This is a genomic window from Pseudoalteromonas galatheae (genome assembly GCF_005886105.2).
In the GTDB taxonomy this organism is placed as follows: domain Bacteria; phylum Pseudomonadota; class Gammaproteobacteria; order Enterobacterales; family Alteromonadaceae; genus Pseudoalteromonas; species Pseudoalteromonas galatheae.
Genome location: NZ_PNCO02000002.1, coordinates 980416 through 1038086, shown reverse-complemented (window position 1 = coordinate 1038086; position 57671 = coordinate 980416). Strand labels below are relative to the sequence as shown.

Here is a 57671-nt window from a genome sequence, read left to right as displayed (position 1 = left end):
CAAAATATCATTGAGGATGAGCATTAGGTTCTTTGCCGACTGCCGTATTATTGTTATTTGATCTGCTATCTCGCTGTTAAGGCTATCGTCTCTTATCAAGTTATCCGCCATCCCTATGATGCCATTTAGCGGCGTCCTGATTTCGTGGCTCATGTTTGCAAGGAATCGGCTCTTTGAGTGATTGGCAGCGTTAGCGGCTTCTACCGCTTTGGTAAGCTCTTCGGTTTTTTCAGCAACCTGTTGCTCAAGCTCACGATTAAAGTCGGTAAGCTTACGGTTGAGTCTTTCATTTTCCAGGCTGGCTTGGTTTTGCTTTGTAAAACTTAGCGTTAACTTAAAAGCCAACTGATTAAATTGCTGCTGTAGCTCGATAATCTCTAGGAAGCTGCTATCGGCATTGGCGGAGTTTTCAATGAGCGTTGAAGGCTCATACGCTCGAATATCGTGGCTCAATGCAACAATAGGACGTACGAGTAGACGAGTAAGCTGACGTACAAAAATAGAGCTCAATACAATAATCGCAAGCGCAAGTCCCAACGCATCTGACCAGGCTTCAGCAGCAACTAAGTTAAGATATTTACGGTCAAGCATAGTGATAACTGACCATTCATATTTTTTTGATACCGCAGTTTGCTTAAATAAGATTTGCTCAGTAGAGTCTTCAAAAGTTGATGCCTCCTTGTCAAACAAGGCTTGTAATACCGCATCACTTGGCATATCCAAGGTTTTAAATTCGGTTTTTAACGAGCTGTAGACGACCCTTTTATGCTTATCCAACACAATCAAGCTAGCGTCTTCAGCAAGAATTTTTGGAATGAAGCGTTCAAATGAGCCAAATATTAAAGAGCCTTCTACAATCCCTCTAAACTCTTCTTCGATAAAGATTGGCGCTGAAATTGCGACAATAGGAGCTTCATCAAAGCCACGCCCTTGAAATATTCCTGACACAAATCCGTCGGGGTGTTCAGGTGCTTTAATAAAATAGTCTCTGTCTGAAACATTGGCGTTTGTCCCCTTCATTGTCTCTGCAAATTGCTGAGGATAGAGGTGAGTAACGTTGGCTTGCTCGTCAGCAACAATCGCCGTTCTAAAATTAGCATGTGTTTCTAACAAGCGCTCGATGACATAATCAGCATTAATTCCTAAAGACACATCAGAGGCAGATATCACCATCGCCCGACGATAAGCATCTAAATAATCATCAATTTGAGCAATGATAGAGCCGGAGGCCTCTTCAAGCTGAGTTTTTATCTCAGTTTCGATTCGTTTATAGTAATTGTTTGTCAGCACAACGGTCGTCATCAATACAACCAGAACAATAACTAGGTTGACTGTAGAATTAAGAATTTGATTGAGCGGCATCCCTTGCCATTTACTTCGAGTAAAGAAAAAGCTCAGCAAGTCGACTACTGCCAAGCAGATACCGGCGTTGATAAGGTACTTAGCTAGTGCAGTGAATATAACGAGTAACGGCAGTTCAAGGGCAAAGTAACCAAAAATAAATAGGGCTGGTAAACCCAGCAAAATCCAATAAGAAATACCCCGAACAAAAAATGGCTTGGCGAAACGGACGCAGACAAAGTGTAGCCACAATACTTCGAAGAAAAAAACTACTGAGGGCCAAGCATGCTCCCATCGGTACCAAATGAACCCAGCCCCGATTAACACAGCAATGATGGCGTACTGCCACCCGAATAGTAGCAGGATAAACAAAACAAATAACTGACCAAATAGAAACTCAGAGCTATCTAGAAACCAAATTGGCAACAGATTGGCCAGCCCACCTAGTACACCTAGGGCTATGGTTATTATGAGCGCTTGCTTTTGATTCAAGTATTACACCACCGCTTTGAATTATTACCTAGTTAAGTATAACAATAAAAAATAATTTAAAACCTGCCAAGGTGGCGCAAGAAATAACCGAAAAACTATATCACACTTTAAACTCTGTTAGTCCTAATGATGTGGGCAGTCATGGCTTTCAATTTGTAGTACACTACTCAACACATTGAAAGACTTCTTCAACGCTTCTTCCACTTCCACTCGACATGCTGAGTCATGGGACTCGATAGTACAGTGATGCTTTAGTACCACATGTGCTCCAATAACCACTGCACCATCAATTTTACTGATCGTAATATTATGTGCACTCTCTACGTGTTCAGTGGACACTATGGTTTTTTCAACCTCCTGCACCGTCGGTAAAACCTCAGACGAAGTAGATAACCCCTTAAGGCAGGCCATTATCACCTTGATGCCGGTAAACAACACAAAAACAGAAATCAGCATACTTGAAAGAATATCTACTATCTCCCAGCCAGTTAGATGAATAATCACCCCGGCCACGAAAGTTGAAATAGTGGAAAGTAAATCAAAGAATGAATGAAGAAACACGGCATAAACGTTGATACTATCTTTTCTGCCTTTGTATAACACCCATGCAGAAGCGCCATGAAACAGAAATCCAATGGCGGCAATCATAGACATTAAATAACTGTTCACTTCTAAATCATGCCCACCTGCATGGTGAGACAGACGCTCGCTTCCCTCGAGTAAAATAACCACAGCTATGGATAGGTATAGAATGCCGTTGATCAAGCCACCAGTATACTCAGCTCTTTTATAGCCATCGTTATAGGTTTTGGCTAAATAAACAGCAGCACTAGACGCAATTAGTGCGATAAACAATGAACTATTATGAACAAATAGATGCCCGGCATCTGCCAGCACAGCGAGAGAATTCGCATAATAAGCACCAACGACTTGAATGATCATAAACGAGCATGTGATTGCAAGCGCAATCAGCAGCCTTCGCCGAGAAGCTTGGTGCGTTGTAATATCTGTCATGAAATGAATCGTGTACCTTTGTAAAATAGAATGCTACGTATCTCTATGCTTAGAATAAAAAATCAAAAACTAATGTTGAGTATTGTGTCCCACTTAATCACACCGCTCCAGTTGCAGAATGACGATGAATCAAGGCAGATAAATCAAGGTGACAAGATACGTAATTGCTGTTTAAGCATTGCGCTAAACGGCAATGATATACAATCGCAATTGTAACTCTTACCAAAGCCAAATGCACTAATAATTACAACACTTTTTGCGGCAATACTTTTCCTATTTCACAACCAGTCTAAATTGCCACGGTAATTACACAGTGTCTATATTGATGTAATCCCCTCGGTGGTAGGAGTGTTATCGGCAAGGTTTTCTCGCTCCAGAGTAGATCTCTTAATTGGGCGCATCGGTATTACTTATTTTTCTCCAACTGTTTCACAACATCACTAGCGATTTGCTGTAAAATTTTGCAGTCCTCTGCACCAAGTTCACGAGGCTCCGTATCGATAATACACACAGTTCCGACACGATACCCTGAAGATAAAATGAGTGGCGCACCTGCGTAGAAGCGAATATACGGTGCATCTCGTACCAGAGGATTGTCCATAAAACGAGTGTCTTCGAGCGTATCGCTTACGACAAATACAGTCTCTCCTAATATCGCATGACCACAAAAAGAAACATTTCGAGAAGTCTGCTCCGCATCTAATCCAAAGCGAGATTTAAACCATTGTCTATCTTTGTCAACAAGGCTAACCAATGCGATTGGAACATCAAAAACATGGGCAGTAAATTGGGTAATTCTGTCTAATTCTTCAGTTGCATCAGTATCCAGTACCGCCAAATCCCAAAGGGCGTGTAGCCGGGCATATTCGTTGTCGGGTAGCTCTGGGGGATTCATAATACACTTAATTAGACACCGTTTATATTTCTACTATAGTTTGTTTTATGAGATAACGCAGGTGGCAAATGTGAGCAAATATCTAAAACTAATCACCTTGACCATTTTTTCCCTAATCTGTTTAAGCGGTTTTTATCTCGAAATTAACGAATTCAATAAGAGCCGCATTATCCATAAAAGCCTAGCCCATTATTACAACAACCTTTCCGCTCTTGATAAAGCAATTGAAGTAATATTTAGTCTACAGCGTGAGAGGGGGATGTCGACAGGGTTCATGCCTGAAGACGAGCATAATACGCGGCTACAGGCATATTACCAAGAGACAGATAAAAATATACAAAAGCTAGCTGCAGAGAAGTTTACTAGCATCCAGAACTTTGAACAGTTCCAGCTAACTTTAAAAGAGGATGTACAAGCACTTAGAAAACTCAGTCGACAAGTCGACTTTGACCATGAGCAGCTGTTCCTCCGTTACACTATTTTGATCAATTACCTGACCGATACGGTACGTACTATACAAACCGAACAATCCTACATTAATACCTTTAGTAATTACCAAAACAATGCTCAGTTTCAAAATATCCACTCGCTTATCAGAGCGATTGAATTAGGCGGTAGATTTAGAGCCAAGATAAGTCGGTACTTAACCGCGGATGAAGAAAATATCCAGTTAAGGGCCATGAGAAGCGCGTTGCACAACTATGCAACCCATATTACCCTTTTAGAAAGCTTGAAAGATAATCAAAATACAGAGCAGCTGTACAACGTCGCTACTACCTCTGACGGGTTTAGTGCTGTGGCATCAACTCTACATCTGTTCAATCAAGGACTGGAAAATAACCTCTCACATTATACGTGGTGGGATAGTAGCACCAGTTACCTCAATCTCCTCACCGACGGCAGCTTAAGTTTATTGTCATACATGAAGGACTCAGCCTCAGAGCGCATGCAAAAGTCGCAGCAAACAGCACACGCTTCACTTATTACTTCTTGCGCCACCGCTGTTATCTACTTCATACTCATCAGCCTATTAATTAAAGCGTTTACAGAATTAAAAGTATATAAAACCGCGCCACTAAGAGCACAAACAGCTCAGCTCATCGTCATTTTTTCCTCAGTACTTGCAGTATTGTTTGTCGAGCATTCAGCTAGCCAAAAGCAGCTATTATATTTATCTAAGGTGCAAACATTGAGGCAACTTAATAATCAGTCTTTGGAGCGAATAAATCACCTAAAAACACTGTGGTATAACCCAATGATTGAAGAGCTCAAGCAAGCGAGTATAGATACCAGCAATGCTAAGCACACTCGATTGCAAACTTTGACCCTCAACGACTTACATGACACTCAATACTTAAAAAAAAGCCAGATAACATCACTCTACTCACAAAACCAAGATAACCTGCTGCATGGTGGTATTGTGACGAAAGTGATAACAGGAAACGATGGTCATCGGATACTTATTATGACCGGGATCGGGCTTTCCAATTCAGGGCTAACTGGCACACTGTATTGGTATGAAACGCAACTTGACGTGTTACTTGGTAGCTTAGAGTTAAACCTTAATACTCGCCTTGAAAACGCATCTGGCTACTACACACTGCAGGAACTACAAACTCTAGAAATGGGTGGTAATCTAACACCATCAATTCAGTTACTATTAAATAATAATAAGTCAGCTGATTTTTTAAGCGCAAAAGTTTGGGATCAGGAGCTTCAAATAGGCACTTATGCTTATTCACATGAAGCTTTCAATAAAGACCTACTCTACACGATAGAAATAAAGTTTATTTGGCAAGTGCTAGCCCTAGTTGCATTTTGTTTGTTTGGTTTAATAATTAGTTATCGCGCTCAACAAAAAGCAAGAAAAGAAAAGCAGGCCGCAAAAGATGCAATTCAAAAACGTCAAACACTCCTCAATGCTTCTGAAAAGCTTGCCGTAATTGGCAGCTTTGAAATGCCTGTGGGGCAATACTTTACGCATGCTTCTGAGGGCTTTAAAGCATTGTTTAGTTTACACAATGACGATGATTACTACGACTTAAAGCCAATCGTAAAGTCACTCGATAGAGGTAATAGAAAGAGGTTACACTCAAACCTACGATCCTTAACTCATGAACAGTCCCGTGAGTTTCAATTAACATTAAGTGATGAATCTTCGACTCGGTATCTAACTGTTATTCTTAATTTAAAGTATTATTCCAGTGAAAATACACATTTTATTGTTGGCGTTGTAAAAGATATAACCAATCAAGTTAATGAAAGTAATCGTCAAAAAAGAATACAGAAAGAGCTTGTTTCCGCACGAAAAGAAGCGCTAGAAAAAATGCACGAGGCAGAAGCAGAAAGAACCTCTGCGCAACGATTACTCAAGATCCAAAAGTCTACTGAGAAGCTACTTCAAGAAGCCATTGATTCATTTCCTGCTTTTATCTTGTTAATTGATGAAAAACAGAAAATTACTATGTTAAATCAGTTTAATGAGCACCTAAAATGCGCTTCTAATATTGAATATCAGTTTATGGGGAGCACTATCAACAAAGGCTCAGACATCGTCCAACTCTTTGAGCAACTGCCATTAGTCGATAGCAAAGGCCTGCTAGACATGCTTGAGCAATCGAAACACCAAACGTCTTACCAAGCGCAAACTACCTGTCAATACCATATAAAAAACGAAGTGTATTGGTTCAACGTGTTAGTAAAAAACATTAATACCGAATCAGGAAAGTACACCCTTATCTATCAGAATGACATGACTAAGAGCGTCAACTTTTCGGATGAGTTAGAGCAAGCTCGCAAAAAAGCAGAGCAAGCTAGTAAAGCAAAATCACGTTTCCTAGCTACAATGAGTCATGAGATTAGAACGCCGATGAATGGCGTAGTAGGCATGCTAGATATTCTCGCCCAATCGGATCTTGACCATGAGCAGTCTCACCTTACTAAAGTCGCGAAAAGCTCGGCACTGGTGTTACTGAGAATAATAAACGATATTTTAGACTTTTCAAAAATTGAAGCGGGTAAAATGGAGCTTGAATCAACACCATTTAACTGGCAGGAAATCATCAGCGAGCTCGCAGAATTACTTGCATATCAGGCCGATTCAAAGAAAATCAAACTTGCTTTTTACCTTTCACCACAGTTGCCAATTTGGCAATTGGGTGATCCGGTTAGGCTACGGCAAATTTTATTAAATTTGGTCGGTAATGCGTTAAAGTTTACCAAAACTACCGCCACCGCAGTGGGATTTGTAGAGGTTACAATTGGCCGTTCTGTTGATGACAACTTAATGGAAATTAGCGTTAAAGATAATGGTAAAGGCATGTCTGAAGAGCAAGTAGACAACCTCTTCAAACCCTTTGTACAAGCTGACAGCAGTATTCAACGACAATACGGAGGGACAGGTCTTGGGCTTTCCATTACCCACAAGCTCGTAAGCATGATGGAGGGAGAAATTGAATGTAGGAGTCTAGAGGGGTTCGGCAGCAACTTCATTGTTACATTGCCATACCATGAAGTACCAAAGCAGAATAGCGATTCAGATCTGACCTTAGATAGGCTTAAAATTGCCGTAGTCGGTGACGAGGATAAGTTTGAAAAAGACCTGCAAAATCAACTGCGAATATACGAAGCACAATGCGAAATATTCCCTCGAGAACTTTTTAATGCACAACTGATTGATAGCCAGCAGTTCGATTATCTCGTCATTACGGCCGAAGCTTTTCAACGCCTGACAACCGAAGGAAAAGAAGTTTTTATTGCTGAGAGCAGTTGCAAGTATGTGCTACTGGATAATAATCAGGACAAACTGCCCTCTAATAACAGCATCCGAGTGTCAAATTTGGCACTATATCCTTACTACGCCTATAAAGTTGTCTCACACATCGCCTCGCTAGAAGGACTAATCGAATGTGACTCAGATAACAAAAATAGAGATAACCTAGGATCTGTAACCGTACCAAGCATAAATGAAGCACAAGCAATAAATAAACTCATCTTGGTGGTCGAAGATAACGTTTATAATCAGGACTTATTTAAGCGACAGTTAGCGTTACTAGGTTACCAATGTATCATTGCTGACAACGGCAAAGTTGCCTTGCAACTACTTGAACAGTATAACTTTTCACTCATTATTTCAGATTGCCATATGCCTGTAATGGATGGTTATGAATTTACAAGGAAAAGACGAGAAAATGAGCAAATACACAATTTGGGCCATATACCGATCATCGCGGCTACCGCTAATGCCTTAGAGGGTGAGCAAGATATCTGCTTCCAAGCGGGTATGGATGACTACATTGCTAAACCCATCGTACTACAAAAGTTGAACAGTAAACTCAAAAAGTGGTTTTCAAGTCATTCAAAAACAAACGCTCAAGCACCTATTCGTTCCACTTCACTTTTAGAAGAATTGTCTGCACCACCCCATCATATTGACCTCACTATACTCGGTGAGTATGTCGGGACAGATAAAGATCTACAGCATATCTTTTTGAGAAGCTTTGTAGAGGATACGAAAAAGCTGCTGCAAGAAATTGACATGAATAGCACTGAAAGTGTCAAGAATATTGCACATCAAGGAAAAACCTCCGCCAAAGCAGTAGGCGCAATACAACTTTCCGAAAAGATGGCAGAACTCGAACGAGCGGCAAGTGAGGGCAACTCCACCAAGATTGAAAGCTTGTTAAATCAGTGTTTAACACTCTTTGATAATGCACAAGCTGAAATCGCTTCTATACTTGATGTAGAAGATCTAACTTGATCGTGTGCTAAATAACTCAGGCTTAGTATGTATGATAGATAATAAGCACCTAATTATTGCAATTGATGACAGCGAGCTCATCCTCACTCAATTACAGCTGTTGGTTGCCAATCAAACACCGTGCCTTTTTAAAGGTTTTATCAGTGGAGCGTCTGCATTAGAAAGTCAGGAGCTTCATCAAGCTTCTCTTATTTTACTCGATATCAATATGCCACAAATGGATGGTGTTGAAATCTTAAGAAAATTTGCCGAACTAAACATTCAAGCACCGATCGCATTGCTAAGTGGCGAAAAAGACCTATTTATTAGGAACACCGCTGCACTGGCTGAACTGCATGGCCTCAATATTATATCCAGTTTAGAAAAACCACTTTCTATAACAAAGCTCAGAGAGCTTTATAGTCAACTTCAGTCCAGAGGAACTCCCGCAAGATCCCAACATGCATTACAAAACTATAGTAAAGATGAAATCTACGAAGGGTTATTGCGTGAGGAGTTTTGTGCTTATTTCCAGCCCAAAGTTGCAAGTCCGTCAGGTACCATTATTGGCGCAGAGGTGCTCGCGAGATGGCATCATAACAGCGATGGTATAGTTCAACCTTCACAATTCATCACGACAATGGAAGAGCACAATTTAATTCATCTACTTTCCTATAATTTGTTGAAACAGACCTTATCTTTGCTAAGCCATAATCGCGATGTTCTAAAAGCACTTCAATTTAGTATCAATTTGAGTGTTAAAGAACTCGAAGACATAAAACTCCCAGAAAAGCTCGAATCTATCTGTGAAGAGTACTTCACCCCCACTTCACAGATCACCTTAGAGTTAACTGAAAGCCATTTATTAGACAATATCAAGCGTGCGCTTGACGTGTTACTGCGTCTAAAGCTTAAAGGCTTTAAACTATCAATAGATGACTTTGGTACAGGTTACTCCTCAATAAAACAACTTAGCGAGCTACCTTTTGATGAGCTAAAAATAGATAGGTGCTTTGTTGATGGCTGCTCTACACAGCCCAATAAGCGTGTCATTATTGCTAGTACCTGTGAAATGGCGCACCAACTTGGACTAGAGGTGGTAGCTGAAGGGGTCGAAGAGGTGGAAGATCTAATTGTGCTACAAAGCTACGAAGTAGAATACATACAAGGGTATTATTATTACCCACCTTGTCCGCCGTCAGAGTTTTTACAAATGGTCTCCGAATCTGCGTTGCAAAAGTCTCATTCTAGTAAATAATTAAACTTAGTAGTCTTTGCTGTACTCTCAAACCCAGAGGGAATTTATGCATAAAAAAGAAGTTGAACACGCGCAGCGACATCCAAAAGTTATCATCATCTGTGACGATCCAGCAGATCTAAGTGGTGTTGTTGACATTGTTGCTTCTCAGGTAAGCGCATTTCGCACACTAACAAGCCATAAAGAAGTCGCTGAAGTGCTTACAGAATCACCACCTGATGTTATCGTCATTGCTCGAAGTACGGTTGCAAAAAGCGTAGAAATATACAGTCTACTTGCAAAACATGGCCTGCTTAATTACGCCCATGAGAACATCCTACTATGTGAAAATAAAGAATCAGGTGTCGCCTTTAGGTGTTGTATGAAAGGTATTTTTACCGATTACTTTGTTTACAAACCTATGTACGAAAATTACCGATTTCGGATGATCTTGCATAATGCTTTGGTTCGCACAGAGGGCACATCTGAGGTCACCAAGATCCGAGAAGAACATTTTGGTCGCATCGATGATAAATTAAAGCAACTCATTGATGATGCAGCTTTGTACCATCAAAAAGCGGATGAGACACTACAGACAGTAAGGCGAAACCTAGATAATGAAAAAGGAATTAACAAAGTTCAAGATGACTTGCTCAATGAGCTGAAGCAAAAACACTTATCGCCACTATTGGATGAATTAGAACATCAATTGGCAGATAGCGTTCATGAATTAACAAAGAGGCTGAAAGATAAACAGTTTTCTATCGCAGAGCTTACCGCGTTACTGAGCGAAAAAGACAACTCAAAATGCGCACAGCTAGCGCAGAATGTATTGCCAGTTGGTGAGACGGGTGAAGTTAACATTAGTGAGCCGAAAGCACTTGAAACAAAGCAAGAAGAAATAAAAATAATGGTGGTCGAAGACAACGAAATCTACCGTGAAATGATAGCTAAAATTTTACGCGACGAGGGACATAAAGTAGAGTGTGAAACCAGTGGACTAGGTGCAATAAAAACATTGAGGAAGCATAAATTCACCATGGTGTTTATGGATCTATTTATGCCTGAACTCGATGGCTACAACACAACAAAAAATATTCGCAACATTCCACATTGTAAAAAACTGCCGATCATTGCTTTAACAAGCAATAAAAACAAAGACATAATTAGAAAATGGGCATCTTTAGGGCTTACAGGATACATCACCAAGCCTTCAACCAAATCATCTATTCTTAAAGCAGTGGAAAAAGCACTGACGGAAAGCCAGTAAGTTGTCTAAAATACAAATCAGCAAACATTATCAAATCGAGTTCTGCCAAGATAAGCCATATCAGCTCCGACGTTAATCACGGAGCTGTAAAAGCCATTAGCTTAATTAGGTGATCTATTTTGAGGCAAGGCAAAGGTTTTGCTATTTAGTTGTTCTAAATAAGAAATTTTTTAGAGTAGTGAGAGGCAGATTTGCTCCTTCAATTTGACCCTGTATTAAGACAAATTGGCACACATGGCCGCATAAACCAACAATGAAGTGAACGATGACTAGAAAAGCAACGACCTTAAGCCATTACACTACTCGCTTAAATCACGTTATTGATTATATCTATAACAATATTAATCGCGATCTTGATGTTATCACGCTTGCTGATCAATGCCATATGTCGACCTATCACTTTCACCGTGTTTATCGCTCAATCGCTGGGGAAACCATCAATGCAACCGTGAGAAGAATGCGACTACACGTTGCCGCAGGCATGTTAATTCGCACTCAAGACTCTATTGCAAAGGTGGCTGAGCAAGCGGGCTACGCAAGTATTGAAGCATTTAGCCGAGCATTTTCCCAACGATACAAGCAACCACCTAGTCTGTTTCGTCAACGTGAACAGACCAAGTTAAAGGACTATGCAGCCGAATTTTATATTATTAAGGCAGATGAGGATTCGAATATGTTTAATGTAGAAATCAGCAGTAATGAGCAAATGACGTTGATCGGACTTGAGCATCATGGCGATTACATGCAAATTGGCCAGGCATTTGAAAAGTTAAACTTACTGGCGCAACAACAAGGTTTATTAGATGCAGAAACGCGTTTCTTTGGTGTGTATTTTGACGACCCAAAAACTGTCGAGGAAAATAAACTGAAATCAATGGCGACAATTTTAGTGCCAAAGACAACAGCCTCCCTACCAGAGGGGTTTTGTGAATTCACCATTCCACAAGGCAAAACGGCGAACCTACTCTACCAAGGAGACTACGCCTCTTTAGAAACACCGTATGAATATCTGTTTGGACAATGGTTACCCAACAGCGAGTTTGAGCCTGCAGATGTACCCGTTATCGAAGAGTACTTAAATGATGTCAGGGAGACACCACCACACGAACTTCTCACTCGTATCACTTGTTACGTTAAATAACTGATTTTTTTATCCCGTTAAGGGGTTAACTAATCTAAACGTGACTAAGCATCGACTGCTTAGAAAGAAAAGGAGGGACTTCCCTCCTTTTCTTTTCGAACCGATTAGAACTTATAGTTAAAGCTCAACTTAGCGTTACGCTCATTACCCGGCATACCACCTAGGAACAATGCTTTACTGTAATAACGCTCATCAGTTAAGTTTTCTAAGTTTAGCTGAATGTCGAACTGCTCGGCATCGAACTTAATTGCCGCGTCCCAGCGGGTATAACCATCAATCGTCGCTGTTGGGAGACCGAAAGACACAGAGTTAATTGTTCTTTCACTCTCATAGTTAATGCCAAGACTATACTCTAATGCACCACCAAACCATTCCATAGGTTGAGTATACTTCACCCACGTGCTGGCAAACTTTTTTGGTACCCCTTTCATTTGACCTGAGCGCTCATTTGAACGGATCTCAACAGCATCTTGATAAGTTGCATTCATGTTCACACTGATTTGGTCGTTCAATGCTAAATTTAAGTCCAGCTCTACACCTTTTGACTCATCTTCATCATCAAAGAAATAGTGTGGAACACTCACATTGTAGTCTTCTCCAGGCTGATCATTGTACTCAGGGTTTTTATACATGAGATTTGTACGTTTTGTTTCAAACCACACTAATGACCCTAATAAGTCTTCGTCAAAGGCAGTAAAACGCACACCAATATCTAACGTTTCAGATTCCGAGTCAGGTCGATTTTTACGGTTTGCATTAGCTTCATTTTCTAGGCTACCCAGTACACTGTATGCTGTACGACCTTTTGCCATGTTTACAAAAGCAGACAGCTGAGGAGTCACTTGATAGTTTACCCCCACATTGTAAGTCATACCTGCATCGTCAGTATCCAACTCTTTACCTACTGCGGCGAGTACTTCACTTCCCAAATGCTGATACTTTTGTTCAACGCTAGTATATGCAAGACCAGCACGAGCAGTTAGTGCATCAGTGATATAGAGCACTTCTTGTACACTAATGCCATAAGCTGTAAGCGTTTTGTCATAATTAGTTCGCAACGATGGGTCGTAATCTTCGAAATCACCCGTTGGCCAGTTAGGATTGCGAATATCTAAAATGTAAGGGACTGGACCATTGCCATCGGCATCATAGGCAGACCAACTCTTTAAACGCATATCGCGATTTTCATAGTTAACACTGACTAAGTGCTCTCCGCTCAAAGAACCCATATCCCAAGTTAACTGCAAATCGGCAAAGTACTGCCAGGTTTTTTCACTGGCAACTTGGCGACGATATTCTTGACGGCGAGCCGCATACGGGTATAACTCACCGTTAACAACCAAAGGCGCTCTTGGTATACCATTGATCACATCGTAAAACTCACCTTTGTACTTTGTTCTACGCTCCCAATAAACATAATTATAAGCACCTGTTTGGCGAACAAAATCCGAATCGTAACTACGCCATAACAGTTGTTGAGTCAGCTTTGAGTTGCGATTTAGATACCAGTCATGACGTAATTTAATACGAAACTCTTCGCCCTCATTTGGGCGTGAAAGTGGTGAAATTAGGTTGCCATCACCCAAGTCAAACGGTTTTAGACCGTCTGACGCTAAAATGGAAGCCGCTAATTGAGCACGCTGCTCATCTGTAAGCTGCTGACCAAGCCACTTTTCATCTTTTACTATATAGTTAGAGTCGTTAGGTAAAAGGTCAGCAGTAACTAACCCGGGCTCTGCGTCGATACTATCCCAGTTAATAATCCGTACCGGATCGCCGATTGAATCTACTTGTTGTGAGTCATCAATATAAGCTGTTGAAAGTAAAAATGAGTGCTCGCTGCTTGGGTCGAAACGTAAGCTTGCATAGATTTCGTCTCTATTTGATTCTAGATCTCGATAGCCGTCGCTACGCTCATGGTTTGCAACAACACGGTAGGCAAGCTTATCAGTAATTGCATCTGTAAAATCAACGCCCAAGCCATAAGTATTCCACGCGCCCACTTTACCGTTAATTGCAAGCGCCTGTTCAAATTGAGGCTTTTTCTCTACTAAGTTGACCACACCACCTGCTGCACCAATACCATAAAGGCCAGTAGCAGGACCTTTTAACACTTCAATACTTTCGATGTTGGTTAAGGAGCGTGTTGGGTTAAAGCTGTTCCCTAAGTCAGCACCACCATACATACCATCGTAGGTATAGTTTACGCCTAGACCACGAACCATTAGCGAATCACCAATACCGTAGTTATTACCTGCCTGAGATAAACCACTTACGTTGCGTAGTGCTTCTTGTAAAGTCGCTGCGCTTTGCGAATCTAGTAGCTCCTTGTCAACAACAACAACCGCCGCAGGCGTTTGCATAAGATCCATATTAGACTTGGTTGCAGTACCAGATTGCAGAATAATGTTATTATGTTTGCCATAAACACTGATTTTTTCTATATCATCTGAAGCGGAAGCGGTTGCGCTTGCACCTAGTAAAGCTAACTTAACCGCAATACAAGAAGCGGAAAGAACAGAAGAGCGAGAGTATTGCATTTTTAACTCCAAACTACGCAATTGGATAGTGGTGAAATAAGCTAAATACCTATTTCAGAAAATAATTTATCACTGAGGTGGCGAAGTTTAGCAAAACAATAGTAATGATAACAACTATCATTTACATTTTATATTTGTAACGATTTTTGCAATAAACTCAAACATGATAACAAAGTGTAATAAGATGGTATTTTTTAGGGTCTACCGAGCTGTAGGTCGAGCATCGCGAGCATAAACAACCTATTCATCTCGCCCATTTAATACTTGCGCGGATGCAATAGAACGGAATGATTACACGCTTAAAATTATTATTGCAATCGAGAGCGAAATCAGGTTGCAAGAAACACATCCTCAATAGTTGAAACGTACGCCTATCTCCCTTATTATAACTATAAATAATTACTTATTACTTTTTGTTATATCGGTAATTTGCTTATACCTAAAGGCGCAGTCATGACAGTAGAAACGGTGTTACCTCAAATATATCTGGATGCTAATGCGACAACCCCAGTGTTAGAGCAAGCAGCAGACGCAGCATTGGTTACGATGAAAACCATGTTTGGCAATCCTAGCAGCAGCCACATTACGGGCTTACAAGCAAAGCAGCTGATGGAGCACACTCGCCAAAAAGCACGTGCTGTTTTAGGTTCTGGTCATGGTCGAGTGATCTTTACCAGTGGTGCGACCGAAGGTATTCAGACTGGTATATTATCAGCTTTGTGTGCAGCAAAAAATAAGATACAACCACACAAAAAATATACACTACTTTATGGTGCCACGGAACACAAAGCGGTACCTGAATCACTCAAACATTGGAATCACATTTTAGAAATTAATGCCGATGTTAAAGCCATTCCGGTTGATGGTGCTGGTAACCTAGATTTGGCATATATTGCAGATGAAGTACCTAATGCGCTAATGATTTGTACTATGGCCGTTAATAATGAGACCGGCGTATATCAAGACTTGAACAAACTAGAAGAAGTAATAAGAAAATACAATTCAGATATTTTTTGGATGGTTGACTGTGTACAAGCACTAGGTAAACGCAACCTAAACCTAGCGAGAACGACAATTGACTATGCACCTTTTAGTGGTCATAAACTCTATGCACCAAAAGGCATAGGTTTTGTCTATATTCGAGAAACTGCACCGTTTACACCGTTTATTGCGGGTGGTGGTCAAGAGAGCGGTTTACGCTCAGGAACAGAAAACTTGCCAGGCCTTGCCGCACTGAATGTTATCTTTGATGAACTGCTAAAAGAAAATGACAGTCGATTTGCAAACGTGGATAAATTACACGATTTTAGAAATCAACTGGCACAAACACTCAAAGATGCGTTCCCGACTATTGTATTTAATAATCAATTCAGTAATAGCGTTCCTACTACACTAAACTTTGCAATTCCGGGATTCAGTTCAAAAGAAATCATGGATTTATTTGATGCTGCAAACATCCGAGTCAGCTCAGGCTCAGCGTGTAGCTCAAAGGTAACACGCAGTTTTGTACTTGATGCCATGGGGCTCCCAGCTTGGCAAAGCGAATCGGCTATTCGACTGTCTTTTGGTCCAGCCACAACCCAAACCGAAATAGACGCGGCGTGCGAGCGCATTCTCCATTGTGCTCAGGCACTCGGTCACAGCTGTCTTATGCAAGCAGATAACGGTATTAACAATAAAGAAGCACTTGACGGTCTAGTACAATTCAAAGTGGGTGGTGCATGCTGTTGGCTGTTCGCAGATAAGCAGTCAAAAACAGCGATTATTATCGATCCTCTTCCTGAATTGGTCGAGCGCCTTAATACGATATTGGAATGCCAGCAGCTGACATTGCTCGCCGCGCTCGATACTCATGGGCACGCCGATCACGAATCGAGTCGAGCTGCACTCAGTTTACCAAAGCAAACATGCGATCATTTGGGTTGGCCAACTCAAGCCTCACAGATTGAATTTAAAGGCCAGTCACTCGAAGCGCTAGCAATTGGTCACTATCGTCTTGCAAAATTAGCCACTCCAGGACATACAGACGATAGCGTCACCTTTATACTATTGGAGCAACTACAGGGTGAGTACAGCATCAGATATGTTTTTTGTGGCGATCTGATCCTGATGGGAGCGCTTGGGAGAACTAACTTCTCCACCAGCTCATCGAAAGCGATGCTGCATAGCATTCAATCACTTGCTCAACTTATCGATACAGATACTTTGTTATGTCCAAGCCACGACTACAACAATGAATTTGCAACTACTCTAGCGGCAGAGTGCAATCGCAATTTGCTCCTAAATAATGTACTTTACCATGACATTACAGTTGATGAATTTGTCAAGAAAAAGGTACAAATAGATAATAATATTGTTGATGAGGCTGGTAGTGAGATCATGTGTGGTGCAACTATTTGCAACAAAAATCAATTTGAGCTACACGAGTACACTACAACAGAGCTCAACGCACATATTGCCAACAATGAAGAGCTGTTGTTAATTGACATACGTGAACCGCACGAATATGCCCTAAATCACAACAGCGCGTTTGATCACAATGTGCCACTCACCCGCCTTACAGACTTTATTTGCAAACATAACCAAGACAAAGCGAAAAAATTGGTGTTGGTGTGCCGCAGTGGCAGCCGCTCACAAGTCGCCGCACAAGCATTGGCTAGGCTCGGCTTTAATAATATCGGACATTTAAAAGGGGGGTATGCACTCATTCCTTCTGCATAACTCGCCCTGTTTCCTTTCTAAAGCCCCTATCGTGCTTGCTACGGGGGCTTTTCTGATCTCGACTTTCCCCGCCACCGTATGGATACCAGAAATGACTAACGCCAATTTGCTTGTGTTGAAGTAACCTGTGTTGAAGTGAGAAAATTTAGTCGATAACTCCACTTCCGCCCCCTACTATCACCAAGGTTACCGACATCCATGTCGGCAAGTCGGAATTTGCTCTTTCAAATTGAACATGTATTAGTGAAGTTGGTATAAACCTACAATGGCTCACAAAAAACCAAACCTACAATATAAAATATGCCCTATTTGCGAACGTCCGTTTTATTGGCGGAAAAAATGGCAAAGAGATTGGGGTAACGTTAAGTACTGCTCAAAGCGCTGCGCTTCTGAACGGCGCTCAGGTATAGGACATAAAGATTAGGTCCTGTTATTCCTTGCTGATTGATTTTTGTTATCTTGGGTGTGTTTTGGTCGCACCCTCAATTTTACGCCAAGTGATCTAAGCAAAAGTTGAGCGATAATGGACAAAAGCCACCGAGGTGGACCCATTGAGTAGCATTTCTTTGTGTGTTGCCCCACATGGAGGTGGGTAAGAGTACACAGCAAGAGCGCAAAGTATTTAGCCCCAGACTCACATAGAATATCTATGCTAGGCAGTCTCTGCCTCGTGTATGTAAGTACCAATTAAACTGGCGCAAAAACAAACCTGAAAGATAAACAGACTCTAAAATACATAGCAAATCTGGAAACTTAAGCAATCTGAGCTGCGGATAATTAATGTCTTACTAACAGTTCACTTCAGTGCTATCAACATTTAATTCTCCTTCGATAGCCAGCTATTGGCAGTCCAATTGGCGTTGCCTGCAGAAAGTAGGTATCTGAGCGGCCTCTGGGCATGTAAGTCGTATTTTCCTTAAACGTTTAGGCGAGACAGGGAGATGTATCAAGTTGTACTTTAACAACAATGAGCTAGAACATTCCTTATCCAAAACTCAAGTTAAATAGTTTATTATAATATTTGCAAATTACAAAATAATACTATTGATAATCACTCTCATCTACAATATCATTTGCGCGAACTTTGATCATAGGGATTAATAATGCGCTCACTTAAATACAAATATCCAACCTTAATTACCAGCATTGCACTGGCGTTATCTTGCTCTGCGATAGCACAAGAACAAACAAAACAAGATAAAGATGACATTGAAATCATCGAAGTTAGTCCGAGGGGTCTGATTTCATACGTTAGCGCTACTGCATCAAAAACGGCAGTACCTATCGTCAAAACGCCTGTTTCGGTGTCTGTATTAACGGCTCAACGTATTTCTGATTTAGGTGCAGAAACACTGCAAGATGCAATTGGGTATGTTGCAGGTGTTTATAATGGGCCATACGGTGTTGATACTCGAGGCGATTGGTCTAAAATTCGTGGCGTTGATCCCCTACTCTATGTTGACGGCCTGCAAAAGTTGTTTGGTAATTACAACAACACGCGTACTAACCCTTATGCGCTTGAAAGTGTCGAGATCTTAAAAGGCCCTTCGTCTGTGCTTTACGGGCAAGGGTCTACCGGTGGTATCATCAACGCGGTATCAAAATTACCAAAAGCAGAAACTGAGGGTGAGATCTGGGCGCAAGTGGGCAACTACGACCGTAAGCAACTAGCACTTGATTACAACACCATATTTGGTAAGCACGAAGAGTATCAAGCACGTGCTGTCGCCATGTATCGAGACAGCGGCACACAGACCGATTATGTTGATGACGACACCTTGATGCTTGCGCCAAGCTTTAGCTGGCTTGCTTCAGATGAAACTAAAATTACCTTGCTTGCCAACCTTCAAAGAAATGAATCTGGCTCTTCAACGCAATTCTTCCCGCATGAAGGCACTATTCTACCTGCAAAATATGGCAAGATCCCAAGTGAACGTTTCGTCAGCGAGCCAGGCTGGGATAAATATGATACTGAGCAACAAGCGATCACCGCAATCGTTGAGCACAGCTTTGATTTAGACACGCATATTAAATTCTCCGGTCGCTACAGTGATAGTTCATCCGAATACCGTACCATTTATTCTTGGCCACCAAAATTTGAAGCGGACAAACGCACTATTAAGCGTATCGCCAGCCTTACCGATTCAAGTGCACGTAGTGTGACGATGGATCTGCAAATCCATAAGTATTTGGAACTGGATGCGGTGAAATTAACTATGGTGTCGGGTGTAGATTACCAAAATGCGGATACAGACTCTGATCGCGGCCGTGGTGTTGCAGCACCATTAGACTTATATAATCCAGTGTATGGACAAAGCACTGAGTTACCAACTGCGGTTGTCAATAACCCTGAGAATACGCTCAACAACAAACAGCTCGGTGCTTATGCGCAAGTCACTGCAGAAGTAAATAGCTGGGTACTTAATGCCGCACTTCGCTATGATGACCTTTCAAATCAACTGCAAACAGCAGGTGCAATCAAGAATAGTCAGAATGCCACAACGGGTCGGATTGGTGTGCTTTACCAATTTAAAAATGGTGTAGCGCCCTATGCTAGCTATTCAGAATCATTTAAAGCCGTATTTGGACAGAAACCACAAGGTGGCGCATATACACCGCTGGAGGGTGAACAAGTTGAGCTTGGATTAAAATATCAGCCAAAGGGTACAGAGCACCTTATCACAGCCTCTATATTTGAAATTAAAGACAAAAATCAAATACGAAAAGTTTCCCCTGAGTTTGAAGTACAAGATGGCGAAATCGCGGTAAAAGGATTCGAGCTTGAAGCCCAACTCGAATGGCAGTACCTTGATATTTATGCCGCTTACTCTTATTTAGATACGGAACAAGACGTTTCTCCGCTGTCTCCTACTGAACTCTTTGTGGCACAAGATTTAGTTACGTTAATCACAGATGATGCTCAGCTCTCAGCAACACCTAAGCACTTAGCTTCCATTTGGGCAACGTACCGCGCGGAAGAATGGCTTCCAGGGCTTAAGTTTGGAGCCGGTATAAGACATGTGGGAGAAACCTACGATGGCAGTCGTACAGTTGAACTAAACGGCCAAGCACTACATCAGCAATTAGTGACCGATAACTTTACGCTTATCGATATGATGATTGGGTATGACATTGAACAATATCAATTCAGTTTGCAAGTTGATAATGTCAGCGATAAAACGGTTATCACCAGCTGTTTGTACCGTGGAGACTGCTTCTACGGACAGCGCAGAACCATTAGTGCTAACGTGAAGTACAAGTTTTAACGACTAGACTACAGAAATGGAATCGCCCTAGAACCGGTACCAACGGTTGTAGGGCGATTATTTAAAACTGATAACTAACAATTAAGCTACCATCAACACGCTTTTTATGATAATCGCTGCTTTCACCATAACCGCCAACCAGCTTAATACTCCACCCAGACTGATTTATACCCGAGAAGTGATAACTATAACTTAAACCTGCGCCATTGGTGGTTTCTTCATCAAATAAATCAATAATTGGCTCAAAAATACCACATGTAATATCATCATCGTCTTCACATGTAGGGCCCGCATCTCTTGCTCCCAAAGCCCCCAACACTAAACCAACCGCATGTTTGTTATTGTCAGACACAGCTCTCTCATAGCCTATAGAAAACCCGTCATCCAAACCGATAAGATAATTTCCATACCACCGACTATTACTATCGGTTTGTGGAAGAGAGAGTTCGACTTGACCAAAAAATGGGTACCCAGTACCAACAGAAAAATCTACTGAATTAGCGATAGTGGTAGTGCTGGCTACCAGAGCTGACAAGCCAAATGCCGCCCTCGTTAAAAATGAAAACATTTATCTTTCCTTTTATTATCAATCTTACAAAGGTAGCAGTAATCGTTCCTAAATAAAACACAGAAGATGTAAGAAATTGTCATACCAATTGCCTAATTAGATAACCTACCTTGATGTTTAAAAGTACTTATTAAATATACACTTAGACTTTCCATTGCACTTTTCATGTTTTAAGTAAAATGGATATGATCAAGTTAATAAAATAGTGAGCTCGGTAATTAGCTCGTCCACATCGGCGCGGCTCACTCCCATATGCGTCACAAATCGCATGCCTTGATATCCAGGAGTGATGTTAATGCCCTTTGTCTTTAACTGCTTTGCTATCGCAAAAAGATCAATGCCGGCTTCCACTTCAGCGAAGATAATATTTGTCTGTACTAAGTGCTTGCAGGGCTTAAACCCAGGCAGTTGCTCAAGTTTATCAGCTAAATATTGCGCGTTTTGATGATCTTCCTCGAGACGCTCTACATTATGTTGCAAAGCATAAAGACCAGCCGCCGCGAGCATGCCCGCCTGACGCATACCGCCACCAAGCATTTTCCTAAGCCTTCTCGCCTTTTCTATCAATGCTTTATCACCAAGCAATAAAGAGCCAATCGGCGCGCCAAGTCCTTTAGATAAGCAAATAGTAAATGAATCAAAGTGCTTTACGATTTCTGTGATATCAACCTTTAACGCGACCGCGGCGTTATAGACTCTTGCACCGTCAAGATGGAGCTTTAAGCCACGCTCGTCACACAGCGCTCTGGCTTGTGCGATATATTCTAGACTTAATACCTTGCCACCAATGGTGTTTTCTAAACTAAGCAGCTTAGTTTTCGCAAAATGAAAATCGTCAGGTTTAATCGCTTGCTTAATTCTTTCTAAGCAAATACTGCCATCTGACTTGTTTTCCAATGGTTGCGGCTGAATAGAGCCAAGCACAGCCGCTCCACCCGCCTCAAATTTATAATTATGCGCCTGTTGCCCGCACAGATATTCATCCCCTCTTTCACAATGGCTCATCAGTGCAAGTAGGTTTGCTTGCGTGCCAGAGCTGGTAAACAGCGCTGCCTCAAAACCATGACGCTCAGCAGCAAACTGTTCAAGTGCATTTACTGTTGGGTCATCACCATAAACGTCGTCACCAAGCGGCGCGTCAAACATGCTTTGTTTCATGGCGGGGGTCGGTTGCGTAACCGTATCAGATCTAAAATCCATCAATCTTATCCTTGTCAAAAGAGGAGCACACAGCATAACTGAAAAACGCGCATTGAAGTATAAAACCAGATGAAAAAGGGAGTTGTTCACTCCCTTCAAGATCCGTTACTTTCGCTGGGTTTATTGCAATCCAGGCCAAGTGCCATTATCAATGGCTTTAGGATAACCCGCATCCACTTTGTCAAAAGTAATGCTATATCTTAGATAGCGGCCATCATCTAAGAAGAAATAAGCACGCGTGTCGTTCCACTTTAATGCTGCACTTATCTTCGTTGCGTAGCCACCAAGTCCCGGCCAAGTATTATCGTTGATAGCTTTGGGATACCCACTGTCCACTCGGTCATCTCCCAAGTCATAGCGTAAATATTGACCATCATCTAGGAAGAAATACACCTTATCGGACGTCCAACGAAGGGTTGCGGTTATTTTATTTGCGTAGGCGGCAAGCCCCGGCCAAGTATTGTTATCAATTATTTTTGGATAACCTGCTCGTACCTTATCACTCTGTACGTCATAGCTCAGGTATTGACCATCCGATAGGAAGTAGTACACCGTATCACTGTCCTTATAAAAACTCGCACGAATTTGTTCTGCATAATCGCCAAGTCCCGGCCAGTTGCCATTAGTCACCGATACCGGATAACCATCATCCGTTTTATCAAGCACAGTATTGTAACGCCAGTAGCGCGCATCTTCAGAGAAAAAGTAGCTTTTAGTATTATGCCACTGATGCGCCGCGCTGAGTTTCAACTCGGTAACTCGATAACCAACATGCACACCCTGTTGCTCAAAGCTATAGTTATTGGTGCCAGATACGGGCTGCGGATCTTGCCACTGGGCAACACCTGCAGGCAATGTCTCAATCAATTGATTATTTCGATAAATACGCGTTTGCGCATTTGCACCATTTAGCCACGTAAATAGTTTATTGGCATAATTGAGTTTACGAATTCCTAAGTCACCGTGCATCGGCGTGCTTTCAAAACCCGCTTGCACATTTGTTTCAATGCCCATGTAAGATAAAATCGTCGGTACAATCGCTGTTTGTGCTGGATAGCCATATAAACCAGAGAAGTCAGTATTTGCAGGATTAACATCTTTTGAGCTAAATTCTTTATTCAACACTTTGTTGGTGGCAATAAAGATGGTTTTTTCCGGCTCGGTTTGCTCGCCATGATGACAGCCAACAACCGGTGTACGGCCATGATCGGTGGTGACCATCACCAACCAGTTTTCACCGCTTTGTTCTCTTGCTTCAACCGCATCAAGCAGTTTACCCAGTCGCTTGTCCGCATCTTCTACCGATTTATTGTAGGCAGAACCAAAGCATAAGCTGTGGCCCACAGCGTCCGGTTCATCTAAATGTAAAAAGACAAAATCTGGTGAGCCGCTGTTTAAGGTAGCCAGCGCTTTATTTAAATTATCGTCGTCGCTGCCTCCCTCCGATCTCCTGTCCATCAAGGCAACATCATCACTGAAGAATTGCGTATGAATGGGTCCCCAAGTGCTAAAACTTGAGATATCGGCGTTAGCATCATGTTCTGCGATGTAACGATAAAGGCTGGGATAGGCTTTGTTTGCTAGGCCTGAGCCGTTGCTCGGCACTTGATGCTTATTCACCCAAACCCCAGTTAAAATTGTCGCCCAGCCTGGGCCACTTTTGGTTTTTTGCTGTGTTTGTGTTTTTGCGATCCCGCCAGTGTAAGCTTGAGTCAGATATAAGCGATCAAAGTTTGGCGTATTATTGGCACCAATTTTTTCATATTGCAGGCCATCGATACCAATAAGCAATACTTTGTTTTCAAGTGCATCAACACTTGCAGTAAATGAAAGTGCAAGTAATGCACAGCTAAGCACGGGTAATTTCATTATCTTTCCTTTAAATGTAATTTTTTGGACTAGTCCAAGAAAGATGATAAATCCCAAACATGAATAACTGTTTACAAAAAAATTACATTAATATAGTTGACCGAGCAGGAAAAGGGCGAGCTAACTGAACGTTTTTTAAGTTCATTTTAAACTACATCCTAATCTAACTAGAGAATTTTAGAGGTTATTCCATTTTTTGTGCTGTATTGCAGCTCGAGGACTAGCGCTTGTTATACCAGTTGTATTACGTAACTGATCTATCTTGAAGCGGGGAAATAGCTTTAGTAGCACCGCTCTCGCGTCCTGCTACCGCTAAGGTACCTATATCCATATAGGCAAGGCAAAATTTTGCTATTTAGTTGTTCTAAATGAGAAATTTTTAACGAAGCTAATATGCTATTTCACCCTTCAAATTGATTAGAGAATTAATTCAATTGGTATTACATTGCCCTTTTGCCATTAAGAATTAGGCGGTAAGTCGAACGCCTCGACCAAAGCCCACTCAAGAGCACAAAAATCAAACAGAAAAGGTCAACAGGCCCAAGCGTAACCGAGGCGTTTCATGTCGTAATTCCAGACATAGAGGCTTATTTTCTCTTTGGTGCACAATAGTGCCTTAAATTAGAGTTTGTCTCTACAAGCTTGCCCTTCTTTACTCAATTTAATACTGTATTACAAGAGTGGAAATACATTATTTATCAAGGAAGTGTCAAAATGGCAAACACTACCGAACAAGTGCTCAGTATCTACCCTGCCGCTGCACAAGAAAAAATCAGAGTATTGCGTAGACTTGTTATTCGAGTTGCCAGTGAGCAAAACTTTGGAGAAGTGATTGAAGCAATAAAATGGGGAGAATTAAGCTTTAGTGTTAAATCGGGAAGTCCTTTTCGTATGGCGTGGAAAGCCAAAACGCCTACCAATTTTCACCTTTATTTTCACTGCCAAACGAAACTAATAGATACATTTAGAGTACTATTTCCCGACGATTTACAGTTTGAAGGAAATCGAGCAATTGTACTCAAGTTAGAAGAAGAGATACCAACAGAGGTACTTTACCGCTGTATCGCCATTGCTATGAACTATAAAAACCTCAAGCACTTACCTTTACTTGGACAATGACACAAAACCTTATAAACCTAACACCTGAGAAAAGCCCACCGTTACCAATTTTTACAACCCTGTACTTCTTACCAGAATAAAACGTGAAAAAATTACTTGTGAAAACGCAAAAAACAAAAAACCAACTTAAAATCAAAACATTACAAACTTAATATGATGGCCCAAGCTTTGCTTACTTAGTGTAGGTAAACAATACTGGTGAGTTCGCAACTCAGCATTGGGACACACCAAAATCTACTAGCGCAACAATATGAGTAATGTAAGGAGTATAAAACATGACACCACAATCCGAGCTGCAAGATAGTTTTATTGACTTTGTGAACAAACAGCAATTTCCTTGCATTTGTGGTGGCAATAAGGCCGAATTAGCATTTAACAATGTTGAAGTTTTAGGCTTTGGCGATCTTACCTCTAGACATAACAACTTTAGTTTAATAACGAGCCTTTATTCTTTTGTCGAAAAGGTAGATTTTGACAACATGAAAAGTGCCGCGTTTGTTGCGGTTTTTGAGCAGAGCCGACACTTGGATGACAGTGACTTTAATAAGTCTGTGTGGCGTAAACTACAAGAATTGCAAAACCTGGTATCGCAGAGCACTCCAAGAGGGCCGCATTCTCAATCGTCAGATTGCAGCAGCAACTTTCATTTTAATTTGGACGGTGATCCACTTTATATCACTTGTTTAAGTCCCACAAGCGCGTCTAAAAACAGAAAGTTTAAATATCCAGCGATTGTTTTTAACTTAATGCCTCAGTTTGAGGTCCCCCAGAGTTTCCGCGTAGTCGAATCGCACGTGGAAACCCACAGAATTTAACGCGCATTGTACCAACGGAGAGGAATTAAAGATGAGCAATATCATGGTAATAGATTTCATTATTTACGTCGTCATAGGCATATTAACAACCTTGGGTTGTTTTGGTTTAATGAGTGCTTCAAGCGCTTATTCAGACCTAAGTAGTCCATCAAGGCCAACTAAGACCTGTAAGCCTGCTGCTGTTCGGAGCTAAGGTATGCAGAATTCAAGCTTTACTCCCTTTAACTATGTGCGAGAGAAAGGGAGTTTGCTTACATTTTCAAGCCACATAAATTACTTACCGGCAGCAACTAAACCAGCGCCAAATCCAAAAAACACGCCACCGCTCACTTTATTCATCACCGCCATGCTTTTCGGTGACGATAACTTAGTCTTGGCAAGGCCAGAAAACAGCGCATAAGAAATATGCACCATGAATACCAGCAAGCTAAAAGTGAAAATCAAAACCGTAAACTGCGGTAAAAATGCATTCTCAACATTGATAAACTGCGGGAAGATAGACAAAAAGAAGATAGCAGCCTTGGGATTGGTGATCGAAACAAAAAAGCCCTCTAAAAAGCACTTTTTCATCGTACCTGCAGCAATAGACTTGCCTATTTTACTCTCGCCTTTAGTTCGCCACATTTTGTAACCCAAATAGAAAAGATACGCAGCACCAATAAACTTTACGACCGTAAATGCCAGTACAGAGCTGGCTAAGATAACACCTAAACTTGACGCAGATATTGCAGCAACAATCAAAATCCCAAGTGCAACACCACAAATACCAGCTAAGGATTTGGTAAAGCCTCTTTGAATCGAATTATTGATAGTCAACATCACAGCAGGCCCTGGAAGTAAAATCGTCGCCAATGCAACACCTATAAATAGTAAATAATTATCCAAAATAATAAACCCTTAAAATGAACCATGCTTTTCACATCATTACACTAAACTAAATATTAGCCAAGCGGTATAAAATTCGGCGAGTCAAGTTCAGCACTTTAATACCAACAGCTTTAATTCTCCAAACAATTTGCAGATCAGAAAGCACATTGACTTAATACAGCTTGGCTAATCCACCTTGACGATACGGAAGTGTTACTCGAGGATAAATTCAGATTATTGCACTCACCTCTCAAACGGCACAGCATTGAATTTACTAAGCTATACCTTCGTGGTCACACCACCCAAGTGCAGTGTTTAGCTATGCTGATAACGCACCAAAGATTGTGCAATTTTGTACAAGACTTTTTGAGTGAAGACAGATACGCTTTTCATCAATAGGGGAGAGAATTATGCAACACTCAAAGTTTAGTTTTCACCGTGAACTCGGTGGCCTAGAAGTACTACACAACATTGATAAGCAGGAAGACTTTGGTAGACATAGCCACAGCGGCTATACGCTTGCCCTAGTGGATAGTGGTGCGCAACGATTCTACCGCAGCGGCGGTGAACACTTAGCGAGTCAGCATAGTGTCATTTTGATTAATGCAGAGCAGGTGCACGACTGCAAAAAGGCATCCCAAGATAAGTCTTCGTACCGCTCACTCTACCCAACACCTGAACTATTTAATCAGCTTCTTGGTGATGGCAAGGCAATGGCTCCTTTTTTTCATGATGCAGTGGTACACGACCGAGCGCTTGCGGCACTCATGAATACCACTTTTAACGTCCTAGAATGTGATACCAGCGTACTTGAAAAGCAGTCTCAACTTATTACTCTGCTATCTTATCTAAGCAATAAGCAAGGCAAAGTCACATTCGATAGAAAAATCCCTTCGGTGAAGCAGCGAATTACCACAGCACGCCATTTTCTTTTGGATAATTTATTTGAAGATGTATCACTCGACTCCTTAGCGAGCCTTGTCGGCATGAGTCCCTTTTACTTTATTCGCGTGTTTAAGGCCCACACTGGCCTCACTCCCCATGCCTTTCAAATACAACACCGGCTTAATCATGCCAAGGCATTACTGCGCAATGGCAAAAGTGTCTCCCATGCAGCATTAAGCGTAGGCTTTTATGACCAAAGCCACTTCAACCGTCATTTTAAAAAGAATATGGGGATCACTCCCAGTCAATATAGCAAGGCTTGTTAATATGAAGGTCGCAGTATGCAAAGGCTTTTGGGATATGTTGCCATTAAATCTCGCCGTACTTCCTTGGGGGATATTGTGTGGCTCCCTTGCTGTACAAAACGGCTTTACACCGCTCGAGGCACAGTTAATGTCGTTACTGGTTTTTGCAGGCTCGGCGCAGTTAGTGGCAATAGAGCTTATTGCCAAAGACACGGCGCTTATCACCTTGCTTGCGACTACCTTTATTATTAGCGCGAGACATTTACTATATGGCCTTGCTATCCGCAACAAAATGATAGATAAGCCCCTTAAATGGCGTGGCCCGATTGCGTTTTTTCTCACTGACGAATTGTTTGCATTTTCCCATCACCATCGTGCCTATCAAGGCAAACTTCGGCTAGTGTATGCGCTCATCGCAGGTGGTAGCTTTTATGTTGCATGGAATCTGTGGACGCTCATTGGTATTGTTGCAGGTCAGTTTTTACCTGACTTGACCAACCTTGGCTTAGACTTCGCGATTGCGGCGATATTTATTGCTTTAGTGGTCCCGAGTATTAACGCATTACCCGTGCTATGTGCTTGTTTAACGTCGGCCGTAACTATCCTAGTGTTCAAACTGATCCATTTTGAATTTGGCTTAATCGCCTCAGCACTGCTCGGAATGTCGGTGGGATATGTGCTACAAAGTAAAAAGGAGCGTGTATGATCACTACTATTTTGGCCATGGCTTGCGTCACGTTTGCAACTCGATATTTATTTCTGGCAAAACAACTGCCTTTTACTATCGGTCCTAAACTACAGCGCTTTTTAAGTTTTAGCGCCCCTTGCGTACTGACTGCCATTTGGGTACCCATTGTATTTATTCAGGACAAGCAACTTGCCATCACACCAAGCAATCCCTATTTGGTCGCCGCAACGGTCGCGGTAATACTGGCGTTTCGCTTTAAAAACCTCTATGTCACCACGTTTGTAAGCTTAGCTGTGTTTTACTTGCTGTACTAAATGTGAAATGGTTACGGCCGTTGGATTAAACCCTAAACGCATGAGTGCCGTTTCATCCTCTGCTGTACTCACGCAAACTAAAGGGCGCTGGTTTAGCGCTTCGAAGCGCCCTGTCACATGGGCTTCACGGCCAATTGCAGCAAGTGGAAATACCATATCACCTTGTTCAACTTCGATATTTACATCTAGGCCATTTGCTATTCGCAGCGTCATCCAACAACCTAATTTTCTGCAAACATGAGTGACCACCCCTTTTACGGTCACAAGGTTTGTTGTGTAGTCATTGAGATTTGGCAAGATGTGCTCTGCCTCGACTAACTTAGACATGTCTGCACCACCGGCAAATTCAAGCGGACTTGAAAAGCTAAACCGAGAAAATACCGCCAAAGAGAGTGCTGTTAGTTTTATCGTATCCTTCATCATTGCGACTCCATAGCTTTTATCACTATTACCTCATCAATTGCTTACTCCTATAAAAAGTTATGGAGCATCAATCATATAGCTATATAAAAGTACAATTTGCAACTAAAATCAACACAAAAGTTAATAAAAAGTAAACTTAGAAATTAAATGTTTTTGAAATTGACGCCACAAATGTAGAATCTGCATAGGAATCAATATCATTGCTTTCATAACCCAATGAAAAAGACCAAGTACTAATCGAGTAAGTTCCAGTTAGATGCCAGTGGGTATAGTCATCATCACCCGACTCCCATTCGTATTTATCACTATCAAAGCTCATTGAATGGTCTACCCCGAGCGTCAGTGACCACCGCTCTGTGATTGGGATGCTATGCGTGAGCATCACTATCCCGTGAGCAGCCCCTGTTCCAAAATAATCCCATGCATACCAAAAGTCTAAATTTGTCTGGCCGTAATTAAACTTTGCAAAGGCTTCTGCATAGTTGTAATCAGAACTCACATCATCACCATGGTAGGTATATTGCGAGAGGCCAACATCAAGCTTTAATTTTTCAGTTAGCGAAAATTTGTAGCCACCGTACAGATCTCCTTCTAAATCCGTACCATCGCCAAAATCTACTTTAGACACCCAGCCTCCGGCATACCAACCACTTTTTCCAAACCAATCTAGACTGACTTGAAGCGCTTCGTCTTCCTTAGTTTGACTTACGCCGTTAAATAAATAGTCGGAAGCCAATGTGACGGTAGAGGATGTTGTCGCATTGACGAACAGTGGAGTAAACAACAATGGCAGCAGCCAGGATTTTTTCATCTTTGAAATCACTTTTTAATTAGAGTCATCTCAAGCATAGACCAGTTTTATTGATCTATATCCATTTACAACCCGCCTTACAAAGATGATAATAAGAATGATTTTTAATTAAGGAGTCAATATGAAAACCTCTCTTTCTGCCACATTGCTTAGCCTCGGTGTCTTTCTTTTTTCTCATGCCGCATCAGCAAATGAATGTGAACTCAGCATCGAAGCCAATGACATGATGCAGTTTTCTAAAAAATCACTCAGTGCACCATCTAGCTGTAAAGAAATTTCAGTTACGTTAAAACATACAGGGAAACTGGCGGCAACAACCATGGGCCATAACTGGGTGTTGAGCAAAGCAGCTGATGTTCAAGCCGTTGCGACCGATGGTATGTCAGCCGGCGCAAATAACAGCTATGTAAAACCAAACGATAGCCGCGTTTTAGCTGTATCTAAGGTAATTGGCGGTGGCGAACAAACCACAGTGACTTTTTCTACAGAGCAGCTAAAGAAAGATGAAAGCTATAAGTTTTTCTGCTCTTTTCCTGGCCATTTCGCGATTATGCAAGGTACGTTTACACTTAGCTAGAAATACTTAATAGCAGGGAATAAACCGTGAATTTCTACAGTTTCGCAGTGTCACCCTGCTAATACCGTATCACTCACTTCTCTAATTTGAGACAATTATTACTCAAGCCTTGAAGAATATCCCTATAATCATTACAATCAATTGCAAACAATAATGATTATCACCATCATGAGCTTTTTCTCAATTATACCGTTTTGGTTTGCCGCCGTATTGCTCTATCTGGCAAGTCCAAAACAACGATTTTTGGCTACACCTATTAGTAAACTCGCGGCATACCCTGTAGCCATTCTACTAAATTTGTCAGGCCTTGTTATTTTAACTGTGCAGTACCCTTTGGTCTCTGCAATGTTAGCAGCACTTGTTATCTTGATGTTTAGCTTAGTTTCAGTGACTTTGTTAAGTGGATACCCAATTAAACGCTTCTATCTCAGTTCAACGTTGGTCTTCTTATTATCTCTATTTGTAGGGGGAATAAGTTATGTGGCCTAAAACCTTACTTGGGTTTTCGTTGGGATTATTGCTGTCTATCTCCTTGGTGCTAAATCTCAATTTGCTATTACCATTTTCTGAATCGGCAAAACTCATGCTGGGTCTGATCTTGGCCTTTCCTATTTGGGCGGGCATTATCGTTTGGGGCTACGGATTTCCAAGTGCCAAAGCCGCTTGCAAGCCACTATTTGCCATTTTTATCCCTTCACTGCTATTAAATACAGCATTACTGTTAATGAGATAAATAATGAAAAATCAAACACTAAAATCATTAACCGAAGCACACGCCTGGATTGGACTCATTATTTCAACGGTATTATTCATCGTTTTTATCACAGGCTCACTTAGCTTATTTAGAGATAATATTCGGGGCTGGGAGCGTGCACCTCTGGCTGTACAATCAAACGAGTCAATAACTACAATTTCCTATGATAAAGCCATAAACTCTATCCAACAACAATACGATGTTGATACCGATCATGGTTTTTTTATGCGAGAGCCTACGCCGCATAACCCGTTTATTGAAGTATATTTCGCAACCCACTTAGACCAGCCCCACCCGATCACCGGGGAGGATCATCAGGACCAACACCTGTTGATATCACCGCAATCTGGTGAGGTACTTGCTGACGCCGATAAGTTTGAGTTTTCGACGTTGCTTTTTGAACTTCACTTCGATTTGGGGTTAGGCAGGCCTGGGCTCTACTTCGTTGGTGTCATTACGTTATTTTTCTTCGTTGCTATACTAAGTGGTGTTGTGATCCATTGGCGCAAAATTGCTAAAAACTTCTTTCAATATCGCGCCGAAGGTAAAAAAGACAAATGGCTAGATGCTCATAACTTGATTGGCACAATGGGTCTGCCTTTTCACATTATGTATGCCTTTACAGGGCTTGTTTTCAACCTCGTTATTATTTATCAAATTTCATACGCCGTGCTGCTCTATGGCGGTGACCAAACTGCATTACTGCAAGCGGCTGGATTTAACGAGCCAAAAATTGAGGCAATAAACGAAGCACAGCCGATGCAAGGCATCGATCAACTAAGAGCTCAAGCACAAGCTAAACTTGAAGATGTAACCTTCACTATGGTTGAAATTAGTCACTTTGGTGACGAGAATGCAGTGGTAGGCTTTACAGCAAAAAGCAATGATGCTTTCTCTAATATTAAAGAAATTCAATATAAGCTAAGTGACAGTTCACAAGTTTATCTCACAGAAAACAACTATGATAATGCGGTACGAGCGGGGCTATCTACCATTGCAAGTCTGCACTTTGGTGATTTTGCTGGATATGGCATGCGACTGGCGTTTCTATGCCTTGGACTTGCAACCGCCTACTTAATTGTTACTGGCAATTTAATGTGGATTGACAAGCGTGCGAAGCAGAAAAAGCAAAGTCCTAAAAGCCTAATGTTTGTTAAAAGACTGACCAGTGGCAGTTTTATTGGGGTAATTTTAGCGGTAGCTGTTGGCTTTGCATTAACCACTTTACTTCCAGTAACACATACCGACAAATTAGAAACAGTAAAGTCCTCTATGTATATGGCCTTTTTCTTCTCCCTGATAAGTAGTCAATTTGCCAAAGATGTTTTGTCCTTTAGCAAGGTGTTATTAGGGCTAAGTGGTATTAGCTATTGCTTAAGTTTAGTGATGAATTTGGCCTACTTCGGTAATCAATACAGCTTATTACCGCTGCAAACTAAAGTAGACTTCGCGATTGTGATTGGACTGATAGCACTAATGGCCTTGATCTGTTGGAAAACCGTGTCACGGATCAACGCCGCAGCGCAAGCCACAAGCGCTGCTTCGTCAGAACAAACTTCGCCCCAAACTGCGAACTAATACTAATTCAATTAATTCTCTAATCAATTTGAAGGGTGAAATCACATATTAGCTTCGTTAAAGATTTCTCATTTAGAACAACTAATTAGCAAAATTTTATCTTGCCTATATGGATGTAACCTTTGCGGTAGTTGGACGCGAGAGTGGCGCTACTAAAGCCATTTCCCTGCTTAAAAACTGGTATAAAAAAGCGGGCTGACATAGCCCGCTTTACCTTACTCTCACAGGGAAACAATGTGAAATTAAAACTCAGTCTTAAATCTTAAGTAGTACTCACGGCCTAGATATAAAGACGAGTGAATGGGATCTGCGTTATTTCCATTACCCGTCGCAAAAGGCGGCGCTTCATCCAATAGATTGTTAACGCCTAGCGTAATTTGAGTATCAACAGAATCTAAATGGTAGGTGACTTGAGCATTATGTGTCAGCGTGCTATCAACGGTATTGGTAAAGTTAACGATTTGGTCGCCTTGTTTAACCGATACTTCTTCTAACATCGAATCGATGTAGTAACTTTGCCAACTTGCGCTAAAGTCGTCATGCTGCCAGTTAAGTGCAAAGTTAACTCTGTGCTCAGGCACCGCCATTTGGCCATTAACGCGCTGTCCAGCTCGATCTTTGGTTGCCAGGCCCGGTTCAATAACTTCATGTTTACTCACAAATGACCAGTTGAGTGCGGTACTCAAATCACCAAATGAAAACTGCCCGATGTCAAAACGAACTTCAGCGTCTATCCCTTGACGATTTAACGCATTGAGGTTTTCATTAAACACATCAACGCCGGTGATCACCCCCTGAAACTCACCAGATTGAACGCGATGTACAGAGTCGCAGTACAAACCACTATTCATACATTCACTCAATTTAGTCACCGCGCTAATGTTCCCAATGGCATCTTTTAATTGGATGTCATAAAAATCTAAGGTGATTGAACCGTTAGTAAGCCAGCTCGGCTGATAAATCACCCCAAGTGTTTTGCTCGTCGCGGTTTCAGGTTCCAGTTCCGTGTTACCGCCAGTATTGGTTCTGATCTGCCCGATCGTTTCTCGGTAACTACCATCATCGGGAACGCCTGTGCTGACACAGTTTTGGTTTGGATTTGCTACGGCACAAGGATCGTCGCCATTTTCAAAGCCAGGTAACCTTCCTTTATAAAGTTCCACCACATTAGGCGCTCTAAATGCTTGTGACCAAGTCCCTCTAAAACTCAACTGCTCATTCAACGCCCAAAATACGCCCACTTTTGAATTGGTAGTCGAGCCAAACGTATCAAAGTCTGAATATCGAGTCGCGAGGTTTAACTCTAAACTCTGCGCCCAATCATGGTCTGATAATAGTGGCACAACGGCTTCTAGGTATGCTTCATTGAGTGAATATTCACCGCCCGTTGGTCTACCTAACCCGTCCGTGACTAAAATATTAATAGAAACGGCATCTGTTTGATTGCGCGCCTCAACCTTTTGATTTTCGATGCCAAAAGACACACCTAGGTCGCCCGCAGGCAAACTCGCCACGACACCACTTACATTCGCGCTGGCGATCTTAATTTGGTTATGACCTTGCTGGATCCCCGGCCAATCACCAGAGAGATAATTTAGCATGTCCTCGGAGATCTCAGAGTCGGTACCCGGTTGACCAAAGATATTAAGCGGCACACAACCCGCAATTAGCGCATCCGGTGTAGCACCACAGCGCAGCACGCCTTGCTCATCAAAATGAGTAGGACCAACCGCATTTTTAGCCGCTGGCCAATTGAATATACCGGTTTTTAGTCGTTTGTTTGAGTTGCGACCAAAATTGTAGGCAAGCTCCCAGCTCCAATCTGCATTAAAATCACCTGAGAGCGCCATCACAATTCGGTATTGGCTGTTTTCTACATGGTTCATACGGCCATTGGTTTCTACCATTCTGCGGCGCCAGTCGTTGATGGCATAAGGATTACCATCTTTATCTTTCGGACCGAATTGCTGGTTGTAGTAGTTATCAGGAGAGTAAGTAAAATCTAAATACCCACCCCAAACTGGAACTAATGGCTGAGGCGCACCATTGGTTGTGGATTTTCGATGTGAATAAAGCGCCTCAAAATTGAATACCACGTCATCCGAAAACTTCAAATTGCCAAGATCATACTCGCCAAATGCACTCATGCTATAGCGTTCAAAAGGCGTTTGCAGCAAGCTCGGCTCTTGGTAATTGTATAAGTCATTTTGCGCAAGCGACGCATCGGAGATAGTTTCACGCCACTCGCCATATTCAGGGCCTCGGGTAACAAATATTTCCTTGCCGTTTTCATCCGTGACTTTCAGGTTACTCCAAGGCATTGCGGAGCTACCGCCTTGACCGTAACTGCCATCGGGGTTAAGGGTTAAATCATAACGACTAAAATCTCTGTCACCGGCATACACTTCTTGTTTTTCATCGTAGCTGGCACTCACCATAAAGCGCCCTTTATCACCAACAATGCCTGTTACGAGTTCCAAAGAAGTCGTATCAGCATCGCCTTCAGCGGATTGACCAATGGAGCCACTGACCTCAAAAATATCGCCCGTTTGGCGAGTAATAATGTTTACAACACCAGACACCGCATCAGAGCCGTAAATAGAAGAAGCACCGTCCAATAAAATTTCAACACGTTCAATAATCGCAGTAGGGATAGCACTCAGATCAACTGCAGCATCCGCGCCATTTCCCCCATTTGGTAAGCGACGGCCATTTAGCAAGACCAATGTGCGCTGCGCGCCTAAACCGCGCAAGTCAAAGTTTGTCACGCCCGACGTATTTTCATTTTGTGAAGCATTAGGAGCACTGGCTGACACCGTCAGATTTTGCAGCATATCACCAATATTTTTAAATCCGGTTTGCTCAATATCCGCTCTAGATATTGTGGTTACCGCACCGGGTTTACTTAGGTTTGCCCGCGCGATGCGCGACCCCGTCACCATGATCTTCTCAACAGGTTCCGACGCTGCTTCTTCAGCAAGCACAGGGGCCGTCCACACTATAGCGCCCGAACCACACAAGCTGGCGATTGCCAACGCCAAAGTCGTTCTTTGTTTTGTTATTGTCATAACGGTTTCCTTTGTAACGTTCCAAATTATAGTTAGACGCTGACGATAGAAAGTTTCTTATTATCACTACGGGGAATGAAATAGGTTATTTATTGCGCCTTTTTATACTGATAACACAATTAAATCGTTCCAACAAGCATTTTCAGACGATTTGCGCAATATTTATTTACTTTTATTGAATATTCAAGCATCTAATAAAAAGTCATGTGATCAGTCAGATTTGGCGTGAACACTTCCCAGAAAGTCACAAATGTCACCACTTTCTTGGTATTCAATATTGGCCTTTAAGGCCACCGAAATCTGGTAAAAAGCACTTACCGGAACTACCTTTATCTAGGGTTTATTGGTCTTTGCGATTTGATTTTTGTTCCTCTGAGCGTGTTTTGCTCGCGGTGTACAACTTGCCCTATATACACATCAATCATACTGCTGCAAAAACAAACTTGAGAGATCAACAGGCCCTAGCAATCTTCCGTCATCGAACAAACAAGGATCTCCCATGGATAAGAAGCAAAACACACCATCGATTTGCCCTTTCGCACATGGTGCAAATACGTCGTCAGAGCATAGCGAGCACCAGTGGTGGCCAAATAGCCTGAACCTAGACATATTGCATCAGCACGATACGAAAACCGATCCGATGGATGCCAATTTTGATTACAAAGGCGCCTTTAACAGCCTTGATTATCCCGCCCTTAAAAAAGATCTCGAGCAACTTATGACAGACTCTCAGCCATGGTGGCCCGCCGACTGGGGACACTATGGTGGGTTAATGATCAGAATGGCATGGCATGCTGCGGGCAGTTATCGTGTTGCAGATGGTCGCGGTGGCGCAAACACGGGGAATCAGCGTTTTGCTCCGCTAAACAGTTGGCCGGACAACGGAAACTTAGATAAAGCCCGGCGTTTACTTTGGCCTATTAAAAAGAAATATGGCAACCAAATTTCATGGGCCGATTTAATCGTGCTGGCAGGCAACGTTGCTTATGAGTCAATGGGATTCAAAACCTTTGGCTTTGCCGGTGGCCGAGAAGATATCTGGCATCCAGAAAAGGATACCTACTGGGGCAGCGAAAAAGAGTGGCTGGCTCCCTCCAATAATTCAAACAGTCGCTATAGCGGTGAACGCGATTTAGAAAATCCGCTTGCCGCTGTGATGATGGGTCTTATCTATGTTAACCCTGAGGGCGTAGATGGTAATCCCGATCCGCTAAAAACAGCTAAAGATATGCGTGTTACCTTCGCTCGAATGGCAATGAACGATGAAGAAACCGTTGCCCTAACCGCTGGCGGACACACGGTGGGTAAAGCGCACGGTAATGGCAATGCCGATGAATTAGGCCCGGAGCCCGAAGGCGCGGACTTGCATGAACAAGGTTTTGGCTGGATGAATCACAGCTCACGTGGCATTGGTTCTAATGCAGTAACCAGCGGTATCGAAGGCGCTTGGACGACGAACCCAACTCAATGGGACAATGGCTACTTCTATTTGCTGTTCACGTACGAATGGGAACAAACCAAAAGCCCTGCGGGCGCGTGGCAATGGCAGCCTATCAATATAAAAGAAGAAGACAAACCAATTGACGCTGAAGATGCATCCAAACGCTGCATGCCGATGATGACAGATGCCGATATGGCGCTGAAAATGGACCCTGCTTATCGTAAAATTTCAGAGAGGTTCTACGCCGATCCCGACTATTTTAACGATGTTTTTGCCAAAGCTTGGTTTAAGCTCACCCACCGCGACCTTGGCCCTAAAAGTCGTTACCTTGGCCCTGAAGTACCCAATGAAGACCTGCTTTGGCAAGATCCAGTCCCCAGCGTTAACTACACCCTAAACGACAGTGAAATTAGCGCCCTCAAGCAACAGATTCTAGCAACCAATGTGACGCTTTCAGAATTAGTAGCCACCGCGTGGGATAGTGCTAGAACGTTTAGATATTCCGATTATAGAGGGGGTGCAAATGGTGCGAGGATCCGCCTAACCCCACAAAAGGATTGGCCTGGAAATGAACCAGAACGTCTAGCGAAAGTGCTCGCGGCATTAGAAGTCGTGCAAAGTAATTTTACGCCTACCATAAGCATGGCTGATTTAATCGTATTGGGTGGCTGTGCTGCTGTTGAACAAGCGGCTAAAAATGCCGGTGTGTCAATCCAAGTGCCTTTTGCCGCTGGACGAGGCGATGCCACAGACGAGCAAACCGACATTGAGTCATTTGATGTATTAGAGCCTGTACATGACGGTTTTCGCAATTGGCAAAAACAGCACTACAGCGTAAAACCAGAAGAAATGCTACTTGATAGAGCCCAACTGATGGGCCTCACAGCCAAGGAAATGACCGTATTGATCGGCGGAATGCGCGTGCTAGGCACCAATCACGGGCAAACATCGCATGGCGTATTTACCGATAACGTTGGCACTTTGAGTAATGACTTTTTCGTCAACTTGACCGATATGGCATATCGCTGGGAGCCAAGTGGAGAGAACCTATATGAGATAAAAACACGCGACACGGACACGGTAAAATGGACCGCGACTCGCGTTGATCTCGTCTTTGGTTCTAATTCTATTTTGCGCGCTTACGCCGAAGTGTACGCACAAGATGATAGCAAAGAGAAGTTTGTCCGTGACTTCGTTGAGGTATGGACCAAAGTAATGAATGCAGACCGATTTGACCTAAAATAACCACTTCAATATAAACTTGGGATGTGATTGACTTTTCCGCAGTAAAGTCAATCACATACTAATCCTACATTGGTTTACACAAAACCTTAGTGATTTGCTTGCCATTGATTTTTATCGCTATATGCTAGAAACCAATAATAATAACGAAAGTAGGGAAATTATGTTTAAAAAATCACTCCTAGCATGTGCGTTGATCGCTTCGCTAACGGCATGTAACCAAACCACTCAACAAGTTAATCCACCGCAAACTACTCAAGCTATCTCTGACTTTAAGACGTATTCAGCAGAAACATTTTTTGATACCACAGACATTCAGGGTAACGCGTTTCGCCCTGATGCAAAGAAAATCTTAGTGGCTTCTGATGAGTCGGGTATATTTAACCTCTATGAAGTTGATGTTAAAACAGGCAAAAGAACACAAATAACCGATGCCGCAGACTCAACCTATCCAATTGGATACTTTCCCAACGATCCCCGTATCTTATTCACTCGAGACGGTGGCGGTAATGAACAATTTCATCTCTTTGTCCGTGACCAAAACGGTAACGTAAAAGATCTCACACCGGGAGAAAAGGTCAGAGCCGGTTTTGTCGGTTTCTCTGAAGATAACAAGGCATTTTTCGTGTTAAGTAACCAGCGCGATGAGCGCTTTATGGATCTATATCGCTTTGATGCCAGCACTTACGAAAGTGAACTTATCTATAAAAATGACAAAAACTTAAATGTCCAAAAAATGAGTGAGACAGACCGCTACCTTGCACTTGTCAATGCCCAAGGTAATAAAGACAGCGACCTATTCTTACTCGATTTACACAACCCAGATACCCCACTCGTTGAGATCTCAAATGTGGAGCACGAAGCAAACTTTTTCGCTTCAGCCTTTTCTAAGGACGATAAGTATTTATACTACAGCACAGATGCCCATGGTGAGTTTTCTCAAACTTGGCGCTATGAAATCGCAACGGGTAAACACACGCCTTACATCGTAAAAAATTGGGACGTACGATTTTTGTATTTCTCAGATTCCAACCGTTACCGCGTTGTTGGTGTAAACGAAGACTCTAGTATCAAAGTGACGATCACCGACCTTAAAACTAGCAAGGATATCAATTTACCCAAGCTCCCCGCAGGTAGTATCAACAGTGTTAACTTCTCTGATGACGAAAAGCTGATGGCTTTTTATTTAAATTCAGATACTTCGCCAAATAACCTGTACGTATGGCGGGTTGGCAGTGACGAAGTTAAGCAACTGACCTCAACCTTAAGCGATAAAATCGATACCGACCACCTGGTCGAAAGCACCATCGCTCGCTTTAACAGTTTTGATGGTTTGGAGATCCCAGGAGTACTCTATAAACCAAAGCTAGCGAGTTCAACAAATAAGGTACCGGCGCTTGTATTTGTTCATGGCGGTCCTGGAGGCCAAAGCATGACAGGTTATAGTGCACTTACTCAGCACTTAGTTAACCAAGGATATGCCATTTTTGCCGTAAACAACCGAGGTAGCTCTGGCTATGGTAAAACCTTCTTTCACTTAGACGACAAACGTCATGGTGAAGATGATTTACAAGATATTGTTTGGAGTAAAAAATACCTACAGCAACTGGACTGGGTTGATGCTGATCGCATTGGCATCATGGGCGGAAGCTATGGTGGCTATATGACAGCTGCTGCATTGGCGTTTGAGCCAGAAGAGTTTAAGCTGGGGATAAATATCTTTGGTGTAACTAACTGGGTCAGAACTCTTGAATCTATTCCTGCTTGGTGGGAGGCATATCGCAAGTCACTATATGATGAGCTAGGCGATCCAGCTACCGATAAAGAGCGTTTGCATCGTATATCACCGCTTTTCCATGCTAAAAATATCACTAAACCACTAATGGTGGTGCAAGGTGCAAACGACCCACGTGTACTGCAAGTTGAAAGTGATGAGTTAGTCGAAGCGGTTCGCTCAAACAATGTGCCAGTCAAATACGTCTTATTTGAAGATGAAGGACATGGGTTCTCGAAAAAGGAAAACCGTATTGAGGCCTCTCAAGCCTATCTCGACTTTCTTAAAAAGCACCTCTAACAACTAGGCTACCGGATCCGAGTATCTGACCTTCGATTACTCAGATCGGATCCGAACTGCTTACTTATGGCCCCCTGTGCGCAAAAATACATCGTGAGATAAGGCTAAATAACCTGAGGTTTGGATAAGGAATGAGCTAACTCATTGTTTTTAATACCACATTAAATTATACCCTTATCTAGCCAGTCAGTTTTAGGGATAACAAGGCGAATTTATGCACCAATAGCTGGCTATTGGAAGTGAATTCAACGCAGTTAGCGCTAAAACTGGCTGCTAGAAAGGCATTAATTATCCGAAGCTCAGGTTAAATAGTATAGCTCAGCATGCACTAAGCTCAGCCACTATCCAATCTCGAAACGCCTTTAATTTAGGCCACTCAAAATGGCGTTCAGGTGCAACCAAGTAATACCGATATTCACATAACCATGCAAAGTCGGGATAGATTTCTAATTGGCCAAGCTCTAAAGATTGATTCACTAAACGTCGACGTAACAAAGAAAATCCTTGCCCTGCTACTGTTGCCTGCTGAACTAATGCTGCATTATCAATTTTGAGATTACTGAATGTATGACCACTCAGATCAAGTTGCTTATTAAGCTCGATCCACGCACGCTCATTATCTCGACCTTCATCATAGATAAAGTTGAGTTTTGATAGCTGTCCTCGCAACGGTTTATTTGGGTCAATTAATCCTGGGCGGTAGGCGAGAACTAACTCGTCCTCAGCGATGAGCTCGCTTTTCAGTCCCGGGTAATTACCAAATCCAAAACGGATCCCAATATCAATACCGTCGTGATTAAAATCGGCGAGTTGCTCGGTTGGATCGATACGTAACTGGTAGTCTGGTAATGCTTTGTTAAAGCTCGCCAATCTTGGTAGAAGCCAACAGGTAGCAAATGAAGGTAAAACTGACAGGTTAATGGTATTTGGATTCGGATCTAATTTTAACGTCGATAGACCCATTTCAACTTGCCCAAAAGCCTTGTGTAAATAAGGTAACAAGTCTTGCCCTTGCTGGGTTAGCAATACCTTCCTTGTTTGCCGCTCGAACAACATGCAACCAAGCTGTTGCTCGAGTGTTCTTATTTGCTGGCTCACTGCAGCTTGAGTCACGAATAAGGCTTCCGCCGCCTGCTTAAAACTACCTAATTCTGCCGCCGTTTTAAAATACCAAAGTCCTTTGAGTGGAGGTGATTTCATTCGCTATCTTACTTAATTAAAACTTAACTATAGGTCAGAATTTCTAGTTTGTCAGTTTTATGAATGCGCACAATACTTAGCAGTGAAATCAGAGACGGAAGGAGTCTTTATCATGAAATACGCAATTATTCTTGCATTTCCTCTAGCAGCACTCGCATCAACATCCGAGCAGGTACAAACTGAAAAAGTATTTACTGATGCGGGATACCCCTACAAAAACTTAATCATGAAGGCCAAAAAAGTTGAGCTTGTTTATTCAGAAGAGCAAAACAAAACGACCTGTCGAGTTAAAGTCTATAGCGGTGATGTACTTCATGAAGGGGAGCCTATGGAGATATCGGCTAAAACGTTTTCAACCGATCCCATCAAAGGTTGTCTTGCCCGACAAAATGCCAAACATATTTTAAGTTTGCTGTAGATCACATGTGTACCTCAGCATCTTTTTTGTACTAAAAGATGGTTTGAAATTAGCATTAGCAACTTGCTTCTGGTAGTTGCTAATCGTTATCACCGTGTTGTGCGTGTTTGCATCAGTTCGAAAGCATAAACATTTAACAGATGGTTTCAACACAACCAAAGAACAATACACCTGTTAACAAAGAGCACTCAAGTATGCGCTAACTTTCGCTTAAATTGAATCCCAGCTAAGTAGAGTAACTTTAGTACCAGCAATAAAATGTGCATATTCCACTTCGTAACAGAACATAACGCATCAGCATAAAACCCATAATTAATTGATATTAAATAAAAATTATTTTTACCCTTGTCAAACCATGTATGAGTCAAACTTTCAAAAACAGGTCTGTTGATAAGAAAACTTATTCGTTACAAACAAAAATCAATTGAAACATTTATTTCACAAACTATAATCCTTGCCCCTAAGTTGAGTAAAAAACGCTATTTTTGCTTTTAGTTTTCAAGGAGTAGATATGAAAATAAAGCCTCTCACAATTACGTTCGGACTTGTATTAAGCAGTACTGTTCAAGCATTCACCCAATTTGGTGGACAAGGGATCATGCCCATGGGACATGAATGGTTAACCCGCACCGCAGCCCTTGAGGTGCTGGATGCCGAACATATTATCGAACCAGATCCTAACGACCCTAGACACGCTTGGCGCTATGGTCTGGCAAAGAACATCACACTACATACCGCACAAGATGAAGTTACTCGACTCCAATCCCAGTTAAACAACAACCCGCTCTATGAACCAAGATACGACAGTGTGAACTCCGCCATCGTCGGTGAGCGTTGGGTTGATATTGCTGGATTTAACGTTACCAACGCCAGTACCGATCCAACCGGCCCAAATTGCTTTAGCGCAGTCTCCCAAGAACCGGCTGACATTCAGCTAGATCATTTTATGCGCCGCTATGATGATATTGCAGGCCAAGGTGGTGTAGATGCAGCTTATCGCGCGCAAAAACGCTTTGTTCAACATTTTATTGATGCGGCTATGGCTGAGGAAAAGCGCCTCAAGGTGTGGGATGGTGGTGGCCACGCCGCCCTTGCGGAAGTAGATCATAATTATTTTTTGTTTGGCCGTGCCGTTCACCTATTTCAAGATTCATTTAGTCCAGAGCATACGGTAAGGCTTCCACAAGATAACTACGAAAAGGTTTGGCAAGTAAAAGCTTACCTTTGCTCTGAGGGTGCCGAGCAGCATTCGCACGACACCAAAGATGTGCTCAACTTCACCAGTGGCGATGTGATCTGGCAAGCGAATACACGCCTAGAGTCTGGCTGGCAATCTTATCGTATTAGCAGCATGAAACCGGTCGCGATTGTCGCGCTGGAGGCCAGTAAAGATCTCTGGGCTGCGTTTATTCGCACAATGGCAACACCAAAAGCACAAAGACGTAGCGTAGCCGAGCAAGAAGCACAGCTATTGGTACAAAACTGGTTGTCGTTTGACGAGGCCGCTATGCTGGCTTGGTATGAGGACGAAAATAAACGTGATCATACTTATGTACTGGCCCCTAATGAGTCAGGAAAAGGGAAGTCACTTGAAGCCTGTATGGCAGAGCTAAATGTAGGCACAACTAGCCAAACAGAGCGTGTTGCACAGCTAGATGCAGAGCGAAACCAATGTCTTTTTAATATCGAAGCCGAACCTGGTTTTGAAGATCTTAACGACCCACACTTAGATATTCCCTACAACTGGCGCTGGAAATCTCTAACCTGGCAAACGCCACCAAGCGGCTGGACATATCCGCAGTTAAGTGCAGATACGGGCACACAAATCACGATAAAGTCGCCAGTAAATAACCAGTATTTAGCAGCACAGACCCTGAGCAATAACACCCGAATTACCTTTAGCCCAACTGAGCCTCTCGATTTAATTCAGGTAACCAATACTGAGGGTCAGCACTATTTTAGAGCCACTCATGCCCCTTCACTGTTTTTAAGTTACAGCAGCAAAAGCGCAGGTTATCTCAAACTCGTAGACTCCCCTAAACAAGCACTCTACTCGTTGATTTATCAAGGTGGTGTGTGGAATATCAAAAATCAATTTTGGCAGCAATATATTTGGTTTAACCAAGCGCAAAACCAACCTGAGTTAAATCGCCATGGCGAGCCGGACCAGTTATCCGCTAAGTGGATGATTGAAGGCATATAACTTAACACAACCCCCAACCAGCAGGCCCTATCTAATTTAGGGCCTTTTCCTAAATAGACTCACTCAGCAAGCCTGAAACAAAGTACAATTAACTTTTTTTACGCAGCCAAAAGAGGCTTCCTTCAACGCTTAACCAGGCTTTTTTGCCACCACAATCTATATAACTTAAGACTTCTTCTTTTGAACCCAAGGTGTAGCCATATATCTCTTTTTGCTTAGTCTTTTCTTGACCTGTAAGCATCTTGATAAAGTGCTTATTGTACCCTTTGATTGTCGCTTTTAGCTCATTTAAGGCTTTGCTCTCGCCATCCTGCGCAAAACGCATCAACGCCTCTGCAGATAGCATAAAAATACTCTCTTCTTCATATTCATCAAGGCAAGCTTTTAGTTTATCCCACTGCTTTAAGATAACTAAACCGTTCACATACAGGTATCGACAGGCCTGATTATCGTTGGGATTAAGTCGCAGCAGCACGTCTAACTCATCAACCGCCTCTTGAACTCTGTCTGCCCAAAAGTAAATCCACGCTTTATGGTAACGAATAAACATATAAGGTCTGGTTTCGTGAATAAGCCAAAAATTGCCTTGATTTTCCTCAATATAATCAGGCGTAATAAAGTCTTGTTCTTCATTATGAATAAACTGGTCAAGTAAAGGGATTGAATCGATGTGAGTCAATTTGAGTAAATTCTCAATCAGTGAGTTTCTTATTTCTTCCTGTTCTTCATCAAAATCTTCTTCAAATTCAAACGCTCCGAGCTCATTGTCTAACTCAGGATCCCAAATTAAAGTATCCCCTAACTCCATAATCGCGCCTGCCAAATAACGCTTTACATCATGAGCCTCCCGCTCAAAAGGCACCATAGGTTCAGCGTTTGAAAATGCCGCCTTTGCTGCATCTAAGCTAGTAAATCCGGTGAGCTGTTGTTGTAATTCATTTACCGCACCTTTCTGCTCTAGTGACAAGTTCTCAAAAGATACTTTATCCAAAGCTTTAAGCAGACCAAGACAAAAGCTCGGTAATGGAGCCCCCTTTGCTAATGATGCTGCAAAGTCTTGCTTAGAGAGCGCACACTCTTTTGGCAACTTATAAGTTTTGCCATCCAAGCTTGAAACGCACTGCTCATGCAAATCCATTAAAGCCTCTAACTGAGCACGGTAAATAGCCGTGTAATCACCAAAGAGCTCAGGCAACCACTCATGTATTTCAGCCATATCATTAATAGCAACTTTGCCAATCAAATAGCCTTCAACAAAATAATAATCCGGTTGATGCTGAGTATCTTTAGAAAAGGCATTAACTGCTTTGCGTAACGCACTTGGAGTCATATAGAACATTCCTTTAATAATTGGATAAGTAAGTGGGAGCCGCTTTATGCGGCGATCTCTACATAAAACATCGCGGAATAAATCCACTCCCACCACACTAGCCCCCGCAGGTGGGAGCCGCTTTACGCGGCGATCTCTAGATAAAACATCGCGGAATAAATCCGCCCCAACCAAACTAGCCCCCCGCTGATGGAAGCCGCTTTACGCGGCGATCCATACAGCAAACATCGTGGAATAAATCCACTCCCACCACACTAGCTCCCCGCTGGTGGGAGCCGCTTTATGCGGCGATCTTTGCAGAAAACATCGCGGAGCCAACCCGCTCTCACCACACTAGACCTTCTGGTAGGAGCAGCTTTACGCAGCGAACTCTACAAAAACATCGCGGAATAAATCCACTCCCACCACACTAGCCTTCCGCTGGTGGGAGCCGCTTTACGCAGCGATCTTTACATCAAGCTCAGGATCACAACCTTTGCGGCTCTACTGGACTTTGTATAAAGCTGGCGAATCTATCAACTATGTTTGGATAATGTGCACGTAACAGAGCTTGTGACTCTCGGTTACTCAAAGCACGACATCGCTCAGTTTGCTCTTGCAGCATCAACTTTTTCAAACTCAGTCTCCCAGTCGTGGTAGACATCAAAAAATGGATGGTCGCCCAACTACTTTTATACATCAGCTCAGAATTGTAAGACTTCCATTTGGATTCTGCATTAATGAGCTCATAAGGCGATAACACTCGCCCTTTAATATAACCGCGATGTAATCTAGCTTGATTTGGTGCAACAGTGCCGATCTGCATCGTCACTTTTACGGTTTGAAAATAGCCTGCAAGTCCCTCATTTAACCAACGCGGCGTATATCCAATCACAGCCTGATTAATAGCGTGTACCGCTTCATGAACAGCAGTTTGCATCGTCGCATAATGATTTCTCTGCTCGACCAAAGCAAGGTTGTATCTACCCAAGTAGAGACCAACATTACCCTTTGGATTGCCACCATAGGATTTAACCACTCGCTCATATTCGTGCCGATTAGGTAGCACCTTGATCCTGAGCGTCACCTTTTGCATCGCCTCCAAGCCAACAATACTGGTATACCCCCTAAATACGGCATTCAGTTTAGCGCTCAAGGTGTTTTTAAACTTTTCCGTGATATTTGGACCGGAAATATTGAGGTCAAAGAAATCAAGAGCACGATTACGCTCTGGCTGATAATGCTTAGCCGCAGAACTCGGCTTTTTATCCGAGTAATTCGTAATGCCTCTTTCATCAACCCAAGTGTATATCCCATTCTCAACTCGGTATTTGATTCCCTCAGCTTGCTGAGAAACACAGCGACCAAACTGTCTTAAACTCGTTTGATGGTCAAAAGTATCTCCGTTTGTTGACTGAACTGAACTTGGTTGTTTGAACTTTTGCTCTGAAACCACTGGCGCACTATTTAATTCAGTTTTTTGGTTGCTTAGCATATTGGTTAGCTGAGGCTGTATCTGAGTAAACCAAAACTCACGGCCATCAAAAAAGAGAAACAACAACACAGAAAACACAACTAAGCAGGCCTTAAAAATAGCCTCCTTCCACTCGCTCCAAGCGCCCTTCATTCCTTGACCCTCAATCCTATTTTTTATTGAAATATCCTGATAGTAAGAATAACCAAGTTAGAATCCCGCAGTTAGAAACCGCTTTAGGCGGCGATCTTTACATAAAACATCGCGGAATAAATCTGCCCCAACCACACTAGCCACCACTGGTAGGAGCCGCTTTACGCGGCGATCTCTTCATAAAACATCGCGGAATAAATCCGCCCCAACCAAACTAGCCCCCGCTGGTGGGAGCCGCTTTACGCGGCGATCTCTACATAAAGCATCACAGAGTAAATCCGCATCCACCAAACTAGCCCCCGCTGGTGGGAGCCGCTTTACGCGGCGATCTCTTGCATCCTATTCCAGAAAATCAAACCATCACACAACCTTGCGACGCTCCCAAATCCAGCAAAGCGCCAAAGCAAACACACCACTTGCATAGGTTACATACAAAGGCACTGAAGTGCCTGCATCCTCAGCATACATAAACACACTCGACATCACCCAAGCAGCACCTGCACCAATCAACAGCCACACCGCCGCAGAATACAGCTTATACACCGGCGCACTTATATAACCCGACAACACCACACAAGCCGCTGCAACACCACCTATCACCGGTTTTTTCCACCAGCCCGCATACTCCGCCAACATCCCGGCCAAAGTGGCTGAAACGACAAAAGTCACGATGACGATCATAATAGACAGTAAAAATTTAAGGGCTTGGTTCATCGGGCTATCCTTAAGCCTTGAAAATGCTGATTAACAAGAAGTTTACTCAAAAAATTACGAACCGTCACTTCAACATTTTTGGACTAGTATCTTGAAAAACTTCGACAAGCAATATTTTACCATGGCTATACTACTTCAATAATCACCTGCAATTTAAGCTTAACAAGGTTATAGTCAATACAAAGGAAATCAAAAATCAAACAGAAATGTCTGAACAAGGCCACTGGTTAACCAGCAAACAAACCCTAAAGTTACTAAAGATCAGTGGCTGCGAGCTGATGCATCGCCGTGAGCGCGGGCAGTTAAAATACCAAAAGCGCGGACGCGCCTATTACTATTATTTTGAACATGTCGACCCAGCTAAACTTTCTTGAATATAAAAAGCTTGTTAAAGCAATTAAGGTTGGCAAGCAACTACCAAACGCCGTATACGTGCACCACTCGGCGATATGCTCTGCACTTCCTGAGGAGTTGCAAAATCTCTTTGAGCAACAAATTAACACCCATCACCTGTCTGCGCCATGGAATGTACTAAAACTGCTCAAACGTGACTTTAAAATCACCTTGCTCCACTACCCTGATTTTGATGATTACGCTTACCCAGCGCTAAAGCACAGCATTACTATTGATATTCTTGAAAGTACAGCTAAACAGGCCGATTATTCGAAATCTGACAACCCACCCATTTTGCATCGTAAAGAAGCTTTTGTGTTGCCTGACTATCCAAAATTTGCTGAATTTGAATCTATCACCAAAGAAGGTGAAGCTATTGGCCTTTATCAAAACACCAAAACGATAGGCTTTAAAAAGCAGTGGAGCGCATTAATCAAACGCCAAGGGTATCAGCTAGATGAATACGGCCGGCTGCACCCATCTGAACAATTACCCCAGCAAAAAGCCGAGTCGAGCGCAGAGCAGACACAAGCAATTCAACGACACTTGACCGCAATAAACCGTGACAGGCTCTCTGCACCATTCCAAAAGTTAGCTAAATTTGGCTACCTCAACGGCGAATATTCAATTCAAGACTACGGCTGCGGCCTAGGGGATGACCACCGCGAGCTAGAAGCCAGCGGTCTTAACATCAATGCTTGGGACCCTGTCCATAAGCCAGAAGGGCAAAAAGTACAAAGCGATATTGTAAATCTAGGCTTTGTGCTTAATGTAATTGAAGACTATGACGAGCGTGTAGACACGTTACGCCAAGCATACGCGTTATGTGACAAACTAATTGTGGTTTCTGTTATGCTCACCAGTTCCGCCGTTACAGAGCAATTCAAACCCTATAAAGACGGTGTGATCACCAAACGAAATACGTTTCAAAAGTATTACAGCCAAGCACAGATCAGAGAGTTTATAGAGCACACCCTAAATGTAAAAACTGTACCGTTTGGACAAGGGATCATTGCTGTATTTAAATGCCCAGAATTACTTGAGTTACACCATATTGAACTACAGTTTCAAGCTCACGAATGGCAGCATATTACTAAGCGTCCAACCACCAAACAATTACCTACTCGTGTAAAGCAAAGCTTATTGGAAAAACACCCAGCATTATTTGAGCAATTTTGGCAACATTGTTTGCACTTTGGTAGAGTACCCGCCAATGACGAATTTGAACAAAGTGACGCAGTGCGGGCCATCATCGCGAGCCACAACAAAGCTTTTGAATTGGTACGCGACCATTTTGACTTCCAAGATTTTAAAAACGCACAGCTAAAACGCAAACAAGACTTATTGGTATACTTTGCCCTCAGCCTATTTGGTAAACGCCAAGCGAAAAGCCATTTGCCCAATCGCCTACTAAGAGATATAAAAAGCCACTTTACCAGCTTTAATCAAGCCATTGACGAAGCAAGACAATTACTATTCTCAATTTCAGATCCAGTCAACATAGGTGAAGCTTGCCATCACACCTATTCATCGTTGCAATTAGGCGAGTTTAATCACAGCCACAGTTATATTCTGCCGAGAACCTATCTTAATCAGCTACCAGCAGTCTTGCGAGTCTATATTGGTTGTGCCGCCCAGCTATACGGCGATTTAGACGACATTGACTTAATTAAAATTCATATGCGTTCTGGCAAAATCACTCTACTTAAATACGACGACTACAACAAAAAACTCCCGCTACTCACCGAACGCATAAAAGTGAAACTGGCCGAGCAAGACATTGACTACTTTTACTATGGCAACGAATACCCACAGCAACCGCTGTATAACAAAATCGACTTTCTTGAAAACGGCTCCAAGGCACACCGAGCACAACAGCGCTTCGATAAGAAGCTTGCCGATATGCTTAAAGGCGTACCAAAAGCAGAATGGCCCAATTGGAACATTCTGCTAAAGGTGTTTGAGTATTGGGGAGTGGAGTTGAAAAGCAGTAAATTCATCAAACTAAAACGTTAAAAGCCTATTAAATTTTACATACCTTGCTAAAATAACTAGCTACTCAACCAAATTTATATGGAATTATTACGTAAGGTACGTAATAATATTACGTAAACCGCAATAATGGACTTGCAACAATGAGTAACTTAGATACAAATTATTGCTATAGCTTTCCCGCCGTGCGTGGACAGCAGGCTGGCAAACCGTTCTACATAGCCACTTGCCCTCTAAGACTAATCCCAAAAATCTTTGTCTACGACGAAGAAGAAGTTCCCGTAGAGCTAAGAGCCCAGCGCACCTTAAATAAAAACCGCATACCTGAAATGGCTCGCTACTTAGTAGAGTCTCCAAATGACTATGTATTTTCAGCAATTACCGCTTCTGTAGGATCTGAGGTCGATTTTATAAGCTCTGAAGGTGGTGCAAACCTTGGGACACTAAAAGTACCTATGGACGCACAGATCTTGATCAACGATGGTCAACACCGAAGAGCAGCTATTGAAGAGGCGATTAAAGAGCGTCCAGAATTGTGTCAAGACAATATCGCTGTCTTATTTTTTGTTGATGAAGGGTTAAAACGCTCTCAGCAAATGTTCGCTGATCTCAACAAATATGCTGTTCGCCCAAGCCCTTCACTGGCGACAATGTATGACCATAGAGATCAAGCTTCAGAGCTTGCGCGCTACTTGGCGCTCAATTCTCGACCGTTCGTAGGATTTACAGAGTTTGAACGCTCTACAATTGGTGCAAAAAGTAGTAAACTCTTTACCCTTAGTGGTATCAAGCAGGCAAATCGCTCTTTATTCAACAAAAAACCAAAAGAAGGGTTTTCTGAGGAAGAAAAGCAAGTCGCCTGTCACTTCTGGGAGCGGCTCAATGAACACATGCCTGAGTGGCTACAGATCCAAAACAAGCAATTATCCGCTGCAGAATATAGACAAGAGAGCATTGCCGCACACGGTATTGGTTTGCAAACTTTGGCGAACGTAGGCGCTGAGATTTTGAACTTGCCAGAACAAGAACAACAAGAAAAGTTTAAAAAGATAGCAAAGTTAAATTGGCTTAAGAGCAACCCGCATTGGTGTGAACGCACAATGCAGCATGGGAGGCTTTCGAAGGCTGTAAGTAGTATTTTTCTGACTAGCGTCCAAGTAAAGCGAGAAATCGGTTTACCTATATCAAAAGACGATACAGTCAAAGAGCAAGAATTATTGAACACATGACATTATTAAATCAGTACGACCTTGACGATTATATCGACTTTATCGAGGACGAATCTTTCGCAGGTCGAAAACTTCACGAATTTGTTGCCGATACGCAGCGCGTATATCTTGCTGATAAACGCCCTTGGGTGATCGGCTATAGTGGGGGTAAAGACTCATCAGCCGTGATGACACTTGTTTACTTTGCACTTTTGGGTTTAGAGGAACAAGATCGACATAAACCAATTTATGTCGTCGCGTCAGACACCTTGGTCGAGACACCTATGGTTGTAGACCATGTTGATAATTCTTTAAAGCTGATTGCAAAAGGTGCTGAGCGCGATAACTTGCCAATCACCACACACAAAGTGGTGCCAAAATCAAACAATACCTTTTGGGCTAATTTATTAGGTAAAGGTTATCCTGCACCTACTCGTAACTTCCGTTGGTGTACAGAGCGGATGAAAATAGGCCCTGTCAGCACTTTTATAAAAGATAAAGTTAGCCAACATGATGAAGTAATCGTGGTACTAGGCTCTCGCTCGCAGGAAAGTGCCTCCCGTGCACAAGTAATTAAAAAACACAAAATTGACGGCTCTGATTTAGCGGTGCACACTACGCTTGCCAATGCGTTTATTTACACCCCTATCGACACTTGGAGTGTGGATGATGTATGGAAAATTCTTCGTTTATGTCATCTTAAAACCGAAGAAACGCCTTACGGCATTAAAAATAAGTGGTTCGATAAATATGACCTTGAGTGGGAGAACCCTTGGGGCGGTAAAAACCTTATTTTATGGAACCTATACAAAGACTCATCTGGACAAGGTGAATGCCCACTGGTAATTGATGAAACAACTCCTTCATGCGGTAATTCGCGCTTTGGTTGTTGGACCTGCACCGTCGTCACCAAAGACAGAGCAATGGAAAGCTTGATCCAAAACGGCGAGCAATGGATGAAGCCATTATTGAAGTTTCGTAATATTTTATCTCGCAGTACATCGCCAAAGTTAAAGAAGAAATACCGCAACCATATTCGTCGCGACGGCCGCTTAGCGTTTAAAACACTCAAAGAAGACAAAGAGCGGGTACTAACGGACGACTACACAACTGGGCCTTACCTGCTGAAGTACCGAAAGCTTGCCATGCGTATGCTGCTGACGATGCAAAAGCGCTTTAATGAGCAAGGTCATAATATGGAACTCATTACTATACCAGAGCTCCACGCAGTAAGGCATGAATGGTTAAATGACCCTAATGAGCCAGACTGGGAAGATTCTCTACCAAAAATTGTGCAAGAGGTTCTTGGGCTGAACTTAGATTGGACAATGGACGATGCGAACCAATTTAGCTTAACTGAAGGTGAGTTACTCAACGAACTTGCACCAAAATATGGTGTGTCAGCGCATATGATCAGAAAGTTGATCGATGTAGAACGAGAAATGAGTGGTCTTGCCCGCCGTACTGGTATTTTTAATCGCATTGGGCGCTTGATCCAGCAAGATTGGGAAAGTGCAGAAACGATTATTGCGTCTAATTTAGAAATAAGACAAAGCCAAATGCGCCAAAGTAATGAAGTAAAAGCGCTTGAAGACGAGCTCAAGCAGCTAAATAAGTTACTAAATAAAGAGGGTATTGCATGATTTTTAAAACACTCACCCTAAATAACTTCCGTGTTTTTAATGGCGAAACGACAATTGAACTTACGCCACGTAAACAAGGGGTCTTTGAGCGCCCTATCATTCTATTTGGTGGCTTAAATGGGGCTGGTAAGACCTCTATTTTAACCGCGATTCGTTTGGCTTTACTGGGTCGACGCGCGCTTGGTGCAGTCATAACCAACAAAGACTATTTAGCCTATTTAAACGAGCAAACAAATAATACCGCTTTAAAACTGGACCCAAGCACCGAAGCCAGTATTACACTGAGCTTTAAACATACTCATCAAGGTGAGCATAAGCTTTACGAAGTTACACGAGCTTGGCAAGCTGAAGGAGAAGAGCAGCTTATACTCAAAGTAAATAGTGTTGAAGATACAGCACTTACTAATGAGCAGGTCCAAGCATTTTTGCATGAACTTGTGCCGCCTGGGATAGGAGACTTATTCTTTTTTGACGGTGAAAAAATCGCCGAATTAGCAGAAGATGACACTGGTAGTTACCTTAAAGAAGCCGTTCAAAAGCTACTAGGTATTGATATTATCAACCGCTTAAACACTGACTTAGATATCTACTTAAAAGGGTTAGGCACTGAGTCAGCAGATAAAGATACACTCAAAAAAATTCAAGCTGCCGAAGATGAAAAACGCACAATCACCAAAGAGGTTGAAGTTACACGCGTAAAAATTGATGAAATAGGCAATATTCTTACCGATATAAAACGAAAAATAGCCGTTAAGGAAGCCGATATTCAGGCACATGGTGGCGCTTGGGCTGAAACAAAAGAGCAAGAGCAAGCCAAAATCAACGACCTGTACGAGCTAGAAAAAGACCTCAACACCAAAATCCGTCATGAGCTAAGCGGATGTTTACCTATGGCACTAGCTCCTACTGCTATGCAAGGGCTTATAGACCAACTCGCTGAAGATCAAAAGATTAAGCAAGCAAAGGCGTTTGGTAATGAACTGAGCCAAGCGCTACCGGCATTACAGGACCAGATATCTAAAAGCTTTAATGCGCAATCGGGCGACATTATGGCAACGATTAATAGTTACTTTGGCCAGCTAACTGCTGAGTATGGCATGGCGAGCCCAGAGCTAGACATCTCAGATTCTGAGTTTGCTTTAATCAAAGCGCAACTAGAAGAAGGTAAGCAGTCACAGTGTTTGCTGAAAGAGCTATCGACAACACTAGAGCAAGTCCAACACAAACTTAGTTCACTATCTGTGAATATTGAGCGCGCACCAGATGCTGCTGACTTAAAAGACCTGTATGAAAACTTAAGAGCGCTTGAAAAAGAATGTGATGCAGTGAGCAAAGATTATATTAACGCGCTTTTAAAAGCTAAAACACTTAAAACCAAAGAGCTAGAGCTAGCCAAGCGACTAGAAAAGCTCTATGCCAAGCTTAAAAATAACCACTCGGCAGATAAAGCCGTACACCGTGTACAGCAAAGTCAGTACGTGTTGGATGATTTTAAAACCGCGCTCACTGAATTACGTGTTACGCAGCTAGAAGAGCTGTTTGTTACCGCTTATCGTAAGCTTGCTCGTAAAGAGGACTTAAAACTTTCAGCCAAAATAGACCCGCAAAGCTTTGATGTAAACTTGGTTGACGCTCAAGGAGCCGTGATTAATCGTAAATCTATGTCTGCCGGTGAAAAACAAATATTTGCCTTCGCAATACTTGAAGCCCTTGGCAAGCTCTCTGGCAAAGTGTTACCGGTTGTTGTTGACACACCACTTGGCAGGCTCGACTCCAAACACCGAGATAAACTAATTAAACACTACTTCCCAGAGGCCAGTGAACAAGTGATTTTGCTCTCAACAGACACTGAAGTAGACCAAGACTTTTATCAAGCCATTGAGCATAAAGTGTCTCACGCATTCGAGATAGAGTTTAATCAAACAACCAATTGCTCAACCCTGCGCGAGGGTTACTTCTGGGCAGAATTGTCTAAGGAGGCAGTATAATGCTCCCACAAATCATGTGGCTTAAAAAGTCCGTAGAAGATCAACTACAAAACCTTAAGGCCAAAACGGGTGTCACACCTAACGTTGCAGCGCGCATCGCCTTCTTCCGCTCTGTGGAAAATGGCTTTGTGTTTGATAAGTCCACCGAATATAAGCTTTCCGGCAATCTTAAATTAGATAAACATACTTGGCTGGGTAAAACCCTGCAAGTCACTGAGTTATTATTAAAACAGCGCTACCCTGAGTATTCTGATAAAGAGTTACAAGCGGCTTGGGCAGCGCATATTGAGGATGGGGTTTCTACAATTAGAAGTCACAGCTCGATTGTCGATTTAGCAAACACATTGTAAAGATAGGGCCGTATAAAGGCCCTACTCCTCATCCTCATCCAAGAGTAAGTTTTCTAAAATCATGTTATAGATCATCCTTGTCGACTTGGATGTAGCATCTAAGTTTTCAAAGTCAGCTTCATCCAATACTCCGCCATCAAGTATTTCTAAAAACTCTTCTTCGTCATATATTTTAGAATCATCTATTCCATCAACCGTAAAAAACTGTTGCATAATACGTTTTAATATACGGGCTAATGCTATAAAGCCAATTGTTTTATTTAATGAAGAATTTTTATTCTCTTTGCTCCATGCATTAGGCCACAATTTTTCTACAGCACTGAAAAAATTATTTATATTACTAGCTATTACACTATCTTTAGAATTTAAGAAACTAGCCCTAAATGGATACTTATAAGCATCATCATAAGATGTTTTTTCTAACTTATACAGCCTCGATTTTTCCCCGCCTTTTTCTTTCCCCAGGTAATAGTTTCTATCCGCTGTAGCATCATGAGTCATAAGTTTTAAAATATTCTGCACAAAAGAAGCTTGTGTAAGTAATTCATTCTTCACCCCTTTGGTTGCAACACCTAGTCTTTTAATTCTTCTATAAAATGGACCTTTTTCTTTATTTAGCAATACCGCTATGTCGTGACAAGTTTTCTCTGGGCTTCTAGACCTCGCCAGTGACTCAAGATCATATACTAAAGATCTGTTTACTTTAGTTTGGGCTAAGTTAACAGTGGCGAAAATATTTGCTTGCGTTGACAAATCAGCTTCAACGAATATAGTTACTAATAGACCGAAGTTAGTTTCCTGATCATTATCATCAAAAAAAGTTAAGTTTTCTTCATTAAATCCAGAAACGCGATGCTGCCCATCTAAAATTTTAGCGATCTTACGTTTTTTAGACTCACTCTCATACTTTATTATTAACTTTTTTTCTTCTTCATCCCAGTCAACATTGTTTTCGTTTATCGATATTATCACAGAGTTAGGAAAAGTTGCTTCGGGTCCTTTAATATACTTTTCAATCGACTTTCTTCTAGTTTCTGACAAAGGTCTTTGAATTCCAATAAAGTCATCTAACTCGCGCCCTTCTGATTTTTCTAGTCTACGAATATCTGAATATGTAATTTCTTTCAGTTTGGCTGCATCAATAACCCCACAGAAAAATGTTCCAATGGGTTGTTTAACTTTAAAGGCGTCAATTAGAATCTTTTCCATATTAACGTTCCTCCCTATGATTGTTTTCAAAGTTATTTTCTAACTTCTTAGCTTGTCTTTTTCTTATAGCCTTGTATGCGTTAGTACTCCTGTGGTTCATATAACTAGAGTAATACCAAATAACTAGTGATATAAAGAATATAAATACCGCCCAACTACCAAAA

Annotated in this window: 43 protein-coding genes (2 of these 43 only partly in view); 26 read left to right on the top strand and 17 right to left on the bottom strand. The window is 42.2% G+C overall.

Annotation, left to right across the window (positions count from 1 at the left end):
• The 3 genes from CWC29_RS22370 to CWC29_RS22360 all read right to left on the bottom strand — a co-directional run.
• Nucleotides 1-1833: the 5' portion of a hybrid sensor histidine kinase/response regulator gene (locus tag CWC29_RS22370; protein WP_138523526.1), read on the bottom strand. Its footprint begins 951 nt before the window's first position; the window shows 1833 of its 2784 coding nt (coding positions 1-1833); it begins with the start codon at nt 1831-1833; the stop codon falls past the left edge of the window.
• A gap of 123 nt (nt 1834-1956) precedes the next feature.
• Nucleotides 1957-2847, bottom strand: a complete 891-nt coding sequence (locus CWC29_RS22365; RefSeq protein WP_138523524.1) for a cation diffusion facilitator family transporter — start codon at nt 2845-2847, stop codon at nt 1957-1959.
• 406 nt (nt 2848-3253) lie between these two features.
• On the bottom strand, nt 3254-3742 hold the full coding sequence (locus CWC29_RS22360) for a GAF domain-containing protein (protein WP_138523522.1): 489 nt from the start codon (nt 3740-3742) through the stop codon (nt 3254-3256).
• Between the two features lie 70 nt (nt 3743-3812).
• On the opposite strand from CWC29_RS22360, the gene CWC29_RS22355 reads away from it, so the two are divergent.
• The 4 genes from CWC29_RS22355 to CWC29_RS22340 all read left to right on the top strand — a co-directional run bounded on the left by CWC29_RS22355 (nt 3813) and on the right by CWC29_RS22340 (nt 12128).
• The gene (locus CWC29_RS22355; RefSeq protein ID WP_138523521.1) at nt 3813-8501 is read left to right on the top strand and encodes an ATP-binding protein; all 4689 of its coding nucleotides are present in this window, start codon (nt 3813-3815) and stop codon (nt 8499-8501) included.
• A 31-nt stretch (nt 8502-8532) separates the two neighbouring features.
• On the top strand, nt 8533-9738 hold the full coding sequence (locus CWC29_RS22350; RefSeq protein WP_138523519.1) for an EAL domain-containing response regulator: 1206 nt from the start codon (nt 8533-8535) through the stop codon (nt 9736-9738).
• 46 nt (nt 9739-9784) lie between these two features.
• Nucleotides 9785-10987 (top strand): response regulator, encoded by a 1203-nt coding sequence (locus CWC29_RS22345; RefSeq protein ID WP_128726208.1) that lies wholly within the window; start codon nt 9785-9787, stop codon nt 10985-10987.
• Between the two features lie 265 nt (nt 10988-11252).
• On the top strand, nt 11253-12128 hold the full coding sequence (locus tag CWC29_RS22340) for an AraC family transcriptional regulator (protein WP_138524353.1): 876 nt from the start codon (nt 11253-11255) through the stop codon (nt 12126-12128).
• Between the two features lie 104 nt (nt 12129-12232).
• Here the strand turns inward: CWC29_RS22340 and CWC29_RS22335 are convergent, their stop codons facing one another.
• Nucleotides 12233-14668, bottom strand: coding sequence for a TonB-dependent receptor (locus CWC29_RS22335; RefSeq protein WP_138524355.1), 2436 nt, complete (start codon nt 14666-14668; stop codon nt 12233-12235).
• 453 nt (nt 14669-15121) lie between these two features.
• Here CWC29_RS22335 and CWC29_RS22330 point away from each other — a divergent pair, with 453 nt between their 5' ends.
• The 3 genes from CWC29_RS22330 to CWC29_RS22320 all read left to right on the top strand — a co-directional run bounded on the left by CWC29_RS22330 (nt 15122) and on the right by CWC29_RS22320 (nt 20655).
• Nucleotides 15122-17389, top strand: a complete 2268-nt coding sequence (locus CWC29_RS22330) for an aminotransferase class V-fold PLP-dependent enzyme (protein ID WP_138524357.1) — start codon at nt 15122-15124, stop codon at nt 17387-17389.
• A 265-nt stretch (nt 17390-17654) separates the two neighbouring features.
• Complete coding sequence (locus CWC29_RS22325; RefSeq protein ID WP_138524359.1) at nt 17655-17813, top strand: DUF2256 domain-containing protein; 159 nt, start codon at nt 17655-17657, stop codon at nt 17811-17813.
• A 679-nt stretch (nt 17814-18492) separates the two neighbouring features.
• The gene (locus tag CWC29_RS22320; protein WP_138524361.1) at nt 18493-20655 is read left to right on the top strand and encodes a TonB-dependent siderophore receptor; all 2163 of its coding nucleotides are present in this window, start codon (nt 18493-18495) and stop codon (nt 20653-20655) included.
• Between the two features lie 61 nt (nt 20656-20716).
• Here the strand turns inward: CWC29_RS22320 and CWC29_RS22315 are convergent, their stop codons facing one another.
• The 3 genes from CWC29_RS22315 to CWC29_RS22305 all read right to left on the bottom strand — a co-directional run bounded on the left by CWC29_RS22315 (nt 20717) and on the right by CWC29_RS22305 (nt 24292).
• Nucleotides 20717-21223 carry a hypothetical protein gene (locus tag CWC29_RS22315; protein ID WP_138524363.1) on the bottom strand — a complete coding sequence of 169 codons (507 nt, stop codon included), beginning with the start codon at nt 21221-21223 and terminating at the stop codon, nt 20717-20719.
• 189 nt (nt 21224-21412) lie between these two features.
• Complete coding sequence (gene ltaE, locus CWC29_RS22310; RefSeq protein WP_138524365.1) at nt 21413-22423, bottom strand: low-specificity L-threonine aldolase; 1011 nt, start codon at nt 22421-22423, stop codon at nt 21413-21415.
• Between the two features lie 120 nt (nt 22424-22543).
• Nucleotides 22544-24292, bottom strand: coding sequence for a hemopexin repeat-containing protein (locus CWC29_RS22305; RefSeq protein WP_128726216.1), 1749 nt, complete (start codon nt 24290-24292; stop codon nt 22544-22546).
• Between the two features lie 714 nt (nt 24293-25006).
• Here CWC29_RS22305 and CWC29_RS22300 point away from each other — a divergent pair.
• Nucleotides 25007-25411: a DUF1801 domain-containing protein gene (locus CWC29_RS22300; protein WP_128726217.1), complete on the top strand. Its 405-nt coding sequence runs from the start codon at nt 25007-25009 to the stop codon at nt 25409-25411.
• 275 nt (nt 25412-25686) lie between these two features.
• Nucleotides 25687-26226 (top strand): YqcI/YcgG family protein, encoded by a 540-nt coding sequence (locus CWC29_RS22295; protein ID WP_128726218.1) that lies wholly within the window; start codon nt 25687-25689, stop codon nt 26224-26226.
• A 273-nt stretch (nt 26227-26499) separates the two neighbouring features.
• On the opposite strand, the gene CWC29_RS22290 is transcribed toward CWC29_RS22295, so the two are convergent.
• Entirely contained in the window at nt 26500-27111 is a 612-nt protein-coding gene (locus CWC29_RS22290; protein ID WP_128726219.1) for a LysE family translocator, read from the bottom strand.
• Between the two features lie 392 nt (nt 27112-27503).
• On the opposite strand from CWC29_RS22290, the gene CWC29_RS22285 reads away from it, so the two are divergent.
• Genes CWC29_RS22285 through CWC29_RS22275 form a run of 3 tightly spaced genes read left to right on the top strand, consistent with a single transcriptional unit; the run spans nt 27504 to nt 29285 of the window.
• Nucleotides 27504-28304: an AraC family transcriptional regulator gene (locus tag CWC29_RS22285; protein ID WP_128726220.1), complete on the top strand. Its 801-nt coding sequence runs from the start codon at nt 27504-27506 to the stop codon at nt 28302-28304.
• A gap of 1 nt (nt 28305) precedes the next feature.
• Nucleotides 28306-28989, top strand: coding sequence for an AzlC family ABC transporter permease (locus CWC29_RS22280; protein ID WP_010607477.1), 684 nt, complete (start codon nt 28306-28308; stop codon nt 28987-28989).
• On the top strand, nt 28986-29285 hold the full coding sequence (locus CWC29_RS22275; protein WP_138522766.1) for an AzlD domain-containing protein: 300 nt from the start codon (nt 28986-28988) through the stop codon (nt 29283-29285). Before CWC29_RS22280 ends, CWC29_RS22275 begins: the two co-directional genes overlap by 4 nt.
• Here the strand turns inward: CWC29_RS22275 and CWC29_RS22270 are convergent.
• Complete coding sequence (locus tag CWC29_RS22270) at nt 29259-29708, bottom strand: DUF4920 domain-containing protein (protein WP_128726221.1); 450 nt, start codon at nt 29706-29708, stop codon at nt 29259-29261. The genes CWC29_RS22275 and CWC29_RS22270 overlap by 27 nt on opposite strands.
• A gap of 136 nt (nt 29709-29844) precedes the next feature.
• Nucleotides 29845-30519: a TorF family putative porin gene (locus CWC29_RS22265; RefSeq protein WP_128726222.1), complete on the bottom strand. Its 675-nt coding sequence runs from the start codon at nt 30517-30519 to the stop codon at nt 29845-29847.
• 121 nt (nt 30520-30640) lie between these two features.
• Here CWC29_RS22265 and azu point away from each other — a divergent pair, with 121 nt between their 5' ends.
• From azu to CWC29_RS22245, 4 genes are all read left to right on the top strand, one after another.
• Nucleotides 30641-31096 (top strand): azurin, encoded by a 456-nt coding sequence (gene azu / locus CWC29_RS22260; protein ID WP_138522764.1) that lies wholly within the window; start codon nt 30641-30643, stop codon nt 31094-31096.
• Nucleotides 31097-31249: 153 nt separating this feature from the next.
• On the top strand, nt 31250-31585 hold the full coding sequence (locus CWC29_RS22255) for a hypothetical protein (RefSeq protein WP_138522763.1): 336 nt from the start codon (nt 31250-31252) through the stop codon (nt 31583-31585).
• Complete coding sequence (locus tag CWC29_RS22250) at nt 31575-31829, top strand: hypothetical protein (protein WP_095729233.1); 255 nt, start codon at nt 31575-31577, stop codon at nt 31827-31829. The genes CWC29_RS22255 and CWC29_RS22250 overlap by 11 nt, the downstream gene beginning before the upstream one ends.
• 3 nt (nt 31830-31832) lie before the next feature.
• Entirely contained in the window at nt 31833-33428 is a 1596-nt protein-coding gene (locus CWC29_RS22245) for a PepSY-associated TM helix domain-containing protein (RefSeq protein ID WP_138522761.1), read from the top strand.
• A gap of 242 nt (nt 33429-33670) precedes the next feature.
• Here the strand turns inward: CWC29_RS22245 and CWC29_RS22240 are convergent, their stop codons facing one another.
• The gene (locus CWC29_RS22240; protein WP_138522759.1) at nt 33671-36496 is read right to left on the bottom strand and encodes a TonB-dependent receptor plug domain-containing protein; all 2826 of its coding nucleotides are present in this window, start codon (nt 36494-36496) and stop codon (nt 33671-33673) included.
• A 499-nt stretch (nt 36497-36995) separates the two neighbouring features.
• On the opposite strand from CWC29_RS22240, the gene katG reads away from it, so the two are divergent.
• Together katG and CWC29_RS22230 are read left to right on the top strand one after the other, a co-directional pair.
• Nucleotides 36996-39182: a catalase/peroxidase HPI gene (gene katG / locus CWC29_RS22235; protein WP_138522757.1), complete on the top strand. Its 2187-nt coding sequence runs from the start codon at nt 36996-36998 to the stop codon at nt 39180-39182.
• 160 nt (nt 39183-39342) lie between these two features.
• Entirely contained in the window at nt 39343-41253 is a 1911-nt protein-coding gene (locus CWC29_RS22230) for a S9 family peptidase (RefSeq protein ID WP_138522755.1), read from the top strand.
• Between the two features lie 318 nt (nt 41254-41571).
• On the opposite strand, the gene CWC29_RS22225 is transcribed toward CWC29_RS22230, so the two are convergent.
• Entirely contained in the window at nt 41572-42453 is an 882-nt protein-coding gene (locus CWC29_RS22225; protein WP_128726229.1) for a LysR substrate-binding domain-containing protein, read from the bottom strand.
• 112 nt (nt 42454-42565) lie between these two features.
• On the opposite strand from CWC29_RS22225, the gene CWC29_RS22220 reads away from it, so the two are divergent.
• Together CWC29_RS22220 and CWC29_RS22215 are read left to right on the top strand one after the other, a co-directional pair.
• Nucleotides 42566-42871: a hypothetical protein gene (locus tag CWC29_RS22220; RefSeq protein ID WP_128726230.1), complete on the top strand. Its 306-nt coding sequence runs from the start codon at nt 42566-42568 to the stop codon at nt 42869-42871.
• A gap of 511 nt (nt 42872-43382) precedes the next feature.
• On the top strand, nt 43383-45074 hold the full coding sequence (locus CWC29_RS22215) for a hemolysin D (RefSeq protein ID WP_138522753.1): 1692 nt from the start codon (nt 43383-43385) through the stop codon (nt 45072-45074).
• Nucleotides 45075-45162: 88 nt separating this feature from the next.
• On the opposite strand, the gene CWC29_RS22210 is transcribed toward CWC29_RS22215, so the two are convergent.
• The 3 genes from CWC29_RS22210 to CWC29_RS22200 form a co-directional block, all read right to left on the bottom strand.
• Complete coding sequence (locus CWC29_RS22210; RefSeq protein ID WP_138522751.1) at nt 45163-46404, bottom strand: UPF0149 family protein; 1242 nt, start codon at nt 46402-46404, stop codon at nt 45163-45165.
• A 466-nt stretch (nt 46405-46870) separates the two neighbouring features.
• Nucleotides 46871-48010: a DUF1570 domain-containing protein gene (locus CWC29_RS22205; protein ID WP_138525032.1), complete on the bottom strand. Its 1140-nt coding sequence runs from the start codon at nt 48008-48010 to the stop codon at nt 46871-46873.
• Between the two features lie 360 nt (nt 48011-48370).
• Complete coding sequence (locus CWC29_RS22200) at nt 48371-48724, bottom strand: hypothetical protein (RefSeq protein WP_138524661.1); 354 nt, start codon at nt 48722-48724, stop codon at nt 48371-48373.
• Nucleotides 48725-48930: 206 nt separating this feature from the next.
• Between CWC29_RS22200 and CWC29_RS22195 the strand changes: the two genes are divergently transcribed.
• The 6 genes from CWC29_RS22195 (at nt 48931) to dndE (ending at nt 56298) form a co-directional block, all read left to right on the top strand.
• On the top strand, nt 48931-49098 hold the full coding sequence (locus tag CWC29_RS22195; protein WP_167815474.1) for a hypothetical protein: 168 nt from the start codon (nt 48931-48933) through the stop codon (nt 49096-49098).
• Complete coding sequence (locus CWC29_RS22190; RefSeq protein WP_138524663.1) at nt 49073-51133, top strand: DNA phosphorothioation-associated putative methyltransferase; 2061 nt, start codon at nt 49073-49075, stop codon at nt 51131-51133. Before CWC29_RS22195 ends, CWC29_RS22190 begins: the two co-directional genes overlap by 26 nt.
• Nucleotides 51134-51252: 119 nt before the next feature.
• Nucleotides 51253-52338: a DNA sulfur modification protein DndB gene (gene dndB / locus CWC29_RS22185; protein ID WP_138524665.1), complete on the top strand. Its 1086-nt coding sequence runs from the start codon at nt 51253-51255 to the stop codon at nt 52336-52338.
• Nucleotides 52335-53960 carry a DNA phosphorothioation system sulfurtransferase DndC gene (locus tag CWC29_RS22180; protein WP_138524667.1) on the top strand — a complete coding sequence of 542 codons (1626 nt, stop codon included), beginning with the start codon at nt 52335-52337 and terminating at the stop codon, nt 53958-53960. Before dndB ends, CWC29_RS22180 begins: the two co-directional genes overlap by 4 nt.
• Complete coding sequence (gene dndD, locus CWC29_RS22175) at nt 53957-55948, top strand: DNA sulfur modification protein DndD (RefSeq protein ID WP_138524669.1); 1992 nt, start codon at nt 53957-53959, stop codon at nt 55946-55948. Before CWC29_RS22180 ends, dndD begins: the two co-directional genes overlap by 4 nt.
• Nucleotides 55948-56298, top strand: a complete 351-nt coding sequence (gene dndE / locus CWC29_RS22170) for a DNA sulfur modification protein DndE (protein ID WP_138524671.1) — start codon at nt 55948-55950, stop codon at nt 56296-56298. Before dndD ends, dndE begins: the two co-directional genes overlap by 1 nt.
• 21 nt (nt 56299-56319) lie before the next feature.
• Here the strand turns inward: dndE and CWC29_RS22165 are convergent, their stop codons facing one another.
• Together CWC29_RS22165 and CWC29_RS22160 are read right to left on the bottom strand one after the other, a co-directional pair.
• On the bottom strand, nt 56320-57507 hold the full coding sequence (locus CWC29_RS22165) for a DGQHR domain-containing protein (RefSeq protein WP_138524673.1): 1188 nt from the start codon (nt 57505-57507) through the stop codon (nt 56320-56322).
• Between the two features lies 1 nt (nt 57508).
• Nucleotides 57509-57671: the final stretch of a hypothetical protein gene (locus CWC29_RS22160; protein ID WP_138524676.1), read on the bottom strand. The gene runs 749 nt beyond the window's last position; the window shows 163 of its 912 coding nt (coding positions 750-912); its start codon lies off the right edge, out of view; it ends in the stop codon at nt 57509-57511.

Excerpts from the sequence above, each read along its gene's own strand:
- CWC29_RS22360 (WP_138523522.1), bottom strand. The coding sequence starts at position 3,742 with ATGAATCCCCCAGAGCTACCCGACAACGAATATGCCCGGCTACACGCC.
- CWC29_RS22350 (WP_138523519.1), top strand. The coding sequence starts at position 8,533 with ATGATAGATAATAAGCACCTAATTATTGCAATTGATGACAGCGAGCTC.
- CWC29_RS22285 (WP_128726220.1), top strand. The coding sequence starts at position 27,504 with ATGCAACACTCAAAGTTTAGTTTTCACCGTGAACTCGGTGGCCTAGAA.
- CWC29_RS22210 (WP_138522751.1), bottom strand. The coding sequence starts at position 46,404 with ATGACTCCAAGTGCGTTACGCAAAGCAGTTAATGCCTTTTCTAAAGAT.
- CWC29_RS22275 (WP_138522766.1), top strand. The coding sequence starts at position 28,986 with ATGATCACTACTATTTTGGCCATGGCTTGCGTCACGTTTGCAACTCGA.
- dndB (WP_138524665.1), top strand. The coding sequence starts at position 51,253 with ATGAGTAACTTAGATACAAATTATTGCTATAGCTTTCCCGCCGTGCGT.
- CWC29_RS22315 (WP_138524363.1), bottom strand. The coding sequence starts at position 21,223 with ATGTTTTCATTTTTAACGAGGGCGGCATTTGGCTTGTCAGCTCTGGTA.
- CWC29_RS22200 (WP_138524661.1), bottom strand. The coding sequence starts at position 48,724 with ATGAACCAAGCCCTTAAATTTTTACTGTCTATTATGATCGTCATCGTG.
- CWC29_RS22280 (WP_010607477.1), top strand. The coding sequence starts at position 28,306 with ATGAAGGTCGCAGTATGCAAAGGCTTTTGGGATATGTTGCCATTAAAT.
- CWC29_RS22230 (WP_138522755.1), top strand. The coding sequence starts at position 39,343 with ATGTTTAAAAAATCACTCCTAGCATGTGCGTTGATCGCTTCGCTAACG.
- CWC29_RS22365 (WP_138523524.1), bottom strand. The coding sequence starts at position 2,847 with ATGACAGATATTACAACGCACCAAGCTTCTCGGCGAAGGCTGCTGATT.
- CWC29_RS22330 (WP_138524357.1), top strand. The coding sequence starts at position 15,122 with ATGACAGTAGAAACGGTGTTACCTCAAATATATCTGGATGCTAATGCG.
- CWC29_RS22270 (WP_128726221.1), bottom strand. The coding sequence starts at position 29,708 with ATGATGAAGGATACGATAAAACTAACAGCACTCTCTTTGGCGGTATTT.
- CWC29_RS22300 (WP_128726217.1), top strand. The coding sequence starts at position 25,007 with ATGGCAAACACTACCGAACAAGTGCTCAGTATCTACCCTGCCGCTGCA.
- CWC29_RS22305 (WP_128726216.1), bottom strand. The coding sequence starts at position 24,292 with ATGAAATTACCCGTGCTTAGCTGTGCATTACTTGCACTTTCATTTACT.
- CWC29_RS22265 (WP_128726222.1), bottom strand. The coding sequence starts at position 30,519 with ATGAAAAAATCCTGGCTGCTGCCATTGTTGTTTACTCCACTGTTCGTC.
- CWC29_RS22320 (WP_138524361.1), top strand. The coding sequence starts at position 18,493 with ATGCGCTCACTTAAATACAAATATCCAACCTTAATTACCAGCATTGCA.
- CWC29_RS22225 (WP_128726229.1), bottom strand. The coding sequence starts at position 42,453 with ATGAAATCACCTCCACTCAAAGGACTTTGGTATTTTAAAACGGCGGCA.
- CWC29_RS22240 (WP_138522759.1), bottom strand. The coding sequence starts at position 36,496 with ATGACAATAACAAAACAAAGAACGACTTTGGCGTTGGCAATCGCCAGC.
- CWC29_RS22190 (WP_138524663.1), top strand. The coding sequence starts at position 49,073 with ATGTCGACCCAGCTAAACTTTCTTGAATATAAAAAGCTTGTTAAAGCA.
- CWC29_RS22345 (WP_128726208.1), top strand. The coding sequence starts at position 9,785 with ATGCATAAAAAAGAAGTTGAACACGCGCAGCGACATCCAAAAGTTATC.
- CWC29_RS22295 (WP_128726218.1), top strand. The coding sequence starts at position 25,687 with ATGACACCACAATCCGAGCTGCAAGATAGTTTTATTGACTTTGTGAAC.
- katG (WP_138522757.1), top strand. The coding sequence starts at position 36,996 with ATGGATAAGAAGCAAAACACACCATCGATTTGCCCTTTCGCACATGGT.
- CWC29_RS22195 (WP_167815474.1), top strand. The coding sequence starts at position 48,931 with ATGTCTGAACAAGGCCACTGGTTAACCAGCAAACAAACCCTAAAGTTA.
- CWC29_RS22215 (WP_138522753.1), top strand. The coding sequence starts at position 43,383 with ATGAAAATAAAGCCTCTCACAATTACGTTCGGACTTGTATTAAGCAGT.
- CWC29_RS22180 (WP_138524667.1), top strand. The coding sequence starts at position 52,335 with ATGACATTATTAAATCAGTACGACCTTGACGATTATATCGACTTTATC.
- CWC29_RS22340 (WP_138524353.1), top strand. The coding sequence starts at position 11,253 with ATGACTAGAAAAGCAACGACCTTAAGCCATTACACTACTCGCTTAAAT.
- CWC29_RS22250 (WP_095729233.1), top strand. The coding sequence starts at position 31,575 with ATGTGGCCTAAAACCTTACTTGGGTTTTCGTTGGGATTATTGCTGTCT.
- CWC29_RS22255 (WP_138522763.1), top strand. The coding sequence starts at position 31,250 with ATGATTATCACCATCATGAGCTTTTTCTCAATTATACCGTTTTGGTTT.
- CWC29_RS22325 (WP_138524359.1), top strand. The coding sequence starts at position 17,655 with ATGGCTCACAAAAAACCAAACCTACAATATAAAATATGCCCTATTTGC.
- CWC29_RS22335 (WP_138524355.1), bottom strand. The coding sequence starts at position 14,668 with ATGCAATACTCTCGCTCTTCTGTTCTTTCCGCTTCTTGTATTGCGGTT.
- CWC29_RS22245 (WP_138522761.1), top strand. The coding sequence starts at position 31,833 with ATGAAAAATCAAACACTAAAATCATTAACCGAAGCACACGCCTGGATT.
- CWC29_RS22205 (WP_138525032.1), bottom strand. The coding sequence starts at position 48,010 with ATGAAGGGCGCTTGGAGCGAGTGGAAGGAGGCTATTTTTAAGGCCTGC.
- ltaE (WP_138524365.1), bottom strand. The coding sequence starts at position 22,423 with ATGGATTTTAGATCTGATACGGTTACGCAACCGACCCCCGCCATGAAA.
- dndD (WP_138524669.1), top strand. The coding sequence starts at position 53,957 with ATGATTTTTAAAACACTCACCCTAAATAACTTCCGTGTTTTTAATGGC.
- azu (WP_138522764.1), top strand. The coding sequence starts at position 30,641 with ATGAAAACCTCTCTTTCTGCCACATTGCTTAGCCTCGGTGTCTTTCTT.
- CWC29_RS22165 (WP_138524673.1), bottom strand. The coding sequence starts at position 57,507 with ATGGAAAAGATTCTAATTGACGCCTTTAAAGTTAAACAACCCATTGGA.
- dndE (WP_138524671.1), top strand. The coding sequence starts at position 55,948 with ATGCTCCCACAAATCATGTGGCTTAAAAAGTCCGTAGAAGATCAACTA.
- CWC29_RS22220 (WP_128726230.1), top strand. The coding sequence starts at position 42,566 with ATGAAATACGCAATTATTCTTGCATTTCCTCTAGCAGCACTCGCATCA.